Origin of the sequence: Euryhalocaulis caribicus, from assembly GCF_000412185.1 — a bacterium.
Lineage (GTDB): Bacteria > Pseudomonadota > Alphaproteobacteria > Caulobacterales > Maricaulaceae > Euryhalocaulis > Euryhalocaulis caribicus.
Window position 1 is genome coordinate 1 of the sequence record NZ_ASJA01000021.1, and the last position, 45,862, is coordinate 45,862.

The 45,862-nt window shown below is 65.4% G+C and carries 44 protein-coding genes and 1 pseudogene; 25 read left to right on the forward strand and 20 right to left on the reverse strand.

Features of this window, described 5'->3' with window-relative positions:
• Positions 1-256 (forward strand): AAA family ATPase (locus tag L338_RS14255; RefSeq protein WP_022699073.1); only part of this gene is annotated, 256 nt, incomplete at its 5' end.
• Here L338_RS14255 and L338_RS14260 read toward each other — a convergent pair.
• Together L338_RS14260 and L338_RS14265 are read right to left on the reverse strand one after the other, a co-directional pair.
• On the reverse strand, positions 253-834 hold the full coding sequence (locus L338_RS14260) for a NifU family protein (RefSeq protein WP_022699074.1): 582 nt from the start codon (positions 832-834) through the stop codon (positions 253-255). The two genes, L338_RS14255 and L338_RS14260, sit on opposite strands and share 4 nt — an antisense overlap.
• A gap of 75 nt (positions 835-909) precedes the next feature.
• Positions 910-1,389 carry a universal stress protein gene (locus L338_RS14265; protein WP_022699075.1) on the reverse strand — a complete coding sequence of 160 codons (480 nt, stop codon included), beginning with the start codon at positions 1,387-1,389 and terminating at the stop codon, positions 910-912.
• 122 nt (positions 1,390-1,511) lie between these two features.
• Between L338_RS14265 and L338_RS14270 the strand changes: the two genes are divergently transcribed.
• Positions 1,512-1,997: a hypothetical protein gene (locus tag L338_RS14270; protein ID WP_022699076.1), complete on the forward strand. Its 486-nt coding sequence runs from the start codon at positions 1,512-1,514 to the stop codon at positions 1,995-1,997.
• Here L338_RS14270 and L338_RS14275 read toward each other — a convergent pair.
• A complete protein-coding gene (locus L338_RS14275; protein WP_022699077.1) occupies positions 1,964-2,572 on the reverse strand; it encodes a redoxin domain-containing protein in 609 nt (202 codons plus the stop codon). The genes L338_RS14270 and L338_RS14275 overlap by 34 nt on opposite strands.
• Positions 2,573-2,762: 190 nt before the next feature.
• Here L338_RS14275 and L338_RS14280 point away from each other — a divergent pair, with 190 nt between their 5' ends.
• Positions 2,763-3,971: a multidrug effflux MFS transporter gene (locus L338_RS14280; RefSeq protein WP_033311512.1), complete on the forward strand. Its 1,209-nt coding sequence runs from the start codon at positions 2,763-2,765 to the stop codon at positions 3,969-3,971.
• Between the two features lie 10 nt (positions 3,972-3,981).
• On the opposite strand, the gene L338_RS14285 is transcribed toward L338_RS14280, so the two are convergent.
• From L338_RS14285 to L338_RS14295, 3 genes are all read right to left on the reverse strand, one after another.
• The gene (locus tag L338_RS14285; RefSeq protein WP_022699080.1) at positions 3,982-6,165 is read right to left on the reverse strand and encodes a protein-disulfide reductase DsbD family protein; all 2,184 of its coding nucleotides are present in this window, start codon (positions 6,163-6,165) and stop codon (positions 3,982-3,984) included.
• Between the two features lie 124 nt (positions 6,166-6,289).
• The gene (locus L338_RS14290; RefSeq protein WP_161624638.1) at positions 6,290-7,105 is read right to left on the reverse strand and encodes a SapC family protein; all 816 of its coding nucleotides are present in this window, start codon (positions 7,103-7,105) and stop codon (positions 6,290-6,292) included.
• Positions 7,106-7,236: 131 nt separating this feature from the next.
• Positions 7,237-9,405 (reverse strand): TonB-dependent receptor, encoded by a 2,169-nt coding sequence (locus L338_RS14295; protein ID WP_022699082.1) that lies wholly within the window; start codon positions 9,403-9,405, stop codon positions 7,237-7,239.
• Positions 9,406-9,519: 114 nt separating this feature from the next.
• Here L338_RS14295 and L338_RS14300 point away from each other — a divergent pair, with 114 nt between their 5' ends.
• The 3 genes from L338_RS14300 to L338_RS14310 all read left to right on the forward strand — a co-directional run bounded on the left by L338_RS14300 (position 9,520) and on the right by L338_RS14310 (position 11,519).
• Positions 9,520-9,960, forward strand: coding sequence for a transcriptional repressor (locus L338_RS14300; protein ID WP_027068575.1), 441 nt, complete (start codon positions 9,520-9,522; stop codon positions 9,958-9,960).
• A gap of 96 nt (positions 9,961-10,056) precedes the next feature.
• The gene (locus L338_RS14305) at positions 10,057-10,500 is read left to right on the forward strand and encodes an ANTAR domain-containing protein (protein WP_022699084.1); all 444 of its coding nucleotides are present in this window, start codon (positions 10,057-10,059) and stop codon (positions 10,498-10,500) included.
• Positions 10,501-10,589: 89 nt separating this feature from the next.
• Complete coding sequence (locus L338_RS14310) at positions 10,590-11,519, forward strand: thioesterase family protein (protein WP_022699085.1); 930 nt, start codon at positions 10,590-10,592, stop codon at positions 11,517-11,519.
• Here L338_RS14310 and L338_RS14315 read toward each other — a convergent pair.
• Positions 11,508-12,392 carry an alpha/beta fold hydrolase gene (locus tag L338_RS14315; RefSeq protein ID WP_022699086.1) on the reverse strand — a complete coding sequence of 295 codons (885 nt, stop codon included), beginning with the start codon at positions 12,390-12,392 and terminating at the stop codon, positions 11,508-11,510. The two genes, L338_RS14310 and L338_RS14315, sit on opposite strands and share 12 nt — an antisense overlap.
• 90 nt (positions 12,393-12,482) lie before the next feature.
• Between L338_RS14315 and L338_RS14320 the strand changes: the two genes are divergently transcribed.
• Complete coding sequence (locus L338_RS14320; RefSeq protein ID WP_022699087.1) at positions 12,483-12,899, forward strand: secondary thiamine-phosphate synthase enzyme YjbQ; 417 nt, start codon at positions 12,483-12,485, stop codon at positions 12,897-12,899.
• 5 nt (positions 12,900-12,904) lie between these two features.
• Here the strand turns inward: L338_RS14320 and L338_RS14325 are convergent, their stop codons facing one another.
• Complete coding sequence (locus L338_RS14325) at positions 12,905-13,885, reverse strand: tetratricopeptide repeat protein (protein WP_022699088.1); 981 nt, start codon at positions 13,883-13,885, stop codon at positions 12,905-12,907.
• Positions 13,886-13,981: 96 nt separating this feature from the next.
• On the opposite strand from L338_RS14325, the gene L338_RS14330 reads away from it, so the two are divergent.
• Together L338_RS14330 and L338_RS14335 are read left to right on the forward strand one after the other, a co-directional pair.
• Positions 13,982-15,139 carry a DNA cytosine methyltransferase gene (locus tag L338_RS14330; RefSeq protein ID WP_022699089.1) on the forward strand — a complete coding sequence of 386 codons (1,158 nt, stop codon included), beginning with the start codon at positions 13,982-13,984 and terminating at the stop codon, positions 15,137-15,139.
• 25 nt (positions 15,140-15,164) lie between these two features.
• Positions 15,165-17,712 (forward strand): annotated as a pseudogene (locus tag L338_RS14335) (ligase-associated DNA damage response DEXH box helicase).
• On the opposite strand, the gene L338_RS14340 reads toward L338_RS14335, so the two are convergent.
• The gene (locus L338_RS14340; RefSeq protein ID WP_081639657.1) at positions 17,709-18,308 is read right to left on the reverse strand and encodes a hypothetical protein; all 600 of its coding nucleotides are present in this window, start codon (positions 18,306-18,308) and stop codon (positions 17,709-17,711) included. The pseudogene L338_RS14335 and the gene L338_RS14340 overlap by 4 nt on opposite strands.
• A 64-nt stretch (positions 18,309-18,372) precedes the next feature.
• Positions 18,373-19,626, reverse strand: a complete 1,254-nt coding sequence (locus L338_RS14345) for an MFS transporter (RefSeq protein WP_022699091.1) — start codon at positions 19,624-19,626, stop codon at positions 18,373-18,375.
• A 200-nt stretch (positions 19,627-19,826) separates the two neighbouring features.
• On the opposite strand from L338_RS14345, the gene L338_RS14350 reads away from it, so the two are divergent.
• Positions 19,827-20,981: a hypothetical protein gene (locus L338_RS14350; protein ID WP_022699092.1), complete on the forward strand. Its 1,155-nt coding sequence runs from the start codon at positions 19,827-19,829 to the stop codon at positions 20,979-20,981.
• On the opposite strand, the gene L338_RS14355 is transcribed toward L338_RS14350, so the two are convergent.
• Both L338_RS14355 and L338_RS14360 read right to left on the reverse strand, forming a co-directional pair.
• On the reverse strand, positions 20,978-21,295 hold the full coding sequence (locus L338_RS14355; RefSeq protein WP_152485911.1) for a hypothetical protein: 318 nt from the start codon (positions 21,293-21,295) through the stop codon (positions 20,978-20,980). The genes L338_RS14350 and L338_RS14355 overlap by 4 nt on opposite strands.
• A gap of 99 nt (positions 21,296-21,394) precedes the next feature.
• Positions 21,395-21,691, reverse strand: coding sequence for a hypothetical protein (locus tag L338_RS14360; protein ID WP_022699094.1), 297 nt, complete (start codon positions 21,689-21,691; stop codon positions 21,395-21,397).
• Positions 21,692-21,859: 168 nt separating this feature from the next.
• On the opposite strand from L338_RS14360, the gene L338_RS14365 reads away from it, so the two are divergent.
• Together L338_RS14365 and mdh are read left to right on the forward strand one after the other, a co-directional pair.
• Positions 21,860-22,411: a putative pterin-binding protein gene (locus L338_RS14365; protein ID WP_022699095.1), complete on the forward strand. Its 552-nt coding sequence runs from the start codon at positions 21,860-21,862 to the stop codon at positions 22,409-22,411.
• 135 nt (positions 22,412-22,546) lie between these two features.
• On the forward strand, positions 22,547-23,509 hold the full coding sequence (gene mdh, locus L338_RS14370) for a malate dehydrogenase (RefSeq protein ID WP_022699096.1): 963 nt from the start codon (positions 22,547-22,549) through the stop codon (positions 23,507-23,509).
• An 81-nt stretch (positions 23,510-23,590) separates the two neighbouring features.
• Here the strand turns inward: mdh and L338_RS14375 are convergent, their stop codons facing one another.
• The gene (locus tag L338_RS14375) at positions 23,591-23,983 is read right to left on the reverse strand and encodes a GFA family protein (RefSeq protein WP_022699097.1); all 393 of its coding nucleotides are present in this window, start codon (positions 23,981-23,983) and stop codon (positions 23,591-23,593) included.
• Between the two features lie 34 nt (positions 23,984-24,017).
• Positions 24,018-25,046, reverse strand: a complete 1,029-nt coding sequence (locus L338_RS14380) for a L,D-transpeptidase family protein (RefSeq protein ID WP_022699098.1) — start codon at positions 25,044-25,046, stop codon at positions 24,018-24,020.
• A 170-nt stretch (positions 25,047-25,216) separates the two neighbouring features.
• Here L338_RS14380 and L338_RS14385 point away from each other — a divergent pair, with 170 nt between their 5' ends.
• Genes L338_RS14385 through L338_RS14395 form a run of 3 tightly spaced genes read left to right on the forward strand, consistent with a single transcriptional unit; the run spans position 25,217 to position 26,761 of the window.
• Positions 25,217-25,783, forward strand: coding sequence for a peroxiredoxin family protein (locus L338_RS14385; RefSeq protein WP_022699099.1), 567 nt, complete (start codon positions 25,217-25,219; stop codon positions 25,781-25,783).
• A gap of 36 nt (positions 25,784-25,819) precedes the next feature.
• Positions 25,820-26,377 carry a GNAT family N-acetyltransferase gene (locus L338_RS14390; RefSeq protein WP_022699100.1) on the forward strand — a complete coding sequence of 186 codons (558 nt, stop codon included), beginning with the start codon at positions 25,820-25,822 and terminating at the stop codon, positions 26,375-26,377.
• A 36-nt stretch (positions 26,378-26,413) separates the two neighbouring features.
• Positions 26,414-26,761: a phage holin family protein gene (locus L338_RS14395; RefSeq protein ID WP_022699101.1), complete on the forward strand. Its 348-nt coding sequence runs from the start codon at positions 26,414-26,416 to the stop codon at positions 26,759-26,761.
• On the opposite strand, the gene L338_RS14400 is transcribed toward L338_RS14395, so the two are convergent.
• Complete coding sequence (locus L338_RS14400) at positions 26,758-27,507, reverse strand: LytTR family DNA-binding domain-containing protein (protein WP_022699102.1); 750 nt, start codon at positions 27,505-27,507, stop codon at positions 26,758-26,760. The genes L338_RS14395 and L338_RS14400 overlap by 4 nt on opposite strands.
• A 161-nt stretch (positions 27,508-27,668) precedes the next feature.
• Here L338_RS14400 and L338_RS14405 point away from each other — a divergent pair, with 161 nt between their 5' ends.
• The 8 genes from L338_RS14405 (at position 27,669) to L338_RS14440 (ending at position 37,297) form a co-directional block, all read left to right on the forward strand.
• Positions 27,669-28,067, forward strand: a complete 399-nt coding sequence (locus tag L338_RS14405; protein ID WP_022699104.1) for a DUF2306 domain-containing protein — start codon at positions 27,669-27,671, stop codon at positions 28,065-28,067.
• Between the two features lie 103 nt (positions 28,068-28,170).
• Positions 28,171-29,415 carry an MFS transporter gene (locus L338_RS14410; protein WP_022699105.1) on the forward strand — a complete coding sequence of 415 codons (1,245 nt, stop codon included), beginning with the start codon at positions 28,171-28,173 and terminating at the stop codon, positions 29,413-29,415.
• An 82-nt stretch (positions 29,416-29,497) separates the two neighbouring features.
• Positions 29,498-30,697: an ADP-forming succinate--CoA ligase subunit beta gene (sucC, locus tag L338_RS14415; RefSeq protein WP_022699106.1), complete on the forward strand. Its 1,200-nt coding sequence runs from the start codon at positions 29,498-29,500 to the stop codon at positions 30,695-30,697.
• Positions 30,697-31,590, forward strand: a complete 894-nt coding sequence (gene sucD / locus L338_RS14420) for a succinate--CoA ligase subunit alpha (RefSeq protein ID WP_022699107.1) — start codon at positions 30,697-30,699, stop codon at positions 31,588-31,590. The genes sucC and sucD overlap by 1 nt, the downstream gene beginning before the upstream one ends.
• A gap of 59 nt (positions 31,591-31,649) precedes the next feature.
• On the forward strand, positions 31,650-34,613 hold the full coding sequence (locus L338_RS14425; RefSeq protein ID WP_022699108.1) for a 2-oxoglutarate dehydrogenase E1 component: 2,964 nt from the start codon (positions 31,650-31,652) through the stop codon (positions 34,611-34,613).
• A gap of 31 nt (positions 34,614-34,644) precedes the next feature.
• Positions 34,645-36,249: a 2-oxoglutarate dehydrogenase complex dihydrolipoyllysine-residue succinyltransferase gene (gene odhB / locus L338_RS14430; RefSeq protein ID WP_022699109.1), complete on the forward strand. Its 1,605-nt coding sequence runs from the start codon at positions 34,645-34,647 to the stop codon at positions 36,247-36,249.
• A 12-nt stretch (positions 36,250-36,261) separates the two neighbouring features.
• Positions 36,262-36,648: a hypothetical protein gene (locus L338_RS14435; RefSeq protein WP_022699110.1), complete on the forward strand. Its 387-nt coding sequence runs from the start codon at positions 36,262-36,264 to the stop codon at positions 36,646-36,648.
• Between the two features lie 94 nt (positions 36,649-36,742).
• Positions 36,743-37,297, forward strand: a complete 555-nt coding sequence (locus L338_RS14440; protein WP_022699111.1) for a hypothetical protein — start codon at positions 36,743-36,745, stop codon at positions 37,295-37,297.
• 61 nt (positions 37,298-37,358) lie between these two features.
• Here the strand turns inward: L338_RS14440 and L338_RS14445 are convergent, their stop codons facing one another.
• Positions 37,359-38,312, reverse strand: a complete 954-nt coding sequence (locus L338_RS14445) for an alpha/beta fold hydrolase (protein WP_027068579.1) — start codon at positions 38,310-38,312, stop codon at positions 37,359-37,361.
• A 97-nt stretch (positions 38,313-38,409) separates the two neighbouring features.
• Here L338_RS14445 and L338_RS14450 point away from each other — a divergent pair, with 97 nt between their 5' ends.
• A complete protein-coding gene (locus L338_RS14450) occupies positions 38,410-39,213 on the forward strand; it encodes an ion transporter (protein WP_022699113.1) in 804 nt (267 codons plus the stop codon).
• Here L338_RS14450 and L338_RS14455 read toward each other — a convergent pair.
• Positions 39,210-39,818 carry a DUF1134 domain-containing protein gene (locus L338_RS14455; protein ID WP_022699114.1) on the reverse strand — a complete coding sequence of 203 codons (609 nt, stop codon included), beginning with the start codon at positions 39,816-39,818 and terminating at the stop codon, positions 39,210-39,212. The genes L338_RS14450 and L338_RS14455 overlap by 4 nt on opposite strands.
• A 92-nt stretch (positions 39,819-39,910) precedes the next feature.
• Positions 39,911-41,764, reverse strand: a complete 1,854-nt coding sequence (locus L338_RS14460) for a M10 family metallopeptidase C-terminal domain-containing protein (protein ID WP_022699115.1) — start codon at positions 41,762-41,764, stop codon at positions 39,911-39,913.
• 173 nt (positions 41,765-41,937) lie between these two features.
• On the opposite strand from L338_RS14460, the gene lepA reads away from it, so the two are divergent.
• Entirely contained in the window at positions 41,938-43,746 is a 1,809-nt protein-coding gene (gene lepA, locus L338_RS14465; protein WP_022699116.1) for a translation elongation factor 4, read from the forward strand.
• A gap of 238 nt (positions 43,747-43,984) precedes the next feature.
• Here the strand turns inward: lepA and L338_RS18035 are convergent, their stop codons facing one another.
• Entirely contained in the window at positions 43,985-44,878 is an 894-nt protein-coding gene (locus L338_RS18035; RefSeq protein ID WP_033311517.1) for an HNH endonuclease, read from the reverse strand.
• A gap of 96 nt (positions 44,879-44,974) precedes the next feature.
• Positions 44,975-45,451, reverse strand: coding sequence for a hypothetical protein (locus L338_RS14475; protein WP_022699118.1), 477 nt, complete (start codon positions 45,449-45,451; stop codon positions 44,975-44,977).
• Positions 45,452-45,862 lie beyond the last annotated feature (411 nt).

The window sequence follows — 45,862 nt, forward strand, 5'->3', positions numbered from 1 at the left end:
ACGGGGAGATGTCCTGACCAGGTTTGGTCAAACGCACCGATACTACCGCCGCGTTTTTCTCGCCCCGCCCTGGCCGGAGCTGTTCGCCAGCGATGCAGAGCGGCGTCACGGCTTCGAAGACGCGGTGGAGGAATATGAGAGGCTGGCCGTGGCCTATCCCCGGCTGGGCTATGAGATCGTGACCCTGCCCAGGACTTCGGTCGCCGGGCGCGTGGATTTCGTGTTGCGCGAACTCGCTTCCGGCGCAGACGCCTAGAGCGCCGCTTCGACCCCGGTGACCTGCGGCACGTAGTGTTTCAGCAGGTTCTCGATGCCGGCCTTCAGCGTCATCGTGGAGGACGGGCAGCCCGCGCACGCGCCGCGCATATGCAGGGTCACCACGCCCGATTGCGGGTCATAGCGCTGAAAGACAATATCGCCGCCATCCTGCGCCACGGCCGGGCGCACGCGGGTGTCGATCAGCTCCTGAATCGTGCTGACGATTTCCGCGTCCTCGCCCTCATACTCGCCCGCATCGCCGCCGGAATCGGCGGCGTTCGCGCCTTCCTCGGTCAGCACGGGCAGGCCGGCGGTGAAGTGATCCATGATCACGGCCAGAACGCCGGGCTTCAGATGCCGCCAGTCAATGGCGTCCGCCTTGCTGACCGATACGAAATCATCGCCCAGAAAGACGCGCTCCACGCCGTCCACCTCGAACAGGGCGGTCGCCAGCGGGGAAGCGCCGCGCGCGGCGTCCGCGGTCTCGAAATCATGCGCCGGACCGCCGGTGACGTCCCGTCCGGGCAGGAATTTCAGGGTCGCCGGATTGGGCGTGTCTTCGGTCTGGATAAACATGGCGGCGAGCCTCGCTTCAGGTCTTGGCGGCAATCAAGGGTTCGCCAGTGCAAATGGCCTATCCGCCACCGCGCTTCAAGCCAGCTGGTGAATCAGCTCCGGCGTCAGGTCGCCCGGCACCACCAGAACCGGGATATGGCGGTCCGCGAAGGCGAAGTTTGAGCGCGCCAGCGCGGAGATCAGCGGCCCCGGCCCCTTGCGCCCCGTCGAGGCGCCCAGAACCAGCACTTTCACTTCCGGGTCCTCATTGATCAGGCGGCGGATCTCGCCCCGCACCTCGCCCTCCCGCACCAGGCATTCGGCGGGCGGTTCGATCTCCGTGGCGACGATTTCGGTCAGTTCCTCCAGCAGCGCCTCGCGCCGTTTGCGCTCGTCGCGGCTGATCTCGTCATTCACGCCCAGCCAGTGATGGAAATTGGTCGGTTCGATCACCGCCAGCAGCACCACGCGCCCCTTGTCGGAATGCTTGGCGCGTCGCGCCGCGACATGCGCCGCCACGCGGCATTCCGGCGTGTCGTCGGCGATGACGAGATATTTTCTCAAGGATTGCGGCATAGCGTCCTCGCGCGGATCGTGACGGAGCGCGCGTTTCCGCGCAAGTACCGTTTGCGAGCGCAAACGGCGCCGCGCTTGCTTCGCCTGTAGAGAGAATTCAACTCGCGCTTCAAGGGTGTCCCATGTTCGCACGATATTTCGCCGCCGCCGCGCTTCTGGTCTTCGCCGCCGTCCCGGCCTGGGCCGGAAACGATCCGTTGAACGAGACCTATCAGTCCATGTCGAACGCCGGCGCGGCGCTGCGCGCGGACGCCGAAGCGGTGCAGACCGGCGACAGTTCCGCCGAGGCGCTGCTGACGCGGCTTTCCGATTTCGCCCAGACCGCCAGCGCGGCGGGCGCGGCCATCGACGCCAATGAAGGCCCGCACGATCTGGGCTGCATCTATCGCGGCATGGCCGCCGACGCCGCGCTGCAGGCCGACCGCCTGCGCGGCGGGGAAAAGGACGACGCCATCGAGACCGTGCGCCTGCTGGGCGACGACGCGGTGCTGGTGACCCCGGAAACGGAAGCGGAAACGCAAGACCCCACCGGCATGCCGATGGGGTCCTGTCCTGTCGAGAAGATGAGCGCCGATCAGCTGTCGGCGTATTTCACCGAACAGCCATAGGGCGTCGTCTGGGCCGGATCGACCGGCTCGCCCTTGCGTAGCGCGGCCAGCGCCGCTTCGACATGATTATCCGCCTCGTCCGCCGGGCCGCGCGGCGAGTCGTCGATGGCGCCGTCATATTGCAGCACGCCCGCCTCATCGATCACGAACATGTGCGGGGAGGTCTTGGCCTCATACATGCGGCCGATATCGCCCTCCGGGTCCAGAATGACCGCCGCCGGATAGGCTTGCGGGCGGTCTTCCATCTTTCCCGCCGTAATGGCGTTCGCCTGATCCGGCGTGACATGACCCTGCTTCCCGGGGGCCGAGGAGATGATGGTCAGCCAGGCGATGTCCTGCTGCGCGGCGTCCTGCTGCATGGCCTGCATGTCGCCCTTGTAGTGGCGCTGGACATAGGGACAGCCGTCATTGCTCCATTCCAGAATGACCTTCTGGCCGGCGAAGTCCGACAGGCTGACTTCGTTTCCGTAGGTGTCCGTGCCGGTGAAGGCGGGCGCGGCTTCGCCCACGACCGGCTCGGCCAGCGCCGGCGCGGCAAGCGTGAAGGCGGCGGCGGTAATCAGAAGCGTTTTCATTATCGACCCCGTTTTTTTCAAAACTCATGTCTTGGCTAGCATAACAAAATAGTGCGCCCGCGGTTTCCGCCAAGCGGAATCGGCGTTGCCTTAAAGCTTCGCCCGGCGGAATTAATGAACCAGACGGTTGAATTCGAAAGCCGGAAGCGCGATCAGGCTGCGACCTTCAAGGAATTTCCGGAAAGCCGCCATGTCATCATCCATGTTTCGCTCGGCCCTTATTCTGGGGCTGCTGTCCGCCGTCGGGCCGCTTTCCATCGATATGTACCTGCCCGCCCTGCCCGCGATCGAGGCGGGCCTGCGGACTGATATCGCCTCCACCCAGCTGACCCTGACGCTGTATTTCCTCGCCTTTGGCGTGGCGCAGCTGGTCTATGGGCCGCTGGCCGATCAGTATGGCCGAAAGTGGCCGCTCTATGCCGGACTGGCCATCTTCATCGCCGCCTCCATCGGCTGCGCCTTCGCGCCGACCATTGGCTGGCTGATCACTTTCCGCTTCCTGCAGGGGCTTGGCGGGGCGGTGGTGATGGTGGTGCCGCGCGCCATTATCCGCGACATGCACACCGGCAATCAGGCCACCCGCCTGATGGCGATGATCATGCTGGTGATCAGCGTGTCGCCCATGCTGGCGCCGTTGTTCGGCAGCGGCCTGATCCTGCTGGGCGGCTGGCGGGTGATTTTCGGCGCGCTGGCGCTGATGGCGGTGTTCAGCCTGCTGCTGACCGGCTTCGTCCTGCCCGAGACTCTGGCGGAGTCGCGCCGCACGCCGGTCAATCTGCGCTCCATGTGGCGGGGGACGAAGGTGCTGTTCCGCGACCCGGTCTTCATGGGCCTGACCTTCATCGCCGGGTTCGGCATGGCCAGCTTCTTCGTGTTCATCGCCAGCGCGACCTTTGTCTATACCGACCAGTTCGGGCTGTCGCCGACCGGCTTTTCCATCGCCTTCGCCATCAACGCCATCGGCTTCTTCTCCGCCTCCCAGGTGGCGGCGAATCTGGGCGAGCGGTTCGGAATCCAGCGGGTAATTTCATGGGCCGTGACCGGCTTCATGGCGTTCACGCTGACGCTTCTGGCGCTGACTCTGGGCGGGTTCGGGACGCTTCCGGTTATCGTCGGCTTCCTGTTCATGGCCAATGCGTGTCTGGGTCTTGTCATCCCCACGACCATGGTGATGGCGCTGGACGATCACGGCGATATCGCCGGACTGGCCTCCTCGCTGGGCGGCACGCTTCAGATGCTGGCGGGCGGAATCATGATCACCGCCGCAGCGCCCTTCTTCAACGGCACGGCCACGCCCATGGTCGCCGCCATCGCGCTGTGCGCCGTGGCGGCGTTCATTCTGACGCGCCTGTTGTTTGCGAAAATGCCCGCGCGGCGGGACGAGGCCAGCGAGATCTAGGCCGCCGCGGTCAGGAAGTCGCCGCCGCGCCGTTGCGGATCGTGTTGAGGATGCCGCGTTCGGTCAGGATCTGCGGCAGGATCTCCGGCGCGCCGCCGCCTGGCGGATAGTAGAGATAGAGTGGCACGCCCGCGCGGCCGAACCGCTCCAGCTCGGCGGCGATCTCCGCGTCCTTGTTGGTCCAGTCGGCGACCAGAAAGGCGACATCGTTCTGCGCGAAAGCCGCGGCGACATCACTGGTTTTCAGCGCCGTGCGCTCGTTCACCTGACAGGTGATGCACCAGGCGGCGGTAAAATCGACAAAGATGGGCCGCCCCTCCGCCTGTAGCTGCGCCACGCGTTCGCGCGACCACGGCTCGCTCGACAACGCGCCCGGCGCGCCGGATTTTTCCGCAACGCTTGCCGCGCCCGTGCTCAGCTGCGCGGCGGCCGGAACGGTCAGGAGGGCGGCGATCATCGCGCCCAGCGCGGCCGCACGCCCGGTCCAGCCGGAGAAGCGCCCGGCCCAGATGGCGAACCCGGCGGCCAGCAGCCCGATCAGCGCAAACGCCACGCCCGTCGGCCCGGCCTGAATGCTCAGCACCCAGACCAGCCACACCGTGGCCGCCAGCATCGGGAAGGCCATGAATTGCTTGAACCGGTCCATCCACGGCCCCGGTCTGGGCAGGCGGCGCAGCAGCGCCGGGAAAAAAGCCAGCAGCGTGAATGGCGCGGCCAGTCCAAGGCCCAGCGCCAGGAAGATCGCCAGCGCGCCAAGGGCCGGCAGGCTGAGCGCATAGCCCAGCGCCGCCGCCATGAAGGGCGCCGTGCAGGGCGTGGCCACGACCACCGCCAGCACGCCGGTAAAGAAAGCCGCCGCGCCGCCCGAACGCCCGGCGACCAGCCCGGAGCCCAGATTCTGCAAGCCGCCGCCAATTTCGAAAAAGCCCAGAAGATTCATGGAGATCAGGAAGAAGAGCAGCGCCAGCGCCATGATCACCGCCGGGTTCTGAAGCTGGAAGCCCCAGCCCACCGCCGCGCCGCCCGCCTTCAACGCCACCAGCAACAGGCCCAGCGCGGCGAACGTGACCAGCACGCCGCCCATGAACAAGAGGCCGTGCCGCCGCACCGTGCCCGGATCCTCATGCGCCTTCTGCGCAAAGCCCAGCGCCTTCAGCGACAGAACCGGGAAGACGCAGGGCATCAGGTTCAGGATCAGCCCGCCCACAAACGCGCCGATCAGCGCCAGTAGCAGGGCCTGACCGCCGCCGCCCGCGCCATCGCCGCCGCGCGCCGGGGCCGCGGCCAGCGACAGGTCCGCCGCCTCGCCCGGTTCGGCGGAAATTTCCACCGCGCGCCCGGCCCAGCCCTCCGCGCCGCGCATCTCATAGGTCAGCACGCCCGCCACCGGCGCCGCGCCGTCCTCCAGCTCGTATCCGGGCGTCAGGGCCAGGATGAGGGCGTCATCCATCGCGTGCGGCGTCTGGTCCGCCGCCGCCTCGACCATGCCCGGCTCATAGGGGAAGAAATAGAAATCGCGCAGATCGCCGGCGCCCAGGGCGTCCGACAGACCCGCATCCTGCAGGGAAAGCTGCGCGGTTTCGCCGTCCAGCGCGATCGTGGAATCGAACAGGGCCGGTTGCGGCATGGCGGCCATCGCGTCGGCGATGCGGTCGCCCCAGCGCGGATGCACGCGCGGCTCGCCCTCGCTGACGCGCAGCGACAGCTCCAGCTTTCCGCTCTCCGGAATGCAGATTTCCTCGCAGACCAGCCAGTAGGCGTCCGCCTTGATAGCGGCCGCCGCGCCGTCGAAATCCTCCGGCACGGTGACCGGGATGGGCAGCAGGACTTCGTTGGAAAAGCCGTAATTGGTCAGCGGCCCGACAGGCAGCGGCTCCGGCGCGGGCCAGACGATCTCGCCCGCTTCCCAGCCCTCGGGAAGCGTCAGGTCAATCTGCGTCGGCTCACCGGAATCGCCGGGATTGCGCCAGTAGGTGTGCCAGCCCTCGCGGATATCCTGATGGAGGGCGATATAGAATGTCTGTCCGGGGGAGACGACGATGGAGTCAGCGGCCAGCGTCGCCTTGACGTTGTCCGTTTCCACCGTGGCCGGGTCGGCATTGACCAGGCCGGTGTCCAGCGCGTCCTGCGCAAGGGCCGCGCCGCCTGTCAGCGGCGCGGCGATAAGACAAAGCGCTGTCAGTAATGCCCGCATAGGTCCGGTCCTGTTGTCGTCCAACCTGCCTCTAACGCCCCCTTATAGGGAGCGCCCGGGGGCGGTGTCAGCCGCCCTCGCGCAGACTTGACGCGCTTGTGACCTCACGCGGACCGGGCCGGCGTTACGCCTGGACGTCGCCGCCCGTGGCCTGCGGCGTTCCGCCGGCGCCGTTCTGCGGCATTTCGGCGGAGGGCGCGCCCTGCTGCTGATTGCGGATCAGCGTCAGGTCGATCAGGCGATCCCAGTTCATCAGGGAAATCAGGTGCGCATAGATCGCGCCCAGATAGCCCTTCTCGGCCAGTTCCTTCAGAACGTCCGGCGCCAGCGCCATCAGTTTCTGCTCGGAAATCGCCAGATGCTCGGTGATCTTTTCCTGCTGGCCCGGACGGCCGCGCGCAGCCGGATTATAGACCACTTCGCGCGTTTCGAAGAGGTCCAGCTCTTCAAGGCGCTTCACGGTCTGTTCGGTGGCCAGGCGCTGCGTCTCGTACTGCTTCAGGAACTCGACGGCGTTCTGCACATATTCCGTCGGCTCATTGTCCTTGAAGAAGGGCATGTCCGGCTTGTCGGTAATGGCGGAGAATTTGCGGTCGATGCACACGATCATGCGCTCGGCTTCCGGCGGCTTGGCCAGAACGAAGGGATAGCGGCGGATATAGCCGGGGACATAGGCGTCCGGCTTGAAATTGTTCTTTTCGTCGATGAACAGATTATCGCCCGGACGCAGGCCCATCACGGCCAGGGGCTGTTTCTGTTCGCCGGCGAAGATGATCGGGAAGGTCGTCGCGGCGACGCCGAATTCATTGGCGTTGACCGGCACGAAGTGCAGGTCCTTCACGAAATCGAACCCGTTATTCTGTTGCGTGATCCCCAGATTCCCGTGCGCCTGGAAATTCAGCGGCTCGGGCTTTTCATACATCAGGACCTTGCCGCTCACCTGACCTTCTTGCATCCCGCCTTCGGCCATCGCCGTTCCCCCTTGTCGTATCCTTGTCCGGAAAGCGGGCTAGATAACGTCTCCCCGCCGTCGGGACAATCCGCCAAGGCGCCTAAGCGCCAGCGCCAGCCTTAAAATCCGGCGCTGACTGCGATGCGGAACGAGCGCCCGGGCAGCGGGATGAGGTCCTTGACGTAGGAGGAATGGACCCGGCCCTCGGCGTCGAAGACGTTCTTGGCCTGCAGCAGCAGGGTGACGTCCCGCTCCTCGACCGGACGCCATTCCGCGCTCAGATTGACGCGCTGATAAGCTTCGGTCGGCAGTTCGAAGTCGAACGTCTCATCCTGTTCGGAGACCAGCTCGGCCTCGGCGCGCGTGGTCAGACGCGGCCCCAGGAATTCGGCCTCGACGCCGATCGTGCCGCTGAGCGGGGGAATCCGCGGCAGGGCGCGACCGTCGGACAGCTCGCCGCTGACATATTCGATCACGGCGTCGCCGCGCAGCTCGTAGGCCGCGCCGCGCGCGACGACAACGTCCGCGCCGATTTCGAAACCGTGCAGGTCGGCGTCGCTCTGGGTCTGGACGAAGACCGGAAGGCCGTCTTCCTCCATGTCCGTGGGGGCCAGGAAGATGAAGTCGTTATAGTTGGCGTACCAGGCGGAGGCCTCGATGCCGTAGCGGTCGCGGTCCAGGCGGGCCACGGCCTCGAACGTCCAGGCTTCCTCGATGTCGAGGTCCGGATTGCCGACCTCGAACTGGCTTGTGGCCAGGTGCGGGCCGTTGGCGAACAGCTCCGCATCACCCGGCGCGCGCTGGCTGAACGCCACATTGCCGCTCAGGAACGCGCCGTCCGCCGGGCGCAGGAACAGGCCGCCCGACGCGGAAACCGTATCGAAGTCGCGGTTGCCGGCCACCGAATCCACTTCCCGCGTCTCGACGCGGGCGCCGAATTCGCCGCCCCAGCCGCCGGCGTCATAGCGCTGCGAGGTGAACAGGCCGATATCGGTGGTCTCGGTCTCCGGAATGTAGCCTTCCTCGCCAACCGAGCGGAAATCCTTCTGGAAAGCCTGCATGCCGATGGCCCCGGACCAGCGTTCCGTCTGGGCCTGCGTCACTTCCAGCCGGGTTTCCCAGCCTTCATTGAAGAAGGTCGTGCCCGGCTCGCCATTCGGCTCGAACTCCGTGTGTTCGTAATCGGCCGTCGCGGCGGAGAAACGGAACAGGTCGAACCACGGCAGGTGCAGGTCGTATTCGCCGCGCAGGTCAACGCGGGTCTGCTCCATCTCGATAAAGGCGCCGCCTTCTTCTTCGTGGGCGTGCTCCTCGTCCTCATGATCGTGGTCGTCGTGATCGTCCTCGTGATCTTCGTCGTCGTGGTCCTCGTCTTCATGCTCGTGGGCATGATCGTGGCCCGGGATGCCGTAGCTGGACTCGAAGCCCTTTACGGCGACGCCGATAAAGCCGCGCTCGCCAATCAGCGACACGCCGGCCGAGGCGGAATCAAACTCGAACCACGTGTTTTCGGCCACGCCGCGGACGTGTTCGTGCTCTTCGTCCTCATGGTCATGATCGTCGTCATGATCATCCTCATGATCCTCGTCGTCATGGTCGTCGTCGTGATCCTCGTCCTCGTGGTCATGCTCTTCTTCTTCCATGGCGCGGAGGATGGAGGACTCGGCGAAACCCGGGATGTCGTAGTCTTCGCCTTCGCGGTGCAGGCCCTGCACGGTGAAGACCAGCGGTCCAGCGGACGCGGTCATGGAGCCGGCGGTCTGCCAGCCCTCGTTCACGGTCTCGTAGCCGCTGTAGAACTGGCCCGACAGACCGTCTTCCGGCGCTTCGGACGGGACCGTGCCGTCGATGATGTTCACCACGCCGGAGATCGCGTTTCCGCCATAGGCCAGCGCGCTGGCGCCGCGCAGCACTTCGATGGATTCGGCTTCCAGGCCTTCCGTGGTCACCGCGTGGTCAGGGCTGGCGCTGGCCGCGTCGATGGAGCCGACGCCATTGGTCAGCACGCGCACGCGCTCGCCGCCCAGTCCGCGGATGATCGGTCTGCCGGCCGCCGCGCCGAAGAAGGTCGAGGAAACGCCCGGCAGCTTGGCCAGCGTGTCGCCCAGGCTGCCCTCGTAGTTCTCGACGATCTCTGTCTTGTCCAGGACATCGACGTTCTGGAACGCCTCGAACTCGCTGGTCTGCAGCGGGCTGGACGTGATGACGATCTCGTCCGTCTCATGTTGCGCATGGGCGGCGCCGGCGGCGGCGAAGAGGGCGGTGCTGGCGAGAAGAAGACGTTTCATGGCGGATCGAACCCCTGGATAAATGCGGCAAACTTGAAGGATGTAATAACATAACAATTCTACAGGTCCAGAGGCTCGCACTGACATGACAAAATGATTATGTTCCCGATCGTAATGAGTGACTCGCACGCATACGCCGAAACCATCGCCCACGCGGAGCGCGTCTGCGCCGACCGGGGCGAACGGCTGACCCCGCTGCGCCGGCATGTGCTGGAGCTGGTGGCCCGCTCCGACGGGCCGGTGAAGGCGTATGACCTGCTGGACCAGCTGAAAACCGGCCCCGGCGCGGCCAAGCCGCCCACCGTCTACCGGGCGCTGGACTTCCTGATGCGGCTGGGCCTAATCCACCGGGTCGAGGCGCTGAAGTCCTTTATCGCCTGCGCGCACGGGCATGGGCATGAGGAAAGCGCGGAGCTTTATATCTGCGAATCCTGCGGCCGCGTGGACGAGCAGGATCACCCGGACGCCGACCCCAGCCCGCCTTCGGGCTTTGCCGTTTCCAGATCGGTGATCGAGCATTACGGGCAGTGCGGCGACTGCGTTAACGACCGCTGAACGCGCGTTTAAGCGTTCCTACACCCGTTCCTGATAGCCTCCATTTTAATCAAAAGCCCCGCGCTTTGAATGCGGGCGTGATGGTGGAGGTTCGCTATGCCGACGATCAGTTTCCCCCAGATGCGGGCGCTGGCGCTTGATCCGGTCCAGGAAAGGATCGATTTCTTCCTGTCCGCGGTTCACGAACTGGGCTTTGGCGCAGTCATGCAGGCCCGCAATACAGAGGAAGCCCGCGATCAGGTCTTCTTCAATCCCGCCCAGTTCATCGTCATGGGCGCCGAGCTGAAACCCTGGCCGGCCGAGCGTTTCGTCGCCGCCGTGCTGGAGGAGGCCCGCACCCCGCCCGCCATCATCGTGGTCGGCAACGGCCAGATCGAGAACCGCCGCGCCCTGATCGAGGCCGGGGCCAGCGTCGTGCTGAGCGCGCCGCTGTCGCGCCAGAAACTGCTCAACGCCTTCATCGCCGCGGCCAGCAAGATTCACATGAATTGCGCGCCGCAGGCCGCCCATCGCCGCGCCCTGCGCCAGGGCCTGATTTGATCCGCTGACCGCCTCTCCGTAAGACTGAATCGTTAGCAGCGCCGAATCGTTTGCGGCGGCGCTTTTCGCGGCGAGAGGCATCGACAGTCATGCGGGAAGTCTGGCGCGGTTACGCCGCGGCGTGGGAATGCGACGAGCTGGGCCATCTGAACGTCGCCCATTACCTCGCCAAGGCCATGGAGGGCGTGGCGGGCTTCGCCATTGATCTCGGCCTGACCGACGCCTTTACCGAAAAGGCCTTCTCCACGGTCCGGCCCCGCGAAATCCATATCCGGTTTCTGAAGGAATGCCGCCCGGGCACGCCGCTCTCCGCCTTTGCCGGCGTCTATGAGATCGGGGCGGACGGCGCCGGCGTCTATATGGAGCTGCGTCACTCGGCCACCGGCGAGGTTTCCGCCGCCTTCCGCTTCACGCTGAACCATATCTCCGTCCGGACGGGCGAGCGCTTCAGCTGGCGCGCCGACACGCTGGACCAGCTGGACACGGCGAAAATCGACCCGCCCGCGGCCACCGCCCCGCGCGGCGTCGATCTGGCCGTCCCCGCGCAAACCGATGTCAGCACCGCCCGCGCCGACGCGCTGGGTATGGACATGATCGGCCGCGGCGTGATCGAGCCGCACGAATGCACGGTTTTCGGCTGGTACCGCCCGGCCACGGTGATCTCCCGCATCTCCAGCTCCGTGACCAATTTCTCGCGCGGTTTTCCGGAAGAGTCCGCGCAGGCGGCGGGCGAAGCGGACGGGCCGCGCCTAGGATCGGCCCTGATGGAGGCCCGCATGGTGTTCCGCGGCTGGCCGCGCGCAGGGTCGGCCTATGTCATCCGCACCGGCGTGGTGGAGGCGGGCGATCGCGTGCGCCGCCTGGTCCATTGGGTGCTGGACCCGGTTACGGGCCGCCCCTGGGCCTCGATGGAAGGCGTGGCGATGCTGATGGATCTGGACGCGCGCAAGGCGGTGGTCCCGGCGCCGGACATGCAGCAAAAACTGCGCGAATCGGTGATCGCGGACCTACGCGTCTAGCGCCGCCTCCAGCGCCGCGCGCGGCAGCTCCGGCGCCGATAGCGGGAACATGTGATTGCGGCCCTCCAGCCGTGTGACCTCGGCTTCCGGCCGGAAACGGCGAATGCGCCATTCCACGGTCGGCGGCGTCGGGCTGTCCTGTTCCGCCAGCAACACCCAGAGCGGCGCCTCGATGCGACGCACCGCGCCCAGCACGTCATGCTTGTGCGCCAGATAGGTGCGGGCCTCCCAGTCACGCGGACAGGCCAGCGTCACCCCGCCCTCCGTCTCGACGAACCCGTCCTCGACATAGTCTTCCAGCGCCTGTTCCGGCCATCCGGCGAAGGTGGATTTCAGCCGATAGGCCTCCACCGCCGCCGCCTTTGATTCAAAGAAGGTCCGACGCCGGCTGGTGGCGCGATAGGGCGCGATGAAGCGGGCGAACATCCGCCGCAGAGTTGTATTCTGCGACAGCGCGGCGATGGCCGGGGGCAGCACGGGCGGGTCCAGCGCCACCACCGATTTCACCAGGTCGGGGCGCTCCCCCGCCAGCAACAGCGTCGCCGTCGCGCCCAGCGAATGCCCGGCCAGCGCCACCGGCGCCTCCGCGGAAGCCTCCAGCGCCGCGATCACGTCATTCTTGTAGATGTGGAAATTGCGCAGCCGCTCATAGTCCAGCGGCAGGTTCGTCTTTCCGTGGCCGCGCAGGTCCAGCGCCCGGATGCGCGCGCGGTCCGCCAGCGGCCCCAGCATGTGGCGGTAGGTCCGCGCGTTGAAGCCCGCCGCGTGCAGGAAGACCAGCTCCACCGGCCAGTCGGCGGGGCCGGCCTCATAGCCGTGCAGGGTCCCGCCGGGGACGGTGATCTCGATTTCCTTGAACTCGGGCTCGCTCATAGGCGCGTCGGCGGCTTGATTTCAGCGCGCCGGACGGCGCAAGGAAGGGCGTGTAAAGTGACATAGCAAACCGCACGGGATGGGAAAGCCATGCGTCAGCACCGCGACGAAATCAGCCTGCGCACAGAGGGCCGCCGCCTGACCGAAATCACGCGCCGGATCGCCGGGTTTACGGAGGATTCGGGCATCGCCAACGGCCTTCTGACCGCGTTCTGCCGCCACACCACGGCCAGCCTGCTGATTCAGGAAAACGCCGACCCGGACGTGCAGCTGGACCTGATGGACGCTTTCGCCCGGCTGGCGCCCGAAGACGCGGACTGGCGGCACGGGGCGGAGGGCGCAGACGACATGCCCGGCCATGTGAAAGCGGCGCTGGCCCCGGCCTCGCTCTCCATCCCCATCATTGACGGCGCGCTGGCGCTCGGGACGTGGCAGGGCGTGTATCTGGCCGAATGGCGCGCGGCGGGGCGGCAACGCCGCGTCCTGCTGCACGCGATCGGGGAATGAGCGGCCTAGAGCCGGGCCATCATCTGGCGGATCAGGGCGGCCAGCCCGTCGCCCGGCGACATGCCCAGCGCCTGCTCGTAACGCTGGCGCGCCTCGCCGGCATTGCCCGCGTCCTGCGCAATCGCGCCCAGACCGGCCACGGCCTCCGCGGAATAAGGGTCGAAGGTCAGGATGCGGTTGTACAGCTCCCGCGCCTCCGCCGTTTCCCCGGCGCGGGCGCGGCAGGCGGCCAGACGCATCACGGCCTGCATGTTCCAGGAATCGGCCGCCGATTCCTGCTCCGCCCGCTGGCATGCGGCGGGGTCCAGACGCGCCGCGAAGAAGCTGATCGCCTCGCCGGACGGCGTGTCGCCGCCGCGCGACCCGGCCTGCTCCGGCGCTTGCGGGGCCGCCTCGGTGGCGGCCGTTTGCGTTTCGCCGCCGGCCGGAGACTCGTCCGTTTCAGCTTCCGCTGCGGCGTCTTCTTCGGCCTCCCCCGCTTCACGGGCGGCCATCGCGGAGTTTCGGTCTTCCGGGTTGGGGATCGGGTCCATGGTCAGGCGGACCGGACCGGACCGTTCCGCTTCTTCCCCGTCCGGTGTTCCGCTATCCGCTGTCCCGGCGGCTTCAGCAACGGCTTCGCCGCCCGACAGCGTCACGGTCAGCAGCACCGCGTTTTCATATAATTGGGCATTGGCGTCGCCCGCCGCGCCGTCGAAACGGATTTCAAAGTCCGGCCCCGGCGAAATCGTGATTCCGGTCACAGGCGAGCCCGCGGGCGGGGCGATCTCGCCCCGCGCCGCCGATGCGCCGCGCGTGGTCAGCCGAACCGCGCCCCCGGCCCGGCTGGCGGTCGCCAGCGTGGGCTGGCCGTCAAAGGAAATCAGCACGCGCGCCGTATCCCCGTCCCGCGCGGCGGTCACTTCCGTGATGTCCGCGGCGGCGATGGCGGGGGCAAAGGCAACGAGGCAGGCAAGAAGGGCGGCGCGTTTCATGGTCACAGTCATGGGGTGATTCGGCGGGGAAAATCTTGTCGGTCGCGCTTTTCCTATCCACCGCCCGTTAAGATTCGTTAACCATGGCGCTGTGAGACTGCGCCGGTTATGAGCGGCGATTCGCATCTGACCTTCCATGAATTCTTTGCCGGCGGCGGCATGGCGCGGCTGGGCCTGGGCCCGGCCTGGCGCTGCGTCACGGCCAATGATTTCGACGCCAAGAAATGCGCCGCCTATCGCGCCAATTTCGGCGGCGATCACCTGATCGAGGGCGACGTGGCGCAGCTGACCGCCGGCGATCTGCCGGGGGAGGCCGATCTGGCCTGGGCCAGCTTCCCCTGTCAGGACCTGTCTCTGGCGGGCCTGCGCGGCGGTCTGAAGAGCGAACGCTCCGGAGCGTTCTTTGCGTTCTGGAACCTGATGCAGGATTTACGGAAACAGGAGCGCGGCCCCCGCCTGATCGTTCTGGAGAATGTCTCCGGCCTGTTGAACTCCCGGAAGGGAGAGGATTTCGCCGCGCTGTGCGCCGCGCTGGCCGAGGGCGGCTATCGCGTGGGCGCGCTGGAGATCGACGCCATTCGCTTCCTGCCGCAATCGCGCCCGCGCCTGTTCGTGGTGGCGCAGCGCGCCGATTTGCCGCTGGACCCGGCCCTGATCGACCCCAATGCGCGCCTGACCATTCCCACCGTCTTCCAGACCCCGGCGGTGCAGCGCGCCGCCCGCGCCCTGCCCGAACCGGCAAAATCGGCCTGGGTGAACTGGCGCCTGCCCGAACCGCCGGACCGCGAGACGCAGCTGGCCGATATCGTGGAGCGCGGGGCCAATGACTGGTTCAATCGCGCCGATACCGACCGTATTCTGGAAATGATGAGCGCGGCCCATATCGCCCGCGTCTGGGAGCGGCAGGAGGCGGGCGGCGTCCATGTCGGCGCGCTCTACCGCCGCACCCGCAATTTCAACGGCAAGCGCGTGCAGCGCGCGGAGGTCCGTTTCGACGGCGTGGCCGGATGCCTTCGCACGCCCGGCGGCGGGTCTTCGCGCCAGTTCATCATGGTCATCAAGGACGGCAAGGTCGGCGTGCGCCGCATGAGCGCCCGCGAATCCGCCCGCCTGATGGGCCTGCCCGAGGATTATGTCCTTCCGGGTTCGGACACCGCCGCCCTGCACGTCACCGGGGACGGCGTCGCCGTGCCGGTCGTCGCCTGGCTGGCCGAACACCTGCTGACGCCGCTTCTCACCGGCTCTGAAATTCGCGTCGCCGCCTGATCAAAGCGCGTTACATTTGCGCCTGATGGAAGTCGACGCGCCCCTTCCCGAACCCTTTGCCGGCTGGTTCGCCAGCCGCGGCTGGGCGCCCCGGCGCCACCAGCTCGAACTCCTCGACCTCGCGCGTCAGGGCAAGGATGTCCTCCTCACCGCCCCGACCGGCGGCGGCAAGACGCTGGCCGGCTTCCTGCCGAGCCTGATTGATCTCTCTGAATCCCTCCCCCCTCGTGGGGGAGGGACCAAGGGTGGGGGGCGTCTAACGAAGGCGCGCCCTATGGCGAACGCCCCCTTCCCCTGCCCTTCCCACGAGGGGAAGGGGTTCCAGACCCCACAGGCTCCACACTCTCTATGTTTCCCCGTTGAAGGCGCTGGCCGTCGACGTCGCCCGCAACCTAACCATCCCGGCGGAGGAAATGGGCCTCGACCTTCGCGTGGAAACCCGCACCGGCGATACGCCGCCCTCCCGCCGCCAGCGCCAGCGCATCAATCCGCCGGACATCCTTCTGACCACGCCCGAGCAGATCGCCCTGTTCTGCGCCTCCCCCAACGCCAAGACCTTCTTCCGCGACCTGAAAGCCATCGTGATCGACGAGATCCATGCGCTGGCCCCGTCCAAGCGCGGCGATCTTCTGGCGCTGGGCCTGTCCGCCATCCATCGCTGGGCGCCGGCGGCGCGGCGCGTCGGCCTCTCCGCGACGGTGCGCGATCCGCACGCCTATGCCCGCTGGCTGACCCCGCAAGCGCCGGACGAGGAGCGCATGGCCGAGCTGGTCACGGGCGATCCCGGCCGCCCGCCCGAAATCGACGTGCTGATCAGCGAGAACCGCGTCCCGTGGTCCGGCCACACCGGCGCGCACGCGATGAAGGAGGTGTATCAGGCGATCAAAACCGCCCGCACCGCCATCGTCTTCGTGAACACCCGCGCGCAGGCGGAGCTGACCTTCCACTGGCTGTGGGACATCAATGAGGACGGCCTGCCCATCGCCCTGCATCACGGCTCGCTGGACGTTGGCCAGCGGCGGAAGGTGGAGGCGGCCATGGCGGAGGGCAGGCTTCGCGCGGTGGTCGCCACCTCCACGCTCGACATGGGGATCGACTGGGGCGATGTGGACCTGGTCCTGCAGATGGGCGCGCCGAAGGGCTCGTCTCGCCTGCTGCAGCGGATCGGCCGCGCCAATCATCGGCTGGACGATCCCTCCCGCGCCGTGCTGGTGCCCTATAACCGGTTCGAGGCGCTGGAATGCGACGCCGCGCAGGGCGCGGTTTCCGAAGGCGCGCTGGACGGCGAGGTTCCGGGCCGCGGATCGCTCGACATACTGGCCCAGCACGTCATGGGCCGCGCCTGCGGCGAACCATTCGAGGCGGACGCGCTCTATTCGGAAATCACGACCGCCAGTCCGTACGCGGACCTGACGCGGGAGCGGTTCGGCGAGGTGATGGAGTTCGTTGCGACCGGCGGCTACGCGCTGAAGACCTATGACCGGTTCCGCCGCATCGTGAAGGGCAAGGACGGGCTCTGGCGCGCGCGCAATAACGACATCGCCCAGCGCCACCGCATGAATGTCGGCGCCATCGTGGAGGCGGCAATGCTCAATGTCCGCCTTGCGCGCAAGGGCGGCCGCGCCGGCATGAAGCTGGGCGAGATCGAGGAATGGTTCATCGAACAGCTCGCCCCCGGCGACTCTTTCCTGTTCTCCGGTCAGGTGCTGGAATTCGTGGGCCTGCGCGAAACCGACGCCCTGGTCGTTCGCTCAAAGGCCGACGCGCCGAAAATCCCCTCATACATGGGCGGGAAATTCCCGCTCACCACCTATCTCGCCGAGCGGGTGCGCGGCATCATCTCCAACCGGGAAGATTGGCGTCACCTGCCCGTTCAGGTTCGCGAATGGCTGGAGATTCAGGAAAAGCGGTCGCTGATCCCCGAGCCCGGCCAGATGCTGGTCGAGACCTTCCCGCGCGCCGACAAGCACTATCTCGTCGCCTACCCGTTCGACGGGCGGCTGGCCCACCAGACGCTGGGCATGTTGCTGACCCGGCGGCTGGAGCGGCTGCGCCTGCGCCCGATGGGGTTTGTCGCCAATGAATACGCGCTGGCGGTCTGGGGCCTGCGCGATCTTTCCGCGGTCGATCTGGACGCCCTGTTCCACCCGGACATGCTGGGCGATGATCTGGACGCCTGGCTGCAGGAAACCCCGCTGATGAAGCGCACCTTCCGCAACTGCGCCGTCATCGCCGGCCTGATCGAGCGCCGCTTCCCGGGGCAGGAAAAGACCGGGCGGCAGGTCACCTTTTCTGCCGACCTCATCTATGACGTCCTGCGCACTCACCAGCCGGACCATATCCTGCTGCAGGCCGCCTATCAGGACGCCGCCTCCGGCCTTCTCGACATTCGCCGCCTGTCGGACGCGCTGGCCCGCATCCGCGGCCATATCGTTCACCAGACTCTGGAAAAGGTCTCCCCGCTCGCCGTTCCCGTCATGATGGAAATCGGCCGCGAATCCGTCTTCGGCGAAGCCAATGAGGCGCTGCTGGCCGAAGTCTCGGAAAGCCTGATCGAGGATGCGACCAGCTAGTTCCGATAGCTGATTTCGTCGATCCGCCACGCCAGCTGGTCCTCGCTGGCGCCGGGCACATCGTTGGCGCGGCGCAGCGTGGCGGTTCCGCGGCGGTTGAATTCCTCATCCGTGGCGGCGAGGCGGCCATAGAGCTGCACCGGGATTTCGACATAGAGCGTCCCGGCCGCGCCCTCGATGCGGCCCGGCGCGCCGATATTGGCATGCACTTCCGAATAGGCGCTGAAACGGTCGGCGAAGTCTGCCGCGCTTTCGCCGCTGGCGTCGCCGCGACCGGACCACAGCACATAGGCCTCGTCATATTTCGCCTGTTCGATCAGGGCGAAATAGGTTTGCAGCACCTGTCCCGCGCCCTGCGCGCTGTCAGGCGCGATCGGGCCTTCCTCCACGGGCGTCCGGTCATCGGGCAGGCCGCCCGGCTCACCCGGGGCGGGCGGGGTCAGCGCGGCTGAAGTCTCATCCGGCGGCGGCCCGTCATCGGCGGGCGTTGGCACATCGTCCGGCGTGGGAGGCGGCGGCGGGGGATTGGGCGCATCCGGCCCGCAAGCGGCCAGCCAGAACAGGGCGGATACGGCGAGAGGAAAGACGGGTTTCATGGCGCGCTCCACAGTCTTGTGATGGAGCGGAGAACGCCGCAAGGCGCGCAAGCGTTCCGCCTTCTCAGGCCCGCCCGTCCAGATGCCGCGCCTTGCGCAGCGCCGGAAACAGCTTCGCCCAGATCGCGGCCACCGTCATTGTGCCCGCGCCGCCGGCGACCACCGTGACCTTGGCGCCCAGCCAGGCCGCCACGACGCCGGCGCGGAACTCGCCCAGCTCGTTCGAGGCGCCGATGAAGACCATGTTCACCGCGTTCACCCGCCCCCGCAGCCGGTCCGGCGTCCAGAGCTGGATCAGGGTTTCGCGGATATAGACGCTGACCATGTCCGCCGCGCCCATCAGCACCAGCGCCAGAACGGACAGCCAGACGATCGTGGATGCGCCGAACACCACCGTCATGCCGCCAAACACCGCCACGAACAGGAACATCCACAATCCCGCATGGTCGCGGATGGAATGGGTGGCCAGCCAGATCGCCACCGCAATCGCCCCGATGCCCGGCCCGGCGCGCAGGAAGCCCAGCCCCGCCGGCCCCACCTCCAGAATGTCGCGCGCATAGACCGGCAGCAGCGCCGTCGCTCCGCCCAGAAGCACCGCGAACAGATCCAGGCTGATCGCCCCGAACACCACTTTCTCCCGCCAGATATAGCGGAAGCCCGCCACCAGCGTTTCCCAGCCGGGGGGTTCGGCCTCGCTATGCTGGTCCGGTTTGGGGATGGTCAGGGTCAGGACCGCGGCGATCAGCAATAATCCCACCGCCGAGCCATAGGCGGCCAGCGGCGAAATTCCATACAGCAGACCGCCCGCCATCGGCCCCACGATCGTTGCCAGCTGCCAGGCGGAAGAATTGAGCGCAATGGCGTTGGAAAGCAGTTTCGGCGGCACGATATTAGGCAGCAAAGCCTGCGTCGCCGGCCCGAAGAATGCCCGCGCCACGCCAAACGACGCCAGCAGCGCGAACACCATCCAGATGTGCCCGCCGCCCCAGATGGTGAAGGCCAGAAGCCCGCTGGCGAAGATCCCTTCCGCGGTCAGACACACCGCCATGATGCCCCGGCGGGAGAACCGGTCCGCCACCGCGCCCGTGACCAGAACCAGCAACAGGGCGGGCAGGAACTGCGACAGGCCGATCAGGCCCAGGTCCAGCGGGTTGCGCGTGATGTCATAGACCTGCCAGCCGACCGCCACGATCTGGATCTGCGCGGCGAACACCGCCAGCGCCCGCGCCAGCCAGTAGCGCATATACGGTCCGTGCCGGAACGCCGCGAACCCGGCGTGAGACGACGTCTGGCCGTCGTCGGCGTCTTCGGTGGTCACGGTCGATATGTCCTTGGACGGGGGCGGACGGGGAGGGCCTCAAGCCATATCCCCGCCCGCCGGCGCGGTCCAGAGTCTGGTCTTGCAATCAGGTTGTATTCGCAGCGCGCCACAGCAAATAGCCGTGGCGGAAACGCATCCTTAATTGTCTCGCGAATAGGGTTTCTGGCAAGAACAGGTGTAATTGAAAAGAACCAAGGATGTCTGACTCAGACTCCCGCACGCTCGTCATACTGAAGGAAAAGGGCTCGACAGCCCGCCTTTTGAACCTGCTGCGCTTTTACATGCGGCCGGAAGGCGCGCCCGAAGGCCCGCCCATCTTCCGCAACCGCCTCTTGCGCCGCGCCATCGTGACCAAGCATTGCGTCGCCGCCAATGACCGCAGTTTTGCCGATGGACGCCGCCACGCCACCAAAATCATCCTGCCGCTGAACGCGGAGGACCTGCGTCTGGGCGGACGCTACTTCCTGCTGGGACAGGATAATTACGCCGAAGTGCGGCGCGAACTGTGGGGCGACGCCCACGAAGACCGCAGCCATGACGAGGAAATTCTCGGCCTGCTGGAGGGCGCGCCTTCGCTGGATCCGTTCCTGCTGCGCGAGGTGTTCCAGCGCAGCCAGGTGCGCATTGATCCGGCCTTTCTGGACCTTTCCGAAAACGACCAGATGGAAATGTTCAATTTCGCGCGCTCAGAACTCTCGGCCCTGGCGGTGGCCCTGTTTGGCGATGCGGCCGCGGATACGGACATGCAGAACAAGCTGGTGCGGAAACTGCTGTTCAATGACGAAACCGGTCAGATCGAACCGCTGCGCCTCGCCCTGAAGCTGGACGAGAACAATTACGCCGAAGGCATGTTCGCCTGGAAAGGCTTCCTCTATTTCAAATGGCGCTATTCCAAACTTGTCGAGGAGGCGCCGGATGTCGCGCGCGGCCTGCAACAGGTTTTTGCGACCGGTAATCTGGATCCCGAGGAAAAAAGCGCCATTCGCGAGACGCGGGATAATGTCTCCCGCCGCCTGGCCGAACTGACCGCGGCGATCCCTCCCTTTCTCTCGGCCTATGACAATGCCTTATCCCAACTGACCGAAGGCGGCGACGCCTCGGCTTTCCGCGACTTCCTTCTGGATTCGCCCCGCATCTTCCTGGCGCTCGGCGAGCGCATGGGCGTGCTGGATCACATTATTTCGGTGTGGAGCTTCATGTTCCCGGCCGGCAAGAAACCGATGATGCCGGGATCCGATCTGATGGAATTGCTGGCGGAGTTCGAAACGCTGCTGACGCGCTTCAAATATGCGGCCCCGCGCAGCATCCAGCCGGTCGAGGACCCCGCACAACCCCGCGCGGCCACGGGCTAGTTGATGCTGCGCTGATCCCCGGCGGGATTGGCGAGGTCAATCACCATCGTGGTGCGCTCGCGCTCGATCGTGCCCAGCGCGCTTTCGCCGTCTTTCTCGCTGAATTCGGCCAGACGCCAGGCCCGGACCGGGTCCTCGCACGCCTCGCGCATGTCGTCCGCCGGTTCGAAAACCAGCAGGCCGCGCTTGGCGATATAGAATGTTTCTTCGCCGAACTGGCGCGTCAGCGCCTGATGGAACGGGTCCCCCTCCGTAATGGGAGTGAGGCCCGTCGCCATCTGGATCCGCCTGACCTGAATCTTGCTGAGCTTCATGGAGTCCTCGTCCCGTTTCATGCGCGGAAGCAGGACTATAACGGCGCCAAAACGCCGCTAAAGCTTCAAGTTCATATCAGGGCGGCGCCGCCGGAAGCCTCAAGCGGCTTCGGCGAGGTCCACCGTCGTCGTGGTCGCCTGCGGCTCGACAACCGCCAGCGCCTGCTGGCCGTCCTTTTCGGTCCACTGGGCGATCTGGATGGCGCGCGCCGGGTCGTCGCCGGCGTCTTCGGCGTTTTCGTCCTTTTCAAAGACAAACAGGCCGGCCTCGGCCACGAAGAAGGTGTGGTCGCCGAAATGTTCTTTCAGCTGCGCAGCCACCGGCGCGTCTTCGGGGAACGGCTCCAGACCGATTGCGTCCTTGACCTTGTCCGCCTGGGCATCGGTGAGTTTCATGAGGAATTCCTTTTGAACGTGTATCGTCTTCAAGCTTCGCGAAGGCCCCAGACGTGCATATCTGACCCGGCCTGACCACCGCCGCGCCCGAATTTCCTCATATGGCGGGCCTTGCGCCTCCTCATTCCGCTTGACGGGGGCGCATGGCTCGGCCATCGACTCGGGACCATGAAACGCATCATTTTTCTGCTTCCGCTCCTCGCCGCCGCGCTGGCCGCCTGCTCGCCCGGCGGTGACGGCAAATCACCCGTGGTTCTCACCCTGACCGGCCAGCTGGCCGAGACCAATCGCGGCGCGGTCAGCCCGCGCGAGGACCTGTTCCTGAACTGGCTGGGCGCGGAGTCCGAACGCGTCTTTGAATTTACCGCCGCCGATCTCGCCGCCCTGCCGCAAACAACGGTCGCGGCCGATTATCCGGCCGGCGGGCCGGAGCATAGTTTTACCGGGCCGCGCCTGTCCGCGGTGCTGGAGGCCGCCGGGGCGCGCGGTGAAATCGTCACCGCCGTGGCGCTGGACGGCTATGGCGCGGACATCCCCCGCGCCCTGATCGACGAATATGACGTGATCCTGGCCACGCACCGCGACGGCGCGCCGCTGAAGCTGGGCGGTTTCGGCCCGGCGCAGGTGGTCTTCCCGCGCGCCGAGGCGCAGGCCCTGCGCGGCATGGACGACTCTCTGTGGGTCTGGGGCGTGGTGTGGATGGAGGCGGGCGACGAATAAGCGCATCCCGCCGCGTTGATGCTTCGCGCGGCCTCCGCTATTCCACGCCGCAACGGTTCAGGATTATTCCCGCGCGCCGCCGCGCCCCATGACGCGCGCCGCGCTCAAATCGACGCATACAAGGAGACATGAAAGATGGCCCGCAAGAAGCTTGCAATGATCGGCGCCGGCATGATCGGCGGCACCCTGGCGCACCTCGCCGGACTGAAGGAACTGGGCGACGTCGTCCTGTTCGACATCGCCGAAGGCATGCCGCAGGGCAAGGCGCTGGACCTGGCCGAATCCGCCCCCGTAGAGGGTTTCGATTCCCGCCTGAAGGGCGCGCAGGATTATGAAGCCATTGCAGGCGCCGATGTCTGCATCGTCACCGCCGGCTCCCCCCGCAAGCCGGGCATGAGCCGCGACGACCTGCTGGAAATCAATCTGAAGGTCATGAAGTCGGTCGGCGAGGGCATCAAGAAGCACGCCCCGAACGCCTTCGTGATCTGCATCACCAACCCGCTGGACGCCATGGTCTGGGCGCTGCGCGAATTCTCCGGTCTGCCGGCCGAGAAAGTCGTCGGCATGGCCGGCATGCTGGATTCCGCCCGCTTCCGCCATTTCCTGGCCGAGGAGTTCGAGGTTTCGGTCGAGGACGTCACCGCCTTCGTGATGGGCGGCCACGGCGACACCATGGTGCCGCTGCCGCGCTATTCCACGGTCGCCGGCATCCCGGTGCCGGACCTGATCGAGATGGGCTGGACCACGCAGGACAAGCTCGACGCAATCGTCGACCGCACCCGCAAGGGCGGCGGCGAGATCGTTCAGCTTCTGGGCAATGGCTCGGCCTATTACGCCCCGGCCTCCTCCGCCATCGCCATGGCCGAGGCCTATCTGAAGGACAAGAAGTCCGTCATGCCCTGCGCCGCCAATCTGACCGGCCAGTACGGGCTGAACGACCTCTATGTCGGCGTGCCGATCATCATCGGCGAAGGCGGCGTGGAGAAGATCGTCGAGATCAATCTCAATGACGAGGAAAAGGCCGGCTTCAACCATTCCGTCGACGCGGTGAAGGAACTGGTCGAGGCCTGCAAGAAGATCGACACCAGCCTAGCGTAAGCCTTTCCGGCGCAAGACATGAAAAAGCCCGGCCCTCACGGCCGGGCTTTTTTCTTGTCCGGATCGCTGGCGCGGCTGTGACTAGTCCTCTGTACGCCCGCCGCCTTCCCGGTCGCGGTCATAGCGGTTCTTGAACGGAAACGGCGGCAGCCAGGACTCCCGGCGCACGGTCCACAGTTCATAGGTGGGCGTCAGCTGGTCCGGCGCGTCCAGCGATCCAAGATTTACTTCCACCTCGTCATCGCTGCGGCCAAACACGGTCGACCCGCAGCGCGGGCAGAAGCGCCGCCCCTTGTACTCGCCCGTCTCGCCCTCAATGGTCACCGCGTCCCGGTGGAATATCGCGGAGGCGTGAAACAGCGCCCCGTGAAGCTTGCGGCAATCAAGACAGTGGCAAAGCCCGACGCGGTAGGGCCGCCCTGTCGCCACGAACCGCACATCGCCGCACAGGCAGCCGCCGGTGTATCGCTCCATGTTTCATCTCCCTTCAGGTCGATGAGCAGCATGTCTAGCCTTCGGGGGAATCCACAAATGTCACCATGGTCTCGCCGTCCACGACCAGGCCGGCCAGCTCCGCCGCGTCCCAGTTGGTCAGGCGCACGCAGCCATGGGAGAACTCCTTGTCCACCTTGGCCGGATCCGCCGTGCCGTGGATGCCGTAAGTGTCTTTCTCGAGATCGATCCAGGTGCCGCCGACGGGGCCGTTCGGTCCGGCTGGCAGGATCAGGATTTCGTCGGGTCCGGCGTCGAAATTGACCTCCGGATTATAAGTGTAGGTCGGGGCGGGGGCGATGGCCGTGACCTTCATCTCTCCGGACGGCGACGGCGTATCGCTTGATCCAATCGTGGCCGGATATGCCGCCAGGAGCGTCCCGCTGGAATCATAGGCGCGCACCGCGCCCATGGCCTTGTCGGCTTCGATCCGCGCCACCTTGCCGGTTTCCAGGTTGGCTCCGGCGTCGGCGACGATAATGGTCTCGCCCGCCGCGAACTCCGCTTCGGGGTTCAGCTCCAGAAGCAGGTCCTCGTCCATGTGGAACCGTTCGGCCAGCGCCTCGCTGACGCGCTCATAGGTCAGAGCGTCCATCTCGGCCATGGCGCGGTAATCGTCCTCCGGCACCTCGTGAAACGGTCCGGACACGTCTTCTTCTGACAAGGCGTATTCGCGCAAGACATCATCCTTCCCGCCTTCGGTCAGCGCCGCCCAGGTCGCCGCGTCCAGCTTTCCGGTGGCCTCCAGCCCTTTGGCCTTCTGGAAACGCTCCACCGCCTTGCTGGTATTCTCGCCGTGTCGCCCGTCGATCACGCCCGGCGACATGTGCGCCCGGTCCATCAGAACCTGCGCCTTCAGCACGACGGGAGATATATCGGCCTCGTCGGCCGCTTCGCCGCCGAACGCCGCCGCATTCACCGTCTCCATGGCCAGCGCCGTCTCGGTCACGGCCGACGTTGCGCCGCCCTCGCCGGTTTGCGCGGACAGGGCGGGCGCGGCGGCGAGCGTCAGCGCGGTGGCGGCGAGCAGGATGGATCGGGTCATGGAAAAGGCCTTGCGGTTGTGAACTCTCGGCCAAATCAACTCGCAAGCGGCCCAATGGCTCCGCGCTCACTGCACATGACGCGGCCATCACAAGCGCGTCAGCCCCTCTCGCCCCGCCGGGGCGCATGGGCTACCCGCTATGGGACGGACGCCAAGGGAGACTCTCCGCCATGATCAGAATTATTTCCGCTGTTATCGCCATGCTGGCCCTGACCGCCGCAACCGCTTCGGCGCAGGATTTCCCCGAAGACCTCGGCCCGGAAATCGGCGCGCAACTGCCGCACGCCCTGGAGCTGGAAGACCAGAGCGGCGCGGTCCGCGGCTTGGACGATCTGTCAGGCGAGAACGGGCTGGTTCTTCTGTTCAACCGCTCGCTGGACTGGTGCCCCTACTGCCAGAACCAGACGATCACGATCAATGAATCGGCCAGCGATATCCGCGCCCGCGGCTATAAAATCGCGGTCGTCACCTATGATCCGGTGGAAACCCTCGCCCTGTTCGCCGAGCGCCGCGATATCGACATCGCGCTGCTGTCGGACCCCGACTCGGCGGCCATCGACGCCTTCGGCCTGCGCAATGAGGAATACGCTGATAATCCGAAGGTCTATGGCGTCCCGCACCCGGTCGTCTTCGTGGTCAGCCCGGACGGCAAGATTCAGGCGAAGCTCTATGAGGAAAGCTACAAGGACCGCCCCGCAATCGAGGCCATTCTGGACGAGATCGACACGCTGGGATAATCACCGCGGCCCGCTTTTCATTGGAAGGGCCGCCCCATGACCGACATTTCCGCGATCCGCATCGAGACCCCGCGCCTGATCCTGCGCCCGCCGCAGGAGAGCGATTTCGACGCCTGGGCCGATTTCATGGCTGACGAGGAGGCCGCGCGCTTCATCGGCGGCGCGCAGGCGCGCGGCGCGGCCTGGCGCGGCTTCGCCACCATGGCCGGCTCCTGGCTGCTGAAGGGGTTCGGCATGTTCTCCGTCATCGAGAAAGAGACCGGGAACTGGGTCGGCCGCCTCGGCCCCTGGATGCCGGACGGCTGGCCGGGAACGGAGGTCGGCTGGGGCCTGTCGCGCGCCGCGCACGGCAGGGGATACGCCACCGAAGGGTCGGCCGCCGCCATCGACTGGGCGTTCGATACGCTGGGCTGGGACGAGGTCATCCATGTCATCGATCCGGACAACACGCCCTCCATCGTGCTGGCCGAACGTCTGGGCTCGTCCCATCGCGGCCCCTGCACGCTGCCTGCGCCGCTAGAGGATTTCCCGGTTCACATCTGGGCCCAGACGCGCGCAGAATGGGCGGAGAACCGCAAGCGGTTCATCACGTAGGGGCAGACGGAACGAAGACCGGAAAGGCGCGCGACCATGATCCTCAGCTGGCTGATTTCCACACTGGCGCTGGCCGTCGGGGCCTATGTCATACCGGGCGTTCACGCCGAGAACCTGCTGGCGGTTGCAATCACCGCCATCATCCTCGGCCTGGTCAATGCGGTGGTGAAACCGGTCCTGTTCCTGCTGACCCTGCCGATCACCATCGTGACGCTGGGCCTGTTCCTGCTGGTGCTGAACGCGCTGATGATCTGGCTGGCCGCCGCCGTGGTGCCGGGTTTCGCGATTTCCGGCTTCTGGGCGGCTTTTTTCCTGGCCCTGCTGGTCAGCATCATCAACGCCGTGCTGGGCGGCGGAAAGGAAACGCGCGCAAAGGCGGACTAGAGCCAGCCGGCCTCGCGTAGTTTGGGCAGGTTTGCGCGGCTGACCGGGGCCTCGGCCCCGTCCTTCAGACGCACAGCCGCGCGCCCGCCGGCCTGTTTCGTCACCGCGTCCACTCCGGCCTCCGCCACCCACCAGGACCGGTGGGTCTGCAGGCCGGAGACGCCTTCCAGCTCGGCCATCGCATCGGACAGACGCATCAGGACCAGCTCCTCCCCCAGATCCGTCTTCACGCGCAGATAATGATCCTCGGACGCCACGGCCCACAGCGCCCCGGTCCGCAGCTTCGGTTTCAGCCGCTGCATGAATCGCGCGCCGGGCGCGGAGGGAGGGGCAGCCCGCGCAGCCTCTTCCGCCGCCGCCTTGCGGTTCATCAGCACGCCCAGCGCCGTCATCGCCGCCGAGATCACCCAGACCAGGAAATAAAACAGCGGCACGTCCATCCAGCGAACGGCGCCGCCGCTCAGAAGCTGGACCCCGATGACAACCGCGGTGACGGGGACAGAAACCGCCAGCGAGATCAGCAGCCAGTGCACGGCGGGATGCGTCCCTTCCGGCAGAGCCTTCACCACGCCCCAGGCGATCGTCTCTCCGCTGGCCAGCCCGACCGCGATCAATCCGCACCAGTAGAGCGCCCTCCCGATAACAGGAATCTGCCCGGTCTCGTAGGGCGCCAGCACCGTCAGCAACCCTCCGGCCGCCAGCACGATCAGGATCCGTGTCAGCCATTGCCTGCGCGTTCCCAGCACGCCGTGTCCCCGTTTCCGTTCACGCTTCGCGAACGGAGCTTAGACGCGCTTGGCGAAACACGCGACCGGGTTCGCGAACTTCGCCTGGCTTCCGCTCCGGCGCCCCGTCATGGCTGATCCGTCCGCGGCCCCGCCGCGCATGGAAAACGGAAACTTCTGTCATGAATCTCGACCTCTTCCTCGCCGCGCCGCTGGTGATACAGATCCACGCCCTCGCCGCCTTCGCCGCGCTGGGCATCGCCGTCTGGATGCTGGCCGCGCCCAAGGGCACTTTCTCTCACCGCACGTTTGGCCGGGCTTTCATCGTGATGATGGCAACGGTCGCGGTCACCGCCATCTTCATCCGGCAAATCAATGACGGCGCGTTCAGCTTCATCCACGTTTTCGTGCCCTTGACGGCCTTCGGCATTTTCGGCGGGTTGCGGGCGATCCGCTTCAAGAAGGACGTGAAAGCCCACCGCAACGCCATGTTCGGACTGGTATTCGGCGCGCTGACGATTCCCGGCCTGTTCGCCTTCATGCCCGGGCGGTTATTGCATCAGGTCGTTTTCGGCGGATGAGGACTGGATAAATCGCAAATTTCCTGACACCAGAGGCTGATCCGGCGCGCAAATCCCGTTAGAAGGGCGCCCGTTCCATAGGCCCCCTTGCGCGTGAGGCGTAATGCGCCACGTCCGTGACCTGACTTCGCTGATCCTGGCGATGACGCTGCTGCAACTGGCGGCGGGCGTGATGGGCGTGCTGTTGCCGCTCAGCCTCGACAATGCCGGGGCCAGCGAAACCGCGATCGGCCTCACCGCCACCGCCTATGCTGTCGGTTTCCTGGCCGGCGGCATCTACGCCCCCTCCATGATGGCCCGCATGGGCGCGATCCGCGCCTATGCGGCGTTCGCCGCCGCCGCCGCCGCCATCACGCTGGCGCTTTACTGGCGCATCGACGCGTGGAGCTGGGCGGTGCTGCGCGCCCTGCTGGGTTTCTGTTTCGTCGGCCTGTTCACCGTGGCCGAGAGCTGGATGTCGGTGGCCACGCCCGCGCACAGCCGCGGATCGGTCCTTGGCGTCTATCACGTGGTCACGAAAGTGGCGCTGTTGGGCGGGCCGTTCCTGATCCTTGGCGTTGCGCCATTGTCGGCCGGGCCGTTCATGCTGACGGCCGGAATTGTCGCCATCGCCATGATTCCGCTTTGCTGGACGCGGCAGATCGAACCGGCCCCGCCAACGCCCGAGCCCTTCCCGCTGACCCGGCTGTGGCGGCTGGCGCCCGGCGCGGTCATCGCCTGTTTCGCCGCCGGGGTGCTGAACGCCGGCCTGATCGCCCTGCTGCCAATCTATGCCGCCGAGCTGCCCGGGGAGGCCGTGACCACCGCCGCTGTTCTGCAGGCTGCGGCCTGGATCGGCGGCATCGTGATCCAGTGGCCGGCGGGGCGGATCTCCGACATTATCGACCGCCGCCTGGTCATCGCCGCGCTGGCCGCGATCAGCGCGCTGGGCGTCGGCGTTCTGGCGGCTTTCGGCACGGCCGCGCCGTTCTGGCTGGCCTTTGCCGCGCTCGGCGCCTGGGGCGCGGGCTCGCTCAGCTTCTATGGCGTCGCCGTGGCGCACGCCACCGACCATATCGAGGCCAAGAACATCTCCAAGGCGATTGCCGGCCTGCTGATCGTCTACGGAATCGGCGCGATTGTCGGCCCCTCGCTCTATGGCGGGGCGATGCAGGCCTTCGGCGCGCGCGGCCTGTTCGTTCTGGCCACAGCCGGCGGCGCACTGCTGGCGGTGACCATGCTGCTGCGGACCCGGATCATCCCGGCGGTCGACCGCGAGGACAAGGAAGAGTTCGCCTTCGCGCCGGGTTCGGGCAGCCCCGCAATCAGCGAGGCGCACCCCGCCGCCGAAACGGCGGAGCAGGCATGACGAATCGCCTTGTTGCCACAAAGGCTCAAGGGTTTATAACCGGAATCGAAATTCTCCCTTCCATAGCGACCTGTTTTTGCGAATGAATATTCACGAACATCAAGCCAAGGCCCTGCTGCGCAGCTTCGGCGCGCCCGTGGCCGAGGGCTTTCCCGCCTACACCGTCGACGAAGCCGTCGGCGCCGCCAAGAAGCTTCCCGGCCCGCTCTATGTGGTGAAATCCCAGATCCACGCCGGCGGCCGCGGCAAGGGCAAGTTCAAGGAACTGCCCGCCGACGCGGAAGGCGGCGTCCGCCTGGCCTTCTCCATCGACGAAGTGGAAAAGCACGCCGGCGAAATGCTCGGCAACACGCTGGTCACCGCCCAGACCGGCGATGACGGAAAACAGGTCAACCGCCTCTATATCGAGGACGGCGCGGACATTTCCCGCGAACTGTATCTGTCCATGCTGATCGACCGGTCGACCTCCAAGGTCGCCTTTGTCGTCTCCACCGAGGGCGGCATGGATATCGAGCAGGTGGCCGAGGAAACCCCAGACAAGATCCTGACCCTGCCCATCGATCCGGATGCCGGCGTGACCAAGGACGACGCCGGGAAGCTGGCCGACGCGCTGAAGCTGGACGGCGAGGCGCGCGGCGACATGCTGAAACTGGCGCCGGTCCTCTATAAGGCGTTCACCGAGAAGGACATGAGCCTTCTGGAGATCAACCCGCTGATCGTCATGGAAAACGGCGCGCTGCGCGTGCTGGACGCCAAGGTCAGCTTCGACGGCAACGCCCTGTTCCGCCATCCCGACATCGCCGAGCTGCGCGACAAGTCCGAAGAGGACGAGAAAGAGATCGAGGCCTCCAAGCACGATCTGGCCTATGTCGCGCTGGACGGAAATATCGGCTGCATGGTGAACGGCGCCGGGCTGGCCATGGCGACCATGGACATCATCAAGCTCTATGGCGCGGAGCCGGCCAACTTCCTGGACGTTGGCGGCGGCGCCAACAAGGAAAAGGTCACGGCGGCCTTCAAGATCATCACCGCCGACCCGAATGTCGAAGGCATTCTGGTCAATATCTTCGGCGGCATCATGAAATGCGACGTCATCGCCGAAGGCGTGATCGCCGCCGTCAAGGATGTCGGGCTGAAGGTTCCGCTGGTCGTGCGCCTTGAGGGCACGAACGTGGAAAAAGGTAAGAAAATCATCGACGAAAGCGGCCTGAACGTGATTTCGGCCAATGATCTGGACGACGCCGCCCAGAAAATCGTCAAAGCGGTTCAGGAGGCGTCCTAATGTCCATCATGGTCGACAAGAACACCAAGGTGATCTGCCAGGGCCTCACCGGCTCCACCGGCACCTTCCATACCGAACAGGCCATCGCCTACGGCACCAAGATGACCGCCGGCGTGACGCCGGGCAAAGGCGGCGAGACGTGGGAATCCTCCCTCGACGGCGCCAAGCTGCCGGTCTTCGACTCCGTCGCCGAAGCGCGGGACAAGGTCGGGGCCGACGCCTCGGTCATCTATGTCCCGCCGAAATTCGCGGCCGCCGCGATTATCGAGGCGATCGACGCGGAAATCCCGCTGATCATCACCATCACGGAAGGGATTCCGGTGCTGGACATGGTCAAGGTTCACGCCCGCCTGCAGAACTCCAAGTCCCGCCTGGTCGGCCCGAACTGCCCGGGCGTCATCACGCCGGACGAGTGCAAGATCGGCATCATGCCGGGTCACATCCACAAGCGCGGCTCGGTGGGCGTTGTCTCCCGCTCCGGCACGCTGACCTATGAGGCCGTGCACCAGACCACGAATGTGGGGCTGGGCCAGTCCTCCTGCGTCGGCATTGGCGGCGATCCGGTGAAGGGCACCGAGTTCATCGACGTGCTGGAGAAATTCCTGGCCGACGACGAGACCGAGTCGATCATCATGATCGGCGAGATCGGCGGCACGGCCGAGGAAGAGGCCGCGGAATTCCTGAAATCCAGCAAGGTGAAGAAGCCGACCGTCGGCTTCATCGCCGGGCGCACCGCCCCGAAAGGCCGCACGATGGGCCATGCCGGCGCCATTGTTTCCGGCGGCAAGGGCGATGCGGACTCCAAGATCGAGGCCATGCAATCCGCCGGAATCACGGTGGCGGATTCGCCCGCGCGCCTCGGCACAACCATGGCTGAGGTTTTGAAAGGCTGAAACCGCCCTATATGGGAAAAGTGAAACCTCATTCACGACCGCAAAGGGTCTAGATTCCAATGGCCGATAAGGGTCGCCAGGCGCTGAACGAAGCGCTGCTAGAGACCGGGTTCCTGGACGGCGCCAACGCCGCCTATATCGAGCGGCTTTACGCCAAATACACAGACAATCCCGCCAGCGTCGATTCCAGCTGGCGGGATTATTTCGCCTCTCTGGGTGAGCCGGAAGGCGAACCCGGCGGCGCCGCCGAAGGCCCCTACTGGAAACGCCAGGACTGGCCGCCGAAATCGAACGGCGAAATGGTCGCCCTGTACGACGGCGACTGGGGCGAGGCAAAGACCCGGCTTGAGCAAAAGATCGCCGAGCGCAGCCCGGCCGGCATTTCGGCGGAGGATATCCGCAAGGCGACGCAGGATTCGATCCGCGCCCTGATGATGATCCGCGCCTACCGGATTCGCGGCCACCTGGCCGCCGATCTGGACCCGCTGGGCATCGAGGATTTCGGCCCGCAGCCGGAGCTGGACCCGGAAACCTACGGCTTCGGCCCGCAGGACATGGACCGGGACATCTTCATCGACGACGTGCTGGGGCTGGAAACGGCGACCATCGCGGAAATCGTCGACATCCTGAAGCGCACCTATTGCGGCACGTTTGCCGTGGAGTTCATGCACATCTCCAATCCCGAGGAGAAATCATGGCTGCAGGAGCGCATTGAAGGGCCCGACAAGGAAATCAGCTTCACGGACATGGGCCGCGAGGCGATCCTTAAAAAACTGATCGAGACCGAGAGTTTCGAAAGATTCCTGCACCGCCGCTATCCCGGCACCAAGCGGTTCGGCATCGATGGCGGTGAATCCATCGTCCCGGCGCTGGAACAGGTGATCAAGCGCGGCGGCGCGCTGGGCATTGACGAGATCGTCATCGGCATGCCGCACCGCGGCCGCCTGAACGTGCTGGGCGCGGTGATGGGCAAGCCCTATCACAAGATTTTCCACGAGTTTCAGGGCGGTTCGACCTTCGGCGCCGACGATTACGGCTCCGGCGACGTGAAATACCATCTCGGCTCGTCCTCGGACCGGGAATTCGACGGCAATACCGTGCATCTGTCGCTGACCGCCAACCCCTCGCATCTCGAGGCGGTGAACCCGGTCGTGATCGGCAAGGCGCGCGCCAAACAGGCGCAGGACCAGATCGAGGATCCGTCCGCGCCGCGCACCAATGTCCTGCCGCTGCTGCTGCACGGCGACGCGGCCTTCGCCGGTCAGGGCGTGGTGGCGGAATGTTTCGGCATGTCGGGCCTGTCCGGCCACCGCACGGGCGGCACCATCCATTTCGTCGTGAACAACCAGATCGGCTTCACGACCTCCCCGCGCTTCTCCCGCTCCTCGCCCTACCCGACGGATGTGGCGAAGATGGTCGAGGCGCCGATTTTCCATGTGAACGGCGACGACCCGGAAGCGGTGGTGTTCGCGGCCAAGGTCGCCACCGAATATCGCCAGCGTTTCGCCAAGGACGTGGTGGTGGACATGTTCTGCTATCGCCGCTTCGGCCATAACGAAGGCGACGACCCGACCTTCACCCAGCCGCACATGTACGACATCATCTCCGAGCACAAGACGGTGCGCGAGACCTATGCCCGCAGCCTGATCGACGACGGTCTGGTGGACGAGGCCGAGGCCGATGGCTGGACCGAGGAATTCGACAAATTCCTGGATGACGAGTTCGAAGCCGGCAAGGACTACCGCACCAATCAGGCGGACTGGCTGGACGGCCGCTGGTCGGGCCTGGGCCTGCCCGAGGGCGACGAGCGCCGCGGCGACACCGCCGTGGATCTGGACCGCCTGAAGGCGCTGGGTGAGAAGATCACCACGATTCCGGACGGAATCAATATTCACAAAACCCTGAAACGGGTGATCGGCAACCGTGCCAAGGCCATTGAGGCCGGCGAGGGGCTGGACTGGGCCACCGCCGAGCATCTGGCCTACGCCTCGCTGCTGGACGAGGGCTTCCCCGTGCGCCTGTCCGGCCAGGATTCGGCGCGCGGCACCTTCTCCCAGCGCCACTCGCACGTGATCGATCAGGAGACCGAAGAGGTCTACACCCCGCTCAACCATCTCTCCGACAGCCAGGCCAAGTATGAAGTCATCGACTCCATGCTGTCCGAGGAGGCGGTGCTGGGCTTCGAATACGGCTATTCGCTCGCCGCCCCGAACACGCTGGTGGCGTGGGAGGCGCAGTTCGGCGATTTCTGCAACGGCGCGCAGGTCTATTTCGACCAGTTCCTGTCCTCGGGCGAGCGCAAATGGCTGCGCATGTCAGGCCTGATCTGCCTGCTGCCGCACGGCTATGAGGGCCAGGGCCCGGAGCACTCCTCCGCCCGGCTGGAGCGCTTCCTGCAGATGTGCGCCGAGGACAACTGGCAGGTCGCCAATTGCTCCACGCCGGCGAACTATTTCCACATCCTGCGGCGCCAGATTCACCGTAATTTCCGCAAACCGCTGATCCTGATGACGCCCAAGTCGCTGCTGCGCCACAAGCGCGCGACCTCGCGGCTGGAAGAGCTGGCGTCCGGTTCTTCCTTCCACCGCGTCCTGTGGGACGATGCGGAGACCGAGGCCGGCCACACAGAGATCAAGCTGAAGCCCGACGGCGACATCAAGCGCGTCGTCATCTGCTCGGGCAAGGTCTATTACGACCTGCTGGAGGCCCGCGAGAAGCAGGGCATCGACGACATCTACCTGCTGCGGGTCGAGCAATTCTATCCCTTCCCGGCCAAGTCCCTGATGGTGGAGCTGAAACGCTTCCCCGAGGCGGACGTGATCTGGTGCCAGGAAGAACCCAAGAATATGGGCGGCTGGACCTTCATGGAGCCGAACATCGAATGGGTGCTGCGCAAGATCGGCGCGGCCACGATGCGTCCGCGCTATGTCGGCCGCCCCGCTTCCGCCTCCACGGCCACCGGCCTGATGTCCAAACACCAGAAAGAACTGGAAGCCTTCCTCGAAGAGGCTTTGACGCTGTAAGGCAGCGCGCGAAAGGTTTGATGAGAGAACAATGAGCAAGATTGAAGTCCCCCAGCTCGGCGAATCCGTCACTGAGGCCACGGTCGGCAAATGGCTGAAATCCAAAGGCGACGCGGTCAAGAAGGACGAGGCTCTGGTCGAGCTGGAGACCGACAAGGTCGCCGTCGAGGTCTATGCCCAGGCTGACGGCGTGCTCAGCAGCATCGCGGTCGAGGAAGGCGAGACCGTCGAGGTCGGCGCCCTGCTCGGCGAGATCGAGGATGGCGGCGAAGCCTCCGCCGACGATTACGACGCGGACGAGGACGCCGCCTCGGCGGAAGATGCTTCCGCTGACGAGGATGAAGACGACAGCGGCGATGACGAAGCCGAAGACGATGCGTCCGGCGATGACGACGGTGACGGCGACGGCGAGATTGTCGAGGTCGAGATCCCGCAGATGGGCGAATCCGTCGCGGAAGGCGAGATCGGCGACTGGCTGGTCGGCGTCGGCGATTCCGTGAAGGTCGACGATCCGCTGGTCGAGGTCGAGACCGACAAGGCCGCCGTCGAGGTTCCCTCGCCCGTCGACGGGGTGATCGAGGAACAGGTCGTTTCGTCCGGCGATGCGGTCGAGGTCGGCTCGGTCATCGCCAAGATCCGCAAGGGCGCGTCCGGCGGCGCCAAGAAGGCGAAAAAGGGCAAGGACGACAAGTCCGCCAAGAAGGACAAGAAAGCCGAGAAAAAGCCCGAGGAGAAGAAGGACAGCGGCAAGGCCATGCCCGCCGCCCAGCGCGTCATCTCCGAACACGGCCTGGACCCGTCCAAGATCGAGGGCACGGGCAAGGGCGGCCGCATCACCAAGTCGGACGCTATGGCCGCCATCGAATCCGCCGATGCGCAGCGCAGCGAGGAAAAGGCCGAAAAGGCGAAAGCCAAGCCCGCCCCGCGCGATCTGAAGGACCGCGAGGAGCGTGTTCCCATGACGCGCCTGCGCCGCACCATCGCCAAGCGCCTGAAGGCCGCGCAGGACAACGCCGCCATGCTGACCACGTTCAACGACGTGGACATGAGCGCGGTGATGAACATGCGCAGCCAGTACAAGGATTTGTTCGAGAAGAAGCACGGCGTGCGGCTGGGCTTCATGAGCGTCTTCATCAAGGCCTGCGTCCATGCCCTGAAAGAGATCCCGGCCGTCAACGCGGAGATCGACGGCGACGACATCATCTACAAGAACTATTACGATCTCGGCGTCGCCGTCGGCACGCCCACGGGTCTGGTGGTTCCGGTTGTGCGCGATTGCGACTCCAAGTCGATGGCGGAGATCGAGAAGACCATCAATGATCTGGGCGCCCGCGCCCGGGATAACGAGCTGAAGCTGGACGAGCTGCAGGGCGGCACCTTCACCCTGTCCAATGGCGGGGTCTATGGCTCGCTGCTCTCCACGCCCATCCTCAACCCCCCGCAATCGGGCATTCTGGGCATGCACCGCATCGACCAGCGCCCGGTCGCCATCGACGGCAAGGTGGAAATCCGCCCGATGATGTATCTGGCGCTCAGCTATGATCACCGCATCGTCGACGGCAAGGAAGCGGTGACCTTCCTGGTCCGCGTCAAGGAACAGCTGGAAGATCCCGAACGCCTCCTGCTGGACCTCTAGGGGCTCACGCACATGATGATCCTGTGGCAAGCCATCGTCGCGCTCTGCGGCGTATGGCTTGTCGCGGTCGCCGGCCTGATGGCGTTCCGGCCCGAGCGGGCGCGAGGCTATCTGGCCGCCGCCGGCTCCACCGATTTCATCAATATCGCCGAACACGCCCTGCGCATGCTGGCGGGCGTTTCCTTCTATCTGGCCGCCCCCGTTTCGCGTTTTCCGCTGGGGTTCGAGGTTTTCGGCGCCTTTGTGGTGGCCACCTCGGCCATCATCCTGATGATCCCGCGCCGCTGGCATCACGGATACGCCCTGTTCTGGGCGAAGCGCCTGTCACTCCGGACAATCCGCCTCCTGGCGCCGCTCTCCGCCGCCGCGGGCCTGTTCGTGCTCTACGCGATTATTTGAAAGTCCCGGTCCGGATTTTCCAAAAAGTAATCCCGTAACCGGGCCGTCATGTTTATAATCTCCTCCAATCGGACACGATTGGGGAGGAAACAACATGTCCAATACTGATGGTAACAATGCCGGCGGCGGCAACGCGCCGGAGGCTCAAAGCTCTGACGCCACGGCGTCCGCGCCCAAACCCGCGCCGGAACAGCCCGCGCCGCAGGCCGCGCCCGCCGAACCGGACGCCGGAGGCGTGAAAACGCCCTGGCATCTCTGGGTGATCGGCATCGTCACGCTGCTATGGAACGCCATCGGGGCGTTCGATTTCACCGCCACCCAGATGCGGCTGGATTCCTATATGAGCCAGTTCACCCAGGAACAGCTGGATTATTTCTACAGCTTCCCGGCCTGGACCATTATCTCCTGGGGCGTGGCCGTCTGGGCGGCGCTGCTGGGCTCGCTGGCCCTGCTGCTTCGCATGGGCTGGGCGGTCCAGCTGTTTGGCCTGTCCATCCTCGGCATCATCGTCACGGCCATCTACACGATCGGCATTTCGCCAATGGCGATGAATACCGGCCAGTGGATCTTCACCGTGCTGATCTGGGCCGTCGCCATCTTCCTGTTCTTCTACGCCCGCGCGATGAAAGCGAACGGCGTTCTGAAGTAAACGGGATTACAATCGCCTGAAGAAAGCCCGGTTCGCCAAGCGAACCGGGCTTTTTCTCTGCTCAACCGAACTTGCGGCCCAGCCAGTCGGTCATCAGGGCGTTCAGGCGGTCTGGCGCTTCCCACATCGTCCAGTGGCCGACGCCCTCCAGCACATGCAGCTCCAGATCCTCGATCCGCTCGTCCATGCCCTCGGTCAGCAGGGGCGGCAGGAACCAGTCGCGGTCGGTGGCCACCATCAGGCAGGGCGTTTCCTTGATGTCATGATTATAGCCGCGCATCAGCCGCCAGTTGGCGCTCATATTGCGGTAATAATTGATGCCGCCGCCAAAGCCGGACTTGCGGTAAGCCTCGGCATAGACATGCCGGTCCTCCGGCCCGATCACGATGTCGTCCTCGACCCGGCCAGTGAACTCCCGGAACCGGTTGAACAAATGGGTCACCTCCGCCGGGGGCAGACCGTCAATGGACTGTTTGGGCGGGGCGCCGAACACGAATTCGAAGAAGCGGTCCTCCTGCCCCTTGAAGCGCGCCTCCACGCCCGGCTCCTGAAAGCGGACGATATAGTGATCGTCGCCATAGACCTGCCGCAGCAGCTCCACCTGGTCGATCTCGGTCGGCGGGATTTGCGGCGTATTCACGCCGATCACGCCCGCCACCCGCTCCGGCGCCAGCAGCGCGGCGGGCCAGACGATCAGCCCGCCCCAGTCATGCCCGCACCACGCCGCCTGATCCAGATCCAGCGCATCCAGCAGCCCGGTCATGTCCGCGACCAGCGTTTCCATGCCATAGGCTTCCACGTCCCGCGGCGCGTCGGAGCCGCCAAACCCGCGCATGTTCGGCGCAATCGCGCGGAATCCGGCCGCCGCCAGCGCCGGCATCACGTTCTTCCAGCTATAGGCCAGCTCCGGCCAGCCATGCAGCAGCAAGACGGGGAATCCGTCCTCCGGCCCCGCCTCATGCACCTGCAGGGTGACGCCATTGGTCTCGATCGGTCTGGGTTCGGGAAAGGTCATGCCGGCCAGATTGACCGCCCGCCGCGGCGCGTTCAATCGCAAATCGGTGAATCTTTCGATTTGACGCGCCCGATCGCGGCCTAGTTCACTAGGCGTTATGGATAGTTTTCGCGCGCGTCTCTGGGAAATCATCGACCCCGAAGAAGGGGAGATGAGCTGGTTCAACTGGCTGATCGTGATCCTGATCTTCGCCAGCCTCGTCATGCTGGCGCTGGAGACCGAAACCAGCCTGCGGGACGGCTTTCGCGGCCTGTTGCTCAGCGTTAATTTCCTGATCCTGCTGGTGTTCGCAGGGGAGTTCGCGCTGCGGCTCTGGGCGGCGGGCGTGGATGAGCGATGGCGCGGCGTGAAGGGGCATATCGACTATGTCGCCCGGCCGCACGTCATCGCCGATTTCCTGGCCTTCGGGCCGGAGCTTTCCGTCATCCTGTTCTTCCCGAATCTGGCCGAACAGCTGATGTTCCTGCGCGCGCTGCGCCTGTTGCGTCTTCTGCGGCTGGCCAGCTTCTTCCCGGTCTTCCGCCGCATCGGCCGCGCGCTGGCGGACGCCGCGCCGCAGCTGGGCGCGGCGGCGATGATCGCCTTCGGGGCGATCTTCATTTCCGCCTGCATCCTTTATTTCGCGGAATCGAAAATCCAGCCGGAAGCCTTCGGCTCCATTCCGCGCGCCCTGTGGTGGGCGGTCGCGACCCTGACCACGGTGGGCTATGGCGACGTCTATCCCGTCACCCTGTTCGGGCGCGTGGCCGCGGGCATGGCGGCGGTCACCGGCGTCGGGCTGGTCGCCCTGCCGGCCGGCATACTCGCCACCACGTTCGACCGCGAATTCTCGCGTCCGCCGCCGGATTCACCGGACCCCGACCATGACGAGGATGAGGACGAAGCGTCAGCCGCGCCCTAGAACGGGTTGATGCGCTTTTCGGGCGAAATCACCAGATACCCGACATTGGCGCCCAGACGCAGCCCGGCGCCGGAGCGGATCGGGGCCAGCGTCACGCCATCGGCGGACAGGTATTTCACGCTCATCCCGCCAACCAGATAGGCCGAGCCCTCAACGCCCGGATAGCGGCGATAGATATAGTTCGGGTCCGGCGGCAGATTATAGACAAGGATGAAGACGCGGCTGGCGTCGCCGCCCACGTCAAAGCCCAGGGACGGACCCTGCCAGTAGACTTCCTGCGCGCCGCCGGTTTTCAGCGTCAGATAGCCCTGACCGTAGCGCAGGCCCACGCCAATGGCGCCGGAGGCTTCCTGACCGGCGATATAGCCCACCGGGCGGCCCTGATCGGCGAAGATGCGCTCCACGGTCGTCGCCGCGGCCTCGCTGGTCACGCCGAAGAAATCGGCCACCGCCTCGGCGGTTTCGGCCTGATTGAACGTGTCGACTTCCTCGGAATAGACGCCGTCGGTCGCCAGCGGCTGCGGATTGGCGGGCGGCGGGCTTGAGGCGCAGGCCGCCATGAACAGGGCGGAAAGCGTTGCGGCGGCGGTAATGGCGGAGCGCATGGGGCGGGTCTCCCTTGGTTTGCGGAACGGACGCAGATTCGCGCCAGAGTAAGACCCCGCAATTAAGGCGAGAAGCAGGCGTTTCGTTCCATCTACAGGATGAAGTCCGCCGCCGAAGGCGGCGCGCCCCGCACCAGCACCTCGAAATCGGCCGCGCCGTCGCCGTCGACATCGCCGCGCAGCATCGCCGAATTGCCCGAAGCGCTGACGTCCACGCGCAATTGCCCGGCTGCGCCGGAAAAGTCGGCGACAATGGAAAACGCCTGATCGCCCGCCGCGCCCGCATCCGCATCAATGCCCGAAAGATCAATCATGTCGCCTTCGGCCGCGTTGAAATCGGCGAACACGTCGGGCAGATCCGCGCCCTGCCCGCTATCGGCGGCGGCCGACAGGACAAACCGGTCCGCGCCCTCGCCGCCGATCAGGCGATCCGCGCCGCTGCCGCCGTCCAGCAGATCCTCGTCTTCATCGCCGACCAGCCGGTCCGCCCCGGCGCCGCCGAACAGGGCGTCCCGCCCCTGTTCCCCGCGCATATTGTCATCGCCCGCTTCGCCATACATCCGGTCATGGCCCAGCTGGCCGCGGATAAAATCGGCGCCCGCGCCGCCGAACAGCGCGTCATTGCTGCCCCCGCCCAGCACTTCATCGTCGCCGTCATCGCCATAGAGGGCGTCCCCGCCCGATCCGCCGGCGAGGCGGTCTCCGCCCGGTCCACCGGACAGCATGTCCGCTCCGCGGTCGCCGAACAGACGGTCGGAATCATCCCCGCCGAACAGCGCGTCATTATCCGATCCCCCGCGCAGATAATCGCGCCCCGCGCCGCCGGTCAGCGTGTCATCGCCATCCAGCCCGGCCATCCGGTCGCGCCCGTCCCCGCCATCCAGCCCGTTATCTCCCTGATTGCCGTCGATCCGGTCATTGCCCGCCCCGCCGATCACGTTCTCGATCAGGGAGCGTTCGTCGCCCTGATAGAGATAGGCGTTGGCGACATTGGCGAACGCCCGGTGACCGGTCTGGTCCATGACCGCCAGCTGGTCCGGGTCAAAGACCGACCACGCCCCCGGCGCCAGATCCACCAGAACCCGGCCCGTATAGGCCGACAGGTCATAGGTATCGACGCCGTTCCCGTCCCAGATCGTGCGCAGGATTGTGTTGGTAATTGGAACGCCCTGTCCCTCGCCGTCGATGAACATCTCCCCGGTCTCGGGTGAGAAGGCATAGGTCGTGTCCCCGGCATGGGCCTCGAAATTCGCGCCATAGAGGTGCTGCAGCGCCTGAATGTCCAGCAGCATGAAGGATTGCGGCTGCCCGCCCTCCGGCGGGTTGCCGTTGCCGCGATTGGTGTTCGGATTGAAGCTCTGCCCCGCATAGGCCTTGTAGGACATCACCGTGTAGTCCAGCCCGTCATGGGATAGCGGGATCACGCTGCCCGTCCCGCTCTCGTCATGCGGGTGGCTGAGGCCCAGCGCGTGCCCGATCTCGTGCATCAGCACGCGCAGCCCCGCCCCGCCGACCGAGGCCGCGAACGGAACCTCGAACAGCGCCTTCTGCGACACCCAGACATCGCCTGACGCTTCGCTCGCCCCGGGCGTATAGGCCCAGGCGGTAAATCCGGCGTCATTGATCGCGCTGGTCTGGCCAAAGCGCAGCGTGCCCTGCTGGCCCGGCCCGTCCGGAACTTCCACGAAGTCCAGCGGAACCAGCTCCGAGACCAGCTGCAGCACGTATTCCGTCATCGCCTGCTTGTCGGCGTCGAACGGGATGAAGCCCGTATAGGGCTCGTCATGGGGGTCGCTGGTGTCGCCATATTCGCCCGGCTGGCCGTAATAGCCCGGCTGGGTCGGGAACTGGTAGGTGATCACCGCCTCGCCCCACACGGAATCGTCGAACACCAGCCCGTCGATCAACGGGTCTCCGGTCAGGGGCACGGTCTTCAACAGGGCCATGGGCGCTCCTTGCAGGCTCAGGCGGCGGACGGCCCGGGCAGTTTACGCCATCGCCGCGGCGCCCTCATGTGGACAATCCATTAAATCGGCGAACGGTCGCCGGCCTGCGACGAACGGCAATTGCTGGCGACACCGCTTTGCTCTTGGCCGCTGGATCGCTATATGCGCACGCCATGAGCACCGCCCCCGAAAAGATCCGCAACTTCTCCATCGTGGCCCATATCGACCACGGCAAGTCGACTCTGGCCGATCGCCTGATCCAGGTGACCGGCGGCCTGACCGACCGCGAGATGAAGGAGCAGGTGCTCGACAATATGGAGCTGGAGCGCGAGCGCGGCATCACCATCAAGGCCCAGACGGTCCGCCTCGACTATACCGCGCAGGACGGGGAGCATTACGTCCTCAACCTCATCGACACGCCCGGCCATGTCGACTTCGCCTATGAGGTCAACCGCTCCCTCTATGCCTGCGAGGGCGCGCTGCTGGTCGTCGACGCTTCACAGGGCGTCGAGGCGCAGACGCTGGCCAATGTCTATCAGGCCATCGACGTGGATCTGGAAATCGTCCCGGTCCTCAACAAGATCGACCTGCCCGCCGCCGACCCCGACCGCGTCAAGGAACAGATCGAGGACGTGATCGGCATTGACGCCTCGGAGGCCGTGCCGATCTCCGCCAAGACCGGCATGGGGATCGAGGACGTGCTGGAAGCGGTGGTCAAGCGCCTGCCCCCGCCCAAATCCGGCGATCCCGAAGCCCCGCTCAAGGCCATGCTGGTCGATAGCTGGTACGACGCCTATCTCGGCGTCATCTGTCTGGTCCGGGTGATCGAGGGCACGCTGAAGAAGGGCATGCGCGTGCGCATGATGGGCACGGGCGGGGTCTATAACGTGGACGATGTCGGCGTCTTCAAGCCGACCAAGACCTCCGTGAACGATCTTGGCCCCGGCGAGATCGGCTTCCTCAACGCCTCCATCAAACAGGTGCGCGACACCCGCGTCGGCGACACCGTCACCGACGACCGCCGGCCCACCGACAAGATGCTCCCCGGCTTCAAACCCGCCCAGCCGGTCGTCTTCTGCGGCCTGTTCCCGGTCGACGCCAATGATTTCGAGGATCTGCGCGAGGCCATCGAGAAGCTGGCCCTCAACGACGCCTCCTTCAGCCACGAGATGGAGACCTCCGCCGCGCTCGGCTTCGGCTTCCGCTGCGGCTTCCTCGGCCTTCTGCATCTGGAGGTGATCCGCGAGCGGCTGGAGCGGGAATATAATGTCGACCTGATCACCACCGCGCCCAGCGTCATCTATGACATCACGCTGACCGACGGCGAGACGGTGGAGCTGCACAACCCCGCCGACATGCCCGACCCGGTGAAGATCGACTCCATCGCCGAACCGTGGATCAAGGCGACCATCCTGGTCCCCGACGAATATATCGGCGGCGTCCTGAAGCTCTGCGAGGACCGCCGCGGCATCCAGAAGGAGCTGACCTATGCCGGCTCCCGCGCCATGCTGGTCTATGAGCTGCCGCTGAACGAGGTCGTCTTCGACTTCTATGACCGCCTGAAATCGGTCACCAAGGGCTATGCCTCCTTCGACTACCAGTTCCTGGAAACGCGCGAGGAAGACCTCGTCAAAATGTCCATCCTGGTGAATGAGGAACCGGTCGACGCCCTCTCCATGATCGTGCACCGCTCCCGCGCCGAAATGCGCGGCCGCGGCATGGTGGAAAAGCTCAAAGACCTGATCCCGCGCCAGATGTTCAAGATCCCGATCCAGGCCGCCATCGGCGGCCGCGTCATCGCTCGCGAGACCTTGTCCGCCATGCGCAAGGACGTCACCGCCAAATGCTACGGCGGCGACGTGACCCGAAAACGCAAGCTTCTGGAAAAGCAGAAAGCCGGCAAGAAAAAGATGCGCCAGTTCGGCAAGGTCGAAATCCCGCAGGAAGCCTTTATCGCGGCGCTGAAGATGGATAGCGACTAGGCGTTATTCAGGCACTCGATGGGCGATCCTGAAAATACCCGCTACTTACCGGGTCAAGGTCAAATTTGAGCGCAAACCCATCAATGAATTCGGTGGGGCTTTCACCCTGTCGGTGATGTTTACGTAAATCGGCTTCACTTATGCCCGCGTCAGCGAGGTCTATTGCGTAGCCTCTTTTGAGAAATGCATCAGCCTCACTGCGCCAATCGGAATAGGCTCTTCTAGTCATTGAAACCCTCTAGCCCTTGAAGCAGTTCTCTCGATGCCATTCTAAGAATGCCGGGTTTGGCTGATAACGCCCATCTTCCGGAACCGCGACCTCGCCAGTCGGCAAGAAAAACCTCTCCACGCCTTCTGGGAGGCGGCCCTTAGCGGTTAGCAACTTGTAGTCGTCATCGACGCTGATTAGGCCTCGATCGAACATCCAGTGAACTGTTCTTGAGAGCGCCAATCCGTTTCTTACTGAGTCAGGCCCGTCATGCGCGACTGGGCGGATATGGGCGGCTTCCATTTCGGCGCGACCACCGCCATTGATGATCTGTAGCCCAGTTACAGCACATCGAGAATCATAAGCATTGCGCACTTGTCGAGCGAACACTCGATCTCGGAATTTTCGGTTCGTAATTTGTTGAATTACAGGACGCTCAAACTCAAGCTGGTCCTCGGCTACACCATATAATGTTGGAGAAGAATCATCATTTTTTTCAGATACTTCCTCTAGTAATGCGCTCGCATAACCGGCTCGAACGACCAAATCGAACTCATCATCTGGGATACGGCGAACCGAGACACCCATGGCGCCCTTGCTGACCTGATCTTCTCCACGGTCCAGCTTGCTCTCCCAGAAGCCCCCATCTGGCTTTCGTAGCGGGACTTCTTCTGGGAATGGGAGAAAATTCGCTAGGTGCGCGTAAAAATGATCCGGTTTTTGGAAATCAGGTTCAATCGACTGGATAGTGGCGCACGCCCAATACATGAGCCGCCCGTTTTCACGACGCGGCTCATAAAACAAACAGCCGTCACCCACAGCCTCTTCAGCGGCGCGAAGATACTGCTTGGGAAAATGATACCATTTCCCCGGCTCGTCATCGTAGCCGCTGCCAGCGCGTTGAGTCAGAACGACTTTGGTCACGGTTCAACGATAAATCAGCGCGAAGGCGGTAAGCAAAGTATTTGAACTGAGCGCTGGCGTATCGCGCCCGACATTCGATCCTTCAAATAACGAGGATTATTCCTCCTCGCCCCACTTCAGCTGGAAATCGAAGCGCCGCTTGTTGGCGTTAAAGCGGAAATCCTGGGTGCAGCCGGTGGCGAAGTGGGGCGGCTCGCTTTGCCAGTCATAGCGCCACTGGCTGAGCGTTTCGGCGCCGTAGCCGACCGAGTCGCGCAGCGCGGCGTGCTCCAGATAATAGGGATCGCCCGTGAAAATGATGTTCACCGGCTGGCCCCCGGCATTGATGTCGTAGCGATAGGGGAAGCTGGTCTGGCGCAGCGCGCTGTCGCGGTCCGACAGCCAGATCATCTCGAACAGCTTGGGCGGAAACACCGGGTGGACCAGCGAGTCCACCGTCAGGTCCGCATCCGCGCAGGCCACGGTGGCGGGCGGAACCTCCGCCGGCGCCGTCGCCCCGCCAAACTCCGCCGTCGTGCCCACGCACCCGGCCAGCATCAGCGCGCCAGCGCCGCTCATCCAGATTGATTTCATGACATTCCTCCCCATGGCGTTGCACGCAGTCGGACGCAACCTGCCCCGCCGGTCAACCCTTGCGCGAGAAAAAGGGAGAGCGGGGAAGTTTGCGGGGGAAGTTTGCGTGTTCTGAACCCCGCCTTCGAGACGCCCTCCCGGGCTCCTCAGGCTAAGGTTTGGGGTTGGAAGTCGCTGTTTCTCCACCCCTTCCCATCACCCTTCCCCTGAGGAGCCGCGCCAGGGGCGCGGCGTCTCGAAGGGCCAGAAAACAGGGACAATCCCGAAAATATCAGACCGGGTCCCGGGACGGCGTAAGCTCGTCGGTGTTTGCCGTCATGCGAGGGGCTTCGGATCCGGTCGCCCGAGGGACGGAGTTGAACGCGGTTCCCGGGATACGGCAGGGTCTGACCAGACCGTGCGCGTCCCGGC

Excerpts from the sequence above, each read along its gene's own strand:
- odhB (WP_022699109.1), top strand. The coding sequence starts at position 34,645 with ATGAGCAAGATTGAAGTCCCCCAGCTCGGCGAATCCGTCACTGAGGCC.
- L338_RS14380 (WP_022699098.1), bottom strand. The coding sequence starts at position 25,046 with ATGACCCGATCCATCCTGCTCGCCGCCACCGCGCTGACGCTCGCCGCC.
- L338_RS14270 (WP_022699076.1), top strand. The coding sequence starts at position 1,512 with ATGTTCGCACGATATTTCGCCGCCGCCGCGCTTCTGGTCTTCGCCGCC.
- L338_RS14265 (WP_022699075.1), bottom strand. The coding sequence starts at position 1,389 with ATGCCGCAATCCTTGAGAAAATATCTCGTCATCGCCGACGACACGCCG.
- L338_RS14410 (WP_022699105.1), top strand. The coding sequence starts at position 28,171 with ATGCGCCACGTCCGTGACCTGACTTCGCTGATCCTGGCGATGACGCTG.
- L338_RS14300 (WP_027068575.1), top strand. The coding sequence starts at position 9,520 with ATGAGTGACTCGCACGCATACGCCGAAACCATCGCCCACGCGGAGCGC.
- L338_RS14295 (WP_022699082.1), bottom strand. The coding sequence starts at position 9,405 with ATGAAACGTCTTCTTCTCGCCAGCACCGCCCTCTTCGCCGCCGCCGGC.
- L338_RS14425 (WP_022699108.1), top strand. The coding sequence starts at position 31,650 with ATGGCCGATAAGGGTCGCCAGGCGCTGAACGAAGCGCTGCTAGAGACC.
- L338_RS14350 (WP_022699092.1), top strand. The coding sequence starts at position 19,827 with ATGTCTGACTCAGACTCCCGCACGCTCGTCATACTGAAGGAAAAGGGC.
- lepA (WP_022699116.1), top strand. The coding sequence starts at position 41,938 with ATGAGCACCGCCCCCGAAAAGATCCGCAACTTCTCCATCGTGGCCCAT.
- mdh (WP_022699096.1), top strand. The coding sequence starts at position 22,547 with ATGGCCCGCAAGAAGCTTGCAATGATCGGCGCCGGCATGATCGGCGGC.
- L338_RS14450 (WP_022699113.1), top strand. The coding sequence starts at position 38,410 with ATGGATAGTTTTCGCGCGCGTCTCTGGGAAATCATCGACCCCGAAGAA.
- L338_RS14395 (WP_022699101.1), top strand. The coding sequence starts at position 26,414 with ATGATCCTCAGCTGGCTGATTTCCACACTGGCGCTGGCCGTCGGGGCC.
- L338_RS14405 (WP_022699104.1), top strand. The coding sequence starts at position 27,669 with ATGAATCTCGACCTCTTCCTCGCCGCGCCGCTGGTGATACAGATCCAC.
- L338_RS14305 (WP_022699084.1), top strand. The coding sequence starts at position 10,057 with ATGCCGACGATCAGTTTCCCCCAGATGCGGGCGCTGGCGCTTGATCCG.
- L338_RS14475 (WP_022699118.1), bottom strand. The coding sequence starts at position 45,451 with ATGAAATCAATCTGGATGAGCGGCGCTGGCGCGCTGATGCTGGCCGGG.
- L338_RS14435 (WP_022699110.1), top strand. The coding sequence starts at position 36,262 with ATGATGATCCTGTGGCAAGCCATCGTCGCGCTCTGCGGCGTATGGCTT.
- L338_RS14390 (WP_022699100.1), top strand. The coding sequence starts at position 25,820 with ATGACCGACATTTCCGCGATCCGCATCGAGACCCCGCGCCTGATCCTG.
- L338_RS14340 (WP_081639657.1), bottom strand. The coding sequence starts at position 18,308 with ATGAAACCCGTCTTTCCTCTCGCCGTATCCGCCCTGTTCTGGCTGGCC.
- L338_RS14280 (WP_033311512.1), top strand. The coding sequence starts at position 2,763 with ATGTCATCATCCATGTTTCGCTCGGCCCTTATTCTGGGGCTGCTGTCC.
- L338_RS14355 (WP_152485911.1), bottom strand. The coding sequence starts at position 21,295 with ATGAAGCTCAGCAAGATTCAGGTCAGGCGGATCCAGATGGCGACGGGC.
- L338_RS14375 (WP_022699097.1), bottom strand. The coding sequence starts at position 23,983 with ATGGAGCGATACACCGGCGGCTGCCTGTGCGGCGATGTGCGGTTCGTG.
- L338_RS14310 (WP_022699085.1), top strand. The coding sequence starts at position 10,590 with ATGCGGGAAGTCTGGCGCGGTTACGCCGCGGCGTGGGAATGCGACGAG.
- L338_RS14360 (WP_022699094.1), bottom strand. The coding sequence starts at position 21,691 with ATGAAACTCACCGATGCCCAGGCGGACAAGGTCAAGGACGCAATCGGT.
- sucC (WP_022699106.1), top strand. The coding sequence starts at position 29,498 with ATGAATATTCACGAACATCAAGCCAAGGCCCTGCTGCGCAGCTTCGGC.
- L338_RS14330 (WP_022699089.1), top strand. The coding sequence starts at position 13,982 with ATGAGCGGCGATTCGCATCTGACCTTCCATGAATTCTTTGCCGGCGGC.
- L338_RS14315 (WP_022699086.1), bottom strand. The coding sequence starts at position 12,392 with ATGAGCGAGCCCGAGTTCAAGGAAATCGAGATCACCGTCCCCGGCGGG.
- L338_RS14385 (WP_022699099.1), top strand. The coding sequence starts at position 25,217 with ATGATCAGAATTATTTCCGCTGTTATCGCCATGCTGGCCCTGACCGCC.
- sucD (WP_022699107.1), top strand. The coding sequence starts at position 30,697 with ATGTCCATCATGGTCGACAAGAACACCAAGGTGATCTGCCAGGGCCTC.
- L338_RS14455 (WP_022699114.1), bottom strand. The coding sequence starts at position 39,818 with ATGCGCTCCGCCATTACCGCCGCCGCAACGCTTTCCGCCCTGTTCATG.
- L338_RS14275 (WP_022699077.1), bottom strand. The coding sequence starts at position 2,572 with ATGAAAACGCTTCTGATTACCGCCGCCGCCTTCACGCTTGCCGCGCCG.
- L338_RS14440 (WP_022699111.1), top strand. The coding sequence starts at position 36,743 with ATGTCCAATACTGATGGTAACAATGCCGGCGGCGGCAACGCGCCGGAG.
- L338_RS14445 (WP_027068579.1), bottom strand. The coding sequence starts at position 38,312 with ATGACCTTTCCCGAACCCAGACCGATCGAGACCAATGGCGTCACCCTG.
- L338_RS14260 (WP_022699074.1), bottom strand. The coding sequence starts at position 834 with ATGTTTATCCAGACCGAAGACACGCCCAATCCGGCGACCCTGAAATTC.
- L338_RS14325 (WP_022699088.1), bottom strand. The coding sequence starts at position 13,885 with ATGACTGTGACCATGAAACGCGCCGCCCTTCTTGCCTGCCTCGTTGCC.
- L338_RS14320 (WP_022699087.1), top strand. The coding sequence starts at position 12,483 with ATGCGTCAGCACCGCGACGAAATCAGCCTGCGCACAGAGGGCCGCCGC.
- L338_RS14285 (WP_022699080.1), bottom strand. The coding sequence starts at position 6,165 with ATGCGGGCATTACTGACAGCGCTTTGTCTTATCGCCGCGCCGCTGACA.
- L338_RS14365 (WP_022699095.1), top strand. The coding sequence starts at position 21,860 with ATGAAACGCATCATTTTTCTGCTTCCGCTCCTCGCCGCCGCGCTGGCC.
- L338_RS14460 (WP_022699115.1), bottom strand. The coding sequence starts at position 41,764 with ATGGCCCTGTTGAAGACCGTGCCCCTGACCGGAGACCCGTTGATCGAC.